The following is a 55,840-nucleotide window of genomic DNA, read 5'->3' on the forward strand; positions in this document are numbered from 1 at the left end:
AAAAATAGCGTTCTGCATAATGTGTGTTGTCGCGATGAATACGGCGTACGCCGGCTCGTCCGACAGCTGTACCAACGCCTCTGGCTCAACGCAGAACGAGAACTTTGACGTCTCGACGTCACTGAATGCCGATACTAACGTGGCGGGTAAAACCACGCAGGTGGTGCGTTCCGGCGATATTCATATGAATGCCGTGTGCCCGAAGAAATTTGGTGAGACCAGCAACTACACCTATCGTTCTTATGTCTCGAATTATCCGGTGGTGGAGACATCAGGCAACTGGAAATACCTGTCGCTGAACGACTATCTGGAAGGGGCGCTAAGGGTAACGGATGCCGTGGCTGGGGACGTCTATGCACCGACAAACTATGCGCGGATGGGGGAGGATAACTGCGTCTCCAACGGCTGTAATTTCCCGGTCTCTGATTCCAATATCACGCTGCAGATTAAAATTGCCAAACCGTTTGTTGGCAACGTCACCATCCCGCAGACGCATCTGTTCAACGTCTATGTGAACCGGACTAACAGCTCGCCGTTTGGTACGCCGGTTTACACCATCTCATTTAGCGGTTCCATCACGGTGCCGCAAAGCTGTGAGGTGAACGGTAACCAGGTTATCACCATCAACTTTGGCAATATCGCCTCGGGCAACTTTAAAACCAAAGGGCAAAAACCGTCAGGCTTTACCCCGATTGCCAGGCAGGTGCCGGTTAAGTGTGCGGGCGGCATCTCCGAGATGGCCAGTCTGAGTTTTCGCTTTCAGGGGCAGGCGGACAGTAACGAACCTTCGGCCATCGCCACCGACAATAAAGATATCGCCGTGCAGTTCACCGATATTCTCGGCAACGTAATTACGCCCAACACCGGCACGATCCCTTTCCAACTGGATAACTATGCGGCGATGGTGCCCTTCACCGTGTTCCCCATCAGCGCCACCGGCAACAAACCGCAGCAGGGGGTGTTCCATGCGCAAGCGTATATCGTGGTCGATTTTAACTAAGGTGGCGTGAATGATGAGCAAAGGGAGTATCGGGCTGTTGGCGATGAGCATGATGATGTCTGTCGCCCACGCCTCAGATAATGGCGTCGAGATCGATATGAGCGGCACGGTGATTGCGTCGACCTGCGACGTGGAAACCGCAGATACGCTGCAGACGGTGTATATCGGCAATTTCGCCAGCACGCTGTTTTCGTCGGTCGGTGATGTTTCTCCGTCGGCTGACCTGCTGATTCGGTTGAACAACTGCAGCAGCGGCATCAGCGGCGCAACGGTGAAGTTTAGCGGTACGGCGGATAACGATAACAGCAAACTGCTGGCGCTTTCTGATACCGCGGGTGCGGGGGGGATGGCCGCAGGCGTGGGCGTGGAGATCCTTGATGCGAATAAAAATAGCGTGGCGATCAACACCGACAGCGCTAGCCAGCCTTTGCAAGAAGGCGATAACAATACGCTGACCTTCTTCTTGCGCTACAAGGCGACGAAGATCCCGGTGACCGCGGGTAACGCGTCGTCAGTGATGTACTTTGACCTGAGTTATCAGTAATGAAAAATCGTACTCTTCTTGTCGGTATGCTGTTGCTACTCAGCAGCTTTGCCGCGCAGGCCCATGACGGGCAGGTCTATGTCAGCGGTACGATTCAGGCGAATACCTGCATTGTCGCACCGCAATCGCAGGCGCAAAGCGTGCCGTTGGGAGATATTCCCGGCAAACAATTCTCAGCAAAGGGCAGCGGCTCTCAACCCGTCGCCTTTGTGATTGACTTGCAAAAGTGCGGTGCTGCTGCCAGCGGGGTGGATTTTACCTTTACGGGGACGGCAGACGGAACCGATCGGGAACTGCTGGCACTGGATGGCGCCGAGGCCGCCAGCGGCATTGGTATTGAGCTACAAAACGCGGATCACAGCCGATTACCGCTGAATACGGCATCGGCAACCTATCCGATTGATCCGACGCTTGCGGATAACACCTTTCTCTTTTACGCCCGCTATTTGTCGACGGCGGATAATGTGACCAGCGGCGCGGCAAATGCCACGGCCACTTTCACGCTGACCTGGCAATAAGGCAGGATGCTGATGATCAACTGGATAGTATTATGCATAGCGGCTTTCACCTGTTGTTACGCGCAAGCTGGCGTGGTCGTTGAGGGAACCCGCTTTATCTTCGATGCCGACAAATCGAGCATCACTTTTACGGTCAACAATACCTCGCAGCAGCGTTTTCTGCTGCTGTCCAAAGTGCTGGATGCGCAGGGCCAGGTTACCCGTGATGTGCCGTTTATGACCACGCCACCGCTGTTTCCCCTCGCGGCGGGGCACAGCAATATAATTCGAATTATACGTACTGGCGGAGACCTGCCGGACGATCGCGAAAGTCTGTTCTGGCTCAGTGTGGCCAGCATTCCGCAAACACAGGGTAAGCCTTCGCCAAATTCACTTCAGGTGGCGATTCGTAGTCGTATGAAACTCTTCTTTCGCCCGCTGGGACTGAAGGGACGCGAAGAGGACGCCTATCGTCAACTCACGTGGCAACGCGCCGGAATGCAGGTGCAGGTCAATAATCCGACACCGTATTACGTCACGCTTTTTCATCTTCAACTCAATGGTATTGCGGTGAATAACGTCGGGATGGTGGCACCCTTTAGCCGCGTAACGACATCCGGCTGCCCGGTTGACGGTCCCTGCAGGGTGCAATGGCAAACGATCAATGACTACGGACGAGTGATGCCCGCGCGGCAACAGGCGCTGAACTAATCGTCTGGGGGGCGAACTGTTGTTGCTGACTGGAATAGTAATAGGGGGCGATGTCGATATGTTCGATAATGTTATTCAGATCAATGTATTCCTGGGCTTAACGTTCGCCGGCAAAACGTTAAAAACAGAAGCTCAAAGGATATTAACCGAAGGGATTCGGTTTACTCATAATTAGAACGCGGTCGGTAATTTATCCATATAAACCAGAACGCCAGATTGCACTTCAATATAGTGACCTTTTTTTAATTCAGCGAGTACGTCCATTATTCGGCTGCGGGAGATGCGGGTTCGCCGCTGAATAAAAGAAGAGACTTTAATCTGTCGTCGAATGTCTTCCGGGTAAAGCCACAGCTCCATGAGCAGCGAGCGGATTTTACTGTAGGCATCGTTGCCGACCATTTCGCTGTCACGGGCGCTCATCACCATTACGCGCTGAGCGAGGATCCGCGCGATATCATGCCAGAGATTAAACTCATCACACTTCTCGACGAAGGTATCCAGCGGGATAATCCAGCCGGTACATTCGGTCTCGGCGCGAATATAGTGTTGCGGCCTGGCCGGCACATCGTAGTACAGACTGTAGCCGTCGATAAGCCCCACCACCGTTGGCGCGAACACCGTTGCCATATGCAAATCAACCTGAGCATGGCTAACGGAAAAGCAGCCGGTGGTGACCAACACAATAAAAGCAGTTTCTCTATCATTACTGAGCAACATTTTGGCAGAGGGATTTAAAGTAAATGCGCTACCAAACGGCGCCAGAATAGAATGCAGCGCCATAATTGCCTTTAGTGGTTTCGTTTTTTGACTAAACTCAAATGCATGCAATGAACGAGATGAATCATCTGATTGCGACATGACTTATTTCTCAGTGAATAATATGCGTAAAGTATAGCATGCGTCAGAAGAATGAGTGATTGATATTTTACGATAATTCTCGTTTTCCGTGAGTCCAGGACTAATCTTTTTGTGGTCGGTGAGAATATATATTTAAAATAAAAATGGCGCAGTCCAATTATGGACTTTAATTACATTGAAATGACATTTCATAATCGTTAGTGTTTTAATTATAAAGTGTATTTCCAGGGGAGGGAAGAATATGAAGGTAGTCAGTTACAGTGATGACGCTTTTCTGAATTTTGGTATTCAGCAACTTCTTAACACGCCTCAAAAAGAGACGCGTGTCTGTCGAATAGGACACGTCGCTCTGGATTTCATCGTTATTCTCAACGACCTGGATATCACCTTGTCAGTTCAGCGGTTAGCCCGGGATGCACATCTTTTTTCCTGTAAAAACATCATGGTACTGACAGAGGTTGTCTCGCCTCTGATTATCGGTTACCTGCTGCGTAGCGCGAGTGGGCTGGTGGTATATAACATTAAGAATAACCATAGCGAAATGCTGATTGATATATATTCGCCGGGAGTGAATAGCGAAGCAGAGAAGTCGCTTTATTTTTCGCTTTCCGATAATGAACTGTTTATTCTACTGGCGTTGAGCATGGGAATAAAGCCTGAACTATTGACGCGCATTACCGGTCGTTCAGAGAAAAGAATTAGCGCCATCAAACGAAATGTTATGAACAAGTTGGAAATAAGAAACGGTAAGGTTTTTTATTCGGTTATTAAGGCATTATTCATTCATGATGCAAATAATTCAAGCGACTCACGCGCGGCCATATTAACGGTAAAACACGAACAGCTATCCTCACGTGTATTATGATGGCCGGGCGTAGCAACTATACCTCTGGAGCAACCTCACTATTTTCGCGTAGTGCCCCCGGCGAATGCCCGACAACGCGTTTAAACGCCCGACTGAACGCGGCGACTGAGCCATAGCCGAGTTTGAGCGCCACGGTCTCAATCGCCTGTTGCTCCTGGCCGATATACTGTACCGCCAGCCGCATGCGCAGTTCACCCAGGTATTTCGCCGGCGTGGTGCCGGTCGCTGAGAGGAATCGTTCAGCGAACACCGAGCGCGAAGTACCGGCTTCTTTGGCTAAGTCCGCCACACTCCAGTTGATGCCGGGCTGCTGATGCATCGCGTAGATGGCGCGGCTGAGGCGTGGATCGCGCAGCACCTGAATCCAACCGGTGGCTTTGCCGCAGCCTGCTTCCACCCAGCCACGGACAATCAGTGCTGCTACGACATCCGCGAGACGGGCAAGGATCCCGGCAAATCCGACCTGGCGGCCCTGTGCTTCACGCTCCATGGCGGAAAGCAAGGGGTGGATTTCCGGCCAGGTCGACATCAGTCGGCTCACCATCATCACTTCTGGCATCGCTTTCACCAGCGGCTGCATGCCGCCAAGATCGAAATCCATACATCCGCTGAATATAACCACATTGCCACCGTCGGGGCAGGGCTGGCAGTGAATATCGCACACTGAACTGCAAATCGGCTCGCTGGGAAAGTCGGCGAGCGGCGTCACGATAGCGTGATCATCCGACAGCAGGGCGTGGGCATCGCCGTTGGGAATAAACAGCGCATCGCCGCTCTGTAGCTCGAAGCGCGCGCCGCTCTCGGTTCTTAAGAGCGCAGGGCCCTGGCTGACAAAGTGAAACTGCGCTTTGCCTGATGCCCGACCGAAAGCCACGCCAAAGGGCGAGCTGGCTTCAATACGGCGATATTTAACGCCGGACAGGCGCATTCCGCGCAGCAGCTCGCTGATTAAATCGGGGGCATGATGGCTCATGGGCGCAACTCCGGACGAATTATCAATAATTGGAGATTATATGTCATAGATCGTCCTGGCGGAACTTTCTATGCTTTGCGACATATATCACATTTTCATAACGGGAGAGTAACAGATGAATTCATGCGTCGCTGAAAGCGGGTCTTTAGCCCCGGCCAAACCCGCCTGGCGTGCCGTATGGTCGCTTGGGCTGGGGGTTTTTGGTTTGATTACCGCCGAGTTTTTACCGGCCAGCTTGCTTACACCAATGGCGGCAAGCCTCGGCGTGAGCGAGGGCGTTGCCGGGCAAACGGTGACGGCGACCGCGCTGGTGGCGTTGGTGACCGGGCTGCTGATTACGTCGGCCACCAAAAGCATCGACCGTCGTTGGGTGCTGATGTTCTTTACCCTGCTGCAAATTGTCTCCAGCCTGCTGGTGGCGTTTGCGCCGTCGCTGCACGTGTTGTTATTAGGGCGACTGCTGCTGGGCGTGGCGATTGGTGGCTTCTGGGCGATGTCGACGGCGACCACGATGCGGCTGGTGCCGGCGAGCGATGTGCCAAAAGCGTTGTCGATTATCTTTGCCGGTGTGTCGATAGCCACCGTCGTCGCCGCACCGCTCGGCAGCTTTCTCGGAAGCCTGATTGGCTGGCGTAATGTTTTTATTCTTTGCGTGGTGCCCGGCGCGTTGGCGCTGCTGTGGCAGCTATGGGTGTTGCCGTCCATGCGCCCAGACAGCGGCGCGAGCCTTGGCACATTGTTTAAAGTGCTGCGTCGCCCTGGCATGGTGGGCGGGCTGCTGGCGACCATTTTCATTTTCAGCGGCCATTTTGCCTTCTTCACCTACCTGCGCCCGTTCCTTGAAACGGTTGGTCAGGCAAGCGTGCAAACCATTTCGCTGATTTTGCTGGGTTTTGGCGTGGCGAATTTTGTCGGCACGTCAATCGCCGGACATCTGCTGGCGCGGAACCTGCGCCTGACGCTGGCGTTGGTGCCGTTGGCAATGGGGATTCTGGCGTTGATGATGGTGGCCTTCGGTCATCTGGCGCTGCTGGACGGCCTGCTGGTGAGCCTGTGGGGATTTGCCTTCGGCCTGGTGCCGGTAGGTTGGTCAACCTGGCTTGCCACCACGGTACCGGATGAAGCAGAAAGCGCCGGTGGCCTGCTGGTGGCCTCCATTCAACTGGCCATTAGTGCGGGCGCGGCAGGCGGCGGGCTGGTTTTCGATCTTAACGGCGCCAGCGGCGTCTTTACCGCCAGCGGTGTGCTGCTGGTGGTGGCGATGATGGTGGTGCTGGCTGGCGTGCGGGTGAAAGCGCCTGCTGCGGAGTAAAGCGACCGTAACATGGCGTTCTGTTGTCAGCAGAACGCCATGTCACATCGGGTGAGAAGGAAGCTGAGCCCGGTAAAGGCCACCATTCCGGCAATCACCGTGGCAAACAGGCTGCGGCTGAGTATGCCGACAAGCGTCGCCGCTGCCGCGGCGAGCAGCGAAATGCTCACCCCGCCGGGCGTGAGCGCCGGTTTGCCGATAAGCTCTGCGGCGATAATCGCCGACATAATGGCGGCCGGGATAAAGCTGAGCCACTGCTGTAGCGCGGGCGGCATGCGAAAGCGAGATAGCAAAAGAACCGGCACGGTCCGCATCAGCGCGGTCACCACCGCCGAAGCAATAATGGCGAGCAGAATATTGCGTTCCATTTTATTGTTCTCCCTTCGCGAACAAACGCAGTCCCAGCGTGGCAAGCGTTGCGGAAACGGACGCGGCGACAATCACCACCACGCTGGTGTCGGTATGGCCGGCCATGAACAGCGTAATCAACACCGAGACGGCGATAGCAACGGTTTCCAGCAGCCGACGACGGCTGGCGAACCACAACATCAGCACCAGGCCGATAAACATAGAGACAAGGCTAAAGCTCAATCCTTCCATCAGCGCGGGCGGCAGCGCGGAGGCCAGACCGGCGCCGACGATACAGGCGAGGATCCAGTTCAGCCAGGCGGCGACGTTAATCCCCAGCATCCAGGCAAACGGGACTTTGCTGTGCGCGCCGCCGTACTGCACCGCCACGCCAAAGGTTTCGTCGGTCAGCAGTAGGCCGCTGAGGATTTTTTGGACGGTGGTGTGCTCGCGAAAGAAGACGCTCATCGCCGAACTCATCAGCAGATAGCGCAGGTTGACCAGCAGAACGCTGATCACCACCGATGCCACCTCCGCGCCCGCGGCCCACAGCGAGTAGAATAAAAATTGTGCCGACCCGGCGTACAGCAGGCTGGCCAGTAGCGCCGTTTGCAGGGTCGTGAAACCCGAAAGTGTGCCGATAGCTCCGGCGGCAAAACCAATGCTCCAGTAGCCGGGGATCGTCGGAAAGCAGGCAATTACCCCGGCGCGAAACTGTGCTCTGACCTCGTGAGGCGCTGAGGCCGTTGTTTTCATCAACATCCATTCTTCCCGTGATATAAAGCGTGATAATCATAAGCGTTTGTAGGAATACGATTATCATATGGTGAGCTTTCGCGCACGCATAAAAAAATCCACGCGTCGGCGTGGATTTTTACGCTTACAGCCGAGCTAGCGACGCGCCCAGCGCAGACTGTAGTGATAATGCGGCTGTTGCAGCAGATACTCTTCAGAAACGCTCGGGCTCCAGGAGTCATCGCCGCCAACGCCCATATGGAAGCCATCAATATTCAGCCAGCTTCCGGCTTCTTCGACCAGCAGGTGCCGGTGTGAGGTGTTATGCAACTGAGACTGGCTATAGCGGCTGAGGTTGAACTGGAAATTACCGCGCCAGAGGTTAGCGCCATATTCCAGACGTTGAGTACCGCAGCGCAGGCCATTTTCGCTCGGGAAGACGTACGGCGTGTACATCTCAGCTAGCGGAAGCTGCCAGCGATCGTAGTGGGCCGAGGCCTGACGATCGGGGTAGTTTTCATGCGGCCCCAGCCCCAACCAGCTGACCTGCGGCGCGACTTCCGCCAGCTGGCAGGTCAGGCCGATGCGCGCCGGAGACGGCGTGCCGCGGGCGACGTCAACATCAACGCTAATTTGTAGCTCGCCCTGATTATCAATAATGTAAGTTTTGCGGCTGATAAACAGCAACTTACCGTGCGCCAGCCAGTGATGCTCTGAGCGGAGTTGTACCGTCTGCGATTCTGTCAGCGTATCGGCGCTCAGGCTGACGGTATGGCACGCCATGGTGTAATAACCGGCCGCTTTCCAGCGCTCAACCCAGGCATTGGGATCGATACGCGTCACTTCGCTAACGCCAATGTCGTTATCCAGCGGCGCGCGGGTGAATTGATCCTGGAGTGGCGTCAGCAGAACGTTCTGGCCGTGGCTGACCCACTGCGTCAGCAGGCCACTGGCACGATCGAACTGCCACTGCTGCTCGCCGTGGGCAATGAAATAATGAGTATCGGTTTGCGTCAGTACCGGTGTTTTGCCGCGGGTGACGACGGATTCCGCGTTAAGCAGACCCGGCAGTTGCCACTGCTCGCGGGCGCAGACGTGTCCGGCTTCGCTCCAGCGGGTGGCGGCGTTCTGCCTAACTTCGACATTCAGCCACACCTCGCCGCTGCGGGCGATCGGCGGCAGATCGAGGGCGATCGTCTGTTTCCCCTGTGGCGCAATAGTCAGCGGCACGCTGCCGCTGGCAAGCGATTCCCCCTCGAGCTTCACCGTCCAGCACAGCTGCTCATTGTCGGTGGTACGGAACAGGTATTCGCTGGTGACTTCCAGCTGATTGTCGGCAAGCCAGCGGAACTGGAAAAACTGCTGGGCGTAACGCGCTTCATACAGCGACGGGTGCGGGGTGCGGTCGGCAAACACCAGGCCGTTCATACAGAACTGACGGTCGTTCGGCGTATCGCCAAAGTCACCGCCATAGGCGGAGAAGGTTTGACCGTTTTCATCGCGTTTGTTGAGCGACTGGTCGACCCAGTCCCAGATAAAGCCGCCCTGCAAACGGGGATATTGACGGAAAGCCTGCCAGTATTTATGGAAACCGCCAAGACTGTTGCCCATCGCATGCGCGTATTCGCAGAGGATCAGCGGACGGTTTTCATCCGGCATGCCGACCCATTTTTTGATGGACCATTTTGGCACCGCCGGGAACGGTTGATCCTGGTCGACGCGAGCATACATCGGGCAGATGATATCGGTGGCGGCGCTGTTTGCACCGCCGCCTTCATAGTGGACAGGGCGGGAGGGATCGTTGGATTTGATCCAGCGATACAGCGCATCGTGATTATCGCCATGCCCGGACTCGTTACCCAGCGACCAGATAATAATCGACGGGTGATTGCGATCGCGCTGCACCATGCGGGTGACGCGCTCGCTCATCGCCGGCAGCCAGCGAGGGTCATCGCTGAGACGGCGCATTGGCACCATCCCGTGGGTTTCAATATTCGCTTCATCCACCACGTACAGGCCGTAGTAATCGCACAGCCGATACCATTGCGGATGATTAGGGTAGTGGGAACAGCGCACCGCGTTGAAGTTATTCTGCTTCATCAGCAGGATATCCTGACGCATGGTGTCGATGTCCATCACCTGGCCGTTATCCGGATGATGTTCATGGCGGTTAACGCCGCGAATCAGCAGCGGCTGACCGTTCACTTTCAGCAGCCCGCCGCTGATTTCAACCTTTCTGAAGCCGGTGTCGTAGGCTTCCGCCTCAACCAGCGTATCGCCGCGTTTGAGCAGCACCACGGTGCGGTAGAGCACGGGGACTTCCGCACTCCACAGCGCGGGCTGCGCCACCGGCAGGCGCAGCGTAGTACGATCGGCATAACCGCCACGCTCATCAATGATGTCGCTGCCGAGCGGCTGCTCTGCTTCGCTCACCAGACGATCGTCCTGCCACAGCTGCACGGCGACGCGCGTGTCGCGGGTGATATCGCCTTCAACGATCACGGTCGCTTCCAGCGTGCCGCGGCTGAATTCGTCGTTGAGTTGGGTAACCAGTTGGACGTCGCTCAGGCGAGTCGTTGGTTTATGCAGCAGCGTAACATCGCGGAAAATACCGCTCATCCGCCACATGTCCTGATCTTCGAGATAGGTGCCGTCGCTCCAGCGTAGCACCATCACCGCCAGGCGGTTCTCGCCGTCAACCAGCAGCTCGCTAAGATCAAACTCTGACGGTAAGCGGCTGTCCTGCGCGTAGCCGACCCACTGGCCGTTACACCAAAGGTGAAAGGCCGAGTTGACACCGTCGAGGATAATGCGCGTCTGCCCGTCGATCAGCCATTGTGGATTAACGTTGAATGTGAGCGAATAACATCCCGTAGGGTTATTCTGCGGTACAAACGGCGGATTAACCGGAATGGGATAGGTGACGTTGGTGTAAATGGGCGCATCGTAACCCAGCATCTGCCAGTTGGCAGGAACCGCAATGCTGTGGGCGTCCGCCAGGTCGTGCTGCAACCAGCTTTCCGGTACCGCCTCCGGCCGCGTAAAGTAGCTGAACTGCCAGCAGCCATTGAGAAGTTGCCGCGACGGTGATACGGCGTCCCGGCGGGCGTCATCGGCCTCACGCCAGCTGGAAAAGGGCGGATGGGCGGCCAACGCGTTGAGCTGGGTGACGGCGGGATTTTCCCAGTCGCGGCGGGCGAGTACGGCGGCCAAAGAGAGAGGTTGAGGGCTCATAGTGGTGGTTCCTTGATGTATTTGCGATTCGCTCACAATTTTAATTACTATGTGAGGATACCCGCTGCATGTAAAGGATCATCGCGGGAGAGGGTGAAGGCAATCACAAATCATGGCCCCGAAGGCGGGGCGCTGGAGAGCGGTTATTGCAGGCGGGCAACCTGCCGGGCGAGGCGAGCCAGTTCCTCTGCAAGCTGCTGCGGGCTGAGCGAATCAGACGGCGGTTTGGCGGTGGTTTTGCGCACCACCAGGCTGACCGGCAGTAATTCGGATACCGTTTCTTCTCCGTCGATCAGCGCCAGCAGACGCTCAATGCTGACTTTCCCTAACGCCCTGAAATCCTGTTTGATGGTGGTGAGCGGCGGGGTGAAGCAGGCGCTATCTTCCGTATCATCGTAGCCGACCACCGAGACGGCCCCGGGGACCGGCAAACCGTATTCGGAAAGTGCGCGTAGGGCGCCCAGCGCCATCTGATCGTTTGCCACCAGGATGGCCGTCGGGAGGGTTCCCTCGTTAAGCAGCCGCGTAACCTGCTGGTAGCCCGATAGCGAGCTCCAGTCGCCAAACATCACCGCCACCGGCATCAACTGGTGTTCCGCCAGGCAAGACTGCCAGCCCTCCAAGCGCAGACGCGCCGAAATGGAGCTTAGCGGGCCGGACAGCAGGGCTATCTGCTGATGACCCCGTTCGAGCAGATGATCGACACCCAGCTTCGCGCCCATCTGCGGGTCAAAAACAATATGGTGCGTGGTGGTTGACGGCGAGACATCCAGAAACAGCACCGGGATAGCGCCGCACAGCCGCACGATTTCCTGGGTGTGTTCTTCTTCCATGGGAATATTGACCAGAATGCCGTCAACGCGCTGCGACAACAGCTGGCTGACGGCGGCTTTGCTGGCCTCCAGCCCTGACTGCTCGGTCATGGCGATCACCACGTTAAATTGCAGTTCGCCCGCCCGCGACTTGGCGGCGGCCACAATCTGCGACGGCGCATGCAGCGCCAGATTGCTGGTGGCAAACCCCAGCGTATGGCTCAGTTTCCCGGCCAGCTGCTGCGCCATGCGGTTGGGAATATAGTTCAGCGCATCCATCGCCGCTTCCACCTTGCGGCGCGTTTTTTCGGATACGTGAGCGGCCTGATTAATCACCCGGGAGACAGTCTGATACGAGACGTTAGCGTGCTCGGCTACGTCATAGAGGGTGACAGACTTCGCTTTCATGCCGGGATTCCTCGTCATTTATCATGTTGAAGATGACTGTCAGGCAGCCAAAAATCGTTGGCATATCATAGCATTTGTTCGCGGAAGGCGCACGGTGGCGGGGTTAACCTACCGACGCGCGATTTAATATTACCCGCTGTTTTGTCGCTTAAGGATTCTATCTTATGAGGGAAAAGTGGAACCTAAAAAATGGTCAAAGTCGTGTTATCCGTTGTGGTCTGTTTGCTGCTAAGCGGCTGCGCCACCATTGTCGGCGAGTCAACGCAGAGCGTGTATCTGGAAAGCGACCCGGTGGGGGCGCAGTTTGTTATCTCGGATAATCATGGGGTGGTGAGCGCGCGCGGCGTAACTCCGCAACGAGTCACGCTGCCTAAATCGGATAACCGCTATTTTGGCAAACTCACCTATAACGTGACTTTTCTGCACGCGGGTTATTATCCGACGCTGGTACCGCTGCAAACCCGAACCACCCACTGGTATACGTTCGGCAACCTCCTGTTCCTCGGCGTCCCCGGCTGGTTCCTCGTTGACCCCTTCAACGGCGGGATGTACGACATTTACCCGCAGCGCGTGAATGCGCTGATGCAGCCGTGCCCGCGCGGGCCGTGGCGCGATACGTGTGAATAGCATCAGACGTCGTGATGGCCGTTGAAATCACGGATTATTGTTGTCAGATAGAGGCTTCCGGTGCTCGCGCGTCGCTGGTAAAGTGAGCGACGCATAATACGATAATCAGAAGGGTATCAACGGTGAGCGGGCGCATTGACTACCAGATTGAGAAATACCGCTTTACGGAGGCGACGGAAAGCGAACGCCTCACGAAACAGTGGGCCGATGTGATAGCGGAATGTCAGGCGAGCGGGGCGGGAGCGGAAGAGCGTCTGCGCATTGCCTTGCTGAATGTGGATTACGTCACCAGCTTCGAACTGCCTTTTCGGCTGCTGCTGACGCGCGCGCCGCAGCTGATCGCCAGCGTGCGCGATGAGCTCGCCCTGAATCAGAAAAGCGCGACCTTTAACGGAAAGCGTTTTGGCTGTGTCTATAGCCTGAAAAGCGATCTCACTGGCGTGCCGGAAGCGTTTCAATACCATCTCTCCACCCGCATTCGCCGCACCGACGGGGCGGGTAACGGCGAAACGCCCTATCGCGAAATCGCCCAGCAGGTGAAACATCCGCGGGAACGCCTGCGGCTTGCGCTGGAAAACAGGCTGGCGGTGACGGCGCTGGATGGGTTGTTCTGGTTTGGCCTGCAACGCATCGCCGCCGATGTACAGCGGCTGCGCAAAACGGGGATGCGGATCGCCACGTCGGAAACGGACGTTTTTGATACGCTAACCGGCACGACGCGACGCGTGCCGGTTTATCAGCTTACAGCGATCTGACCTGAGCGGTATTCTCCAGCCGCCTGATTGCCGGAACCAGGCTGGCGCAGACGGTGGCGATCACCACCGCGATGCCGGCAACCAACAACACGTGGCTGTTGCCGTACTGCATTGCTAACGGCCCGGCAACCAGTTCACCGAAAGGGATAGCCACAAAAGAACCGACGGCGTCATAGGCATAAACGCGGGCGAGTTTTTCCGGCGGGATATGCGTTTGCAGTGAATGGGCCCAGGCAACGCCGAACCGGCCAAACGCGACGCCGGTAAGAAAGAACGCCGCCATCAGCCAGGCGGCAGAGGCGGCCTGGCTGAGCAGCAAAATAGGGGCTGCGCAGAGCCCAACCAGCATGACGCCGATAAACAAATCACGGCGTGGCCGCCAGCGCAGGGCGATAAAGGTGCCCACGATTAACCCGACGCTTTCGGCCGCCACAATGATCCCCCAGTTCGCCCGGCCAAAGGAGGCGTCGGCTATCGCCGGACCAAGCACCATCACTATGCCGCTGAATGCCGCGTTGATAATCGTAAACTGAACCACGACTGACCACACCCAGGCACGACTGGCGAACTCTTTCCATCCCTCTTTTAAATCCTGCAGGATGTTACTTTGCGCGGCGCTGACCCTGGACGATGCCACGCGAATCATAAAGTACAGGGGGGCTGCGGCGGCAAAGCCCATGGCATCGATTGCCAGCCCCCAGCCGGGGCCGACCGAGCTGGCGAGGATCCCGCCAAGGGACGCGCCAATCACTGTGCCGCTGTAAATACCGAGCTGCACCAGCGCGTTGGCTTCGCGAAGATTTTTGCTGGGTACCGTCTGCGGGACCAGCGCCTGTGAAGCCGGTAAGGCGATACCGGCGGAGGCCCCGTTAAGCATGCCAAGCAGGGCAAGGCTTAATACCGTCGCAGAGCCATCCAGCACCAGCCAGGCCACGATGGCCTGCGAGAGGGCGGCGACGCTGGATGAGTAAACCAGCACCCGGCTACGCGAGTAGCGGTCGGCCAGGACGCCACCGAGCAACAGAAAGGCGACGTTGAGAATGGAACGAGAGGCAACCACCATCCCCAAATCAGAAACGGTTCCGCCGATATCGAGAACCGCGAAGGCCAGCGCAATCGGCGCCATACCGTTGCCGAGGACCGTCAGCAAGCGGGCGGTGAACAGATAGCGGAATGCGGGGAAGTGATAGGCGCGAACTTTTTTATTATACGTATTCATTATGGCAATGAGTTCAGGGTTAGAAAGCGTTTAACAGACGGCCTGCGAGCGTTGAAGACGCAAGAATCAATAGGGTTACGCATAATATCATGTAATTTCGGTACGGAAGTGCTGATTTATCATCAACCTGCCGAGCACCGCCAGCAAGCCATCGGCATCGTTTTCTCTCAAATGCGCCATCACTGAACGGTAACGAGCAAATCAGCAGCAACGCCGTCCTGTTCAACGCTCACTGTTTATATCAATAATCTCTTTTGGCTTTCTTTTGTTCACTATTTATTGATCGGATTTTTCCGTATTTAAAGTATACATTTGTTTTTCTTGGTCATGAAAAATAAAAAACCTTAGTATTGCCAGGGTAGTCTCATGCCAGGCATTTTGCTGGTCCGGGTGTTTATTAAAACAATCATATTCGTTCTTAACTGCAAATATCCGTGCAAGTCGATATGCGCGCGGGTAAGCGTTAATTGTTTATTTAATGTCATGGTTTTATAGGTGGAAGGATGGGGGTTATTAAAAAAGCCATGCTGGGAATATTCATTTTGATGAGTGCGCTCAGCTTGTTTCGGGAATTTCAAGACTTTGGTTTTAAGACCGGGTTACTATTATCAGCGCTGTTCCTGTTGAGTACGGCTTTCTTGTGGCAATGGGCTTCCGGCCGCCTGCCACAGCTTGGCAAGCTGCACGCGGTGATGGTGATGATGGCTCTGACGCTGGTGTTTTTAGGGACCATTGACTACGCCATGGCAGACAGTTTCAACGTGGATCTGCTGGAAGTCATTCGCACGACCATGGTGCATAGTCCATGGTTCTATGTGGCAACGTTTACCGGCGCAGGAATCAAAGTCTTCTTCTGGCATTGGCTATTTTCCGGTGTACGGCAAAAGAATGCAGAACACACCGCCGCAGGATAAGTGAATAATAACGATCGTGAAACATAGAATGAAATATCGCAATTACAATACGCGAACGGAAGCACTCCGGCAGTTGAAAGAGTTGGGCGAATGTATTCTGTTGTTCCCCTACAATGAGGGGGCCTTTCAACAGGAATCTACCAGTATAAAAGCCGCCTCGATTCGCCAGGGAATGAAGGTTGAACTCAAGTCCGCTTTGCTGGTCGTTGAGGGGGAGTTGCCGCAGAGAGTATTGCGCGTAAAGAAGGTGGCGTAACCCATCGTGCGGGCGATGTCATAAACAGGTATCGCCGTTATTCCGCGTAATAAAAAGGCTCCGCAGGAGCCTTTTTATTATTTAACGATCTGGGCGTTACGCACCACGCCTTTATCTTCGATAATACGCAGTTCGTGGCCGGCTTTTTTCCAGTCACCGTTAGACTGCTGGCGCCAGCCTTTCTCAACCAAAAACTCCTCCGCCGCAATGCCTTTCATCCCGAGGATAGTTTCAGCTTCGCCAACAATCTGCCCGTATTGCTGGCTGGCCGTCAGCTTAGGCTTCGCGGCAGCCTTTGGCGCCTGTTTGGCGTTCTGCGCTTTGGTTTTGTTAATGTCGCAGGAGACGCCGGCGTTCATTTCAGTACAGCCAGAACGTTCAAGTTGCTCGCGGTATTTGGCGTTAATGGCCTGTGCTGGCATCGCAGCCAACGCCGTCAGAGCAAGAACGGAAACCATGATTTTTTTCATTGTGATATAGCCTTTTTTATAAAAGATATTACGCATCACTGCCCGCAATCAAAAAATCCCCCCTCACCCGGGGGGACAGTATAAGACATACTCAAAGTTAATGATTTAGACAGGTCAGTCTGATTGTCGGCGATAGCATGTCCACACTTCCCGCCGACGGTAGCGATCGTATGGCCTTAGAACTGGTAGGTCAGGCCAGCCACAACGGTGTTGTCGCCGTTATCAGCCAGATTGATCTGATAGCCGATATCCGCCACCATATTTTTGTTGAAGTAGTAATCTGAACCCAGCGCGACATACTCGGTAATATCACGATTGTTATTGTCGCGTGCGTGCACGTAGCCCACGTTCGGGCGCAGGCCAAAGTCGAACACATACGCGGCCATCGCTTCAAAGTGTTTCGCTTCGTGAGCGCCTTTCAGCAGATTGTGAGATTCGCCGCCCATGGTTGCAACGTATACGCGGTTCGCGTCATATTTCGCACCCACGCCCCAGAACTCAGCGTTATTCCCGGTCCAGCCCGCCGTTTTCTGGTGGCCCGTGACCGCGCTGGTCGCGTAGGTGGCGATAGTCGAAATACCGGAATCAGCGATGTTGTCATAACCCAGAGAGAAGCCGTAACCTGTACCATGCTGTTTAGCGGGGTCGCTATCGGTCGCGTCTGCGCCCTGGTATTGTGCGCCGAAGCTGACGCCGTCCGCTAAGCCGAAGGCGTTGCTGGTACGTAATGTAGCAACGCCACTAGTGCGACCAGTAAGGAATGAATCAGTGCCTTCATAGGAGTCGCCGCCGAATTCGGAAAGGTTGTCAGTATAAACCCCGACATCGTAAGCGATACCGTAGTTACGGCCATAGTCAAAGCTAACGTTGTGACCATAGTCCAGGCCAGCATACGCCAGGCGGGTGGATTCGCCATTCTGAGAACCTTCTGCGTTCGCAGCATCAAGCTGACCTTCGAACTGGCCGTAGCCCGTTAACTCCTCGTTGATTTGGGTTTCACCTTTGAAGCCCAGACGCGCATAGGTACCATCCTCGTTTTTGCCGTCCGTCCAGCTATGCGCGGCTTTAACCTTGCCGTACAGATCCAGCTTATTGCCGTCTTTATTATAGATTTCCGCTGCCTGTGCGGAAGTTACCCCTAAAGCCAATACGGCCAATGCCACTGCTGTTTTTTTCATTTCAAACTCACTTTCTAGTTGTGGTTGCTATCGTCATTACAGCTTTGTTAAGTAGATTTTCCTTCTACTTAAAAAAGCCCCCGTACCCGGGGGAAACATCTCTCTAACTACGAAAAAAGTGGCAAATACAACAATAACGATGAAGGCTGGGCTTTCGCCCTTATTGCGTGGTTCAGCGCAATAATGTTCCCCTGTGAGGGCAGGAGGAATGTGCTCTTAATAAGAAAACAGCACGCCCGCGCCTGCACCGACGTTATCCGCGGTATCCCAGGACAGACCGGTTTTTACGGAAACGTTGGCTGACACGCGTGCGCTGATCCCGGCAGATACGGCGTTCTGGCCGTTAAAGGTCCCGACGCCCATGCCGAAGCCGACGGTGTGGCCCTGCGGCGCTTGCGGGATGGCGGTGAGGGCGAAAGCGCCAGCCAGACCTGCGCGGAACTCTTTACGATCTTTGTTCTGCTGGTCTTTCAGCGAATTGAAGTTGGTCTGGTTGTTGGCTTCCAGATCGGAAATGCGCTGTTCGTGGTTAGCCAGCGTTTTCTCGTCGTTGGCAAGGCGCTGGTTGGTGTTCGCCAGCGCCTGATGGTTTGCTTCGGCATTGGCAAAGGCGACATCAGCGCGATTCTGAGCGGCCGCGCCGGTGGTCTGGGCCTGCTGCACGCCGGATGAGAGGGTGGAGAAGTGCTGCTGTTCGGCCTTCACTTCGCTATCGATAGCGGATTTGTTGGCGGTGATGTTAGCTTCATCGGCGGTAATCGCCTTTTTGTTCGCATCAACGTCGGCCTGGTTCGCTTTACTGCTAACGGTATTTGTTAACGCGGTAACGATTTGATCCTGGCGATCCTGGTCGGTTTTGAATTCCGGTTTAGTGACGAAATTGCCAATCTGCCCCTGTAGCTGTTGTACGTTGCCGCCGAGTACAGACAGCGCTTTCGTGTTGATATTCACATCCTGGCGCAGTTGTACCGCTTGCCCGTTAAGAATGGAGGCTTCCGTTTCGAGGTGCTTAATACGAACGCTGTTAGTGCCTGCATCGAGACGGTTATCCTCAACCTGCTTGCCCATCTTAAGGATGTCGGCATTCGCTTTATCGGCGGTCACTTTTGCGTCGGCGGCAACCTGTGCATCCTGCTGCATTTTATCGAGGTCGTAAGCCTGATTCGGCGTACCCACGATGGTGTATGAACCAAGGCCGTAGGGATCTGTCTGATCGACGCCGACTTGTTGAGCCATGGCGCTGCTGGAGGATATCGCGGCCAACACCGCGACGGCGATAATACTTTTACTTACGGACTGCATAATGAGTTACCTGTCATTAACTGAATTTATTCGCCTGTTATGGCGGTTTTATTTAGCGAGTGGCAGGGGCGTACAGTAGCCCTGAAGTGTAATAACCTCAGCCACGATGTTTTGTGATTTATTATTTTTCTGACAAAACATTATTTCACCGAAAACAGGCTGATATTGACCTGTTATCTGTGAGAGTGAATAAAAAACGGGTTATTGTTTTTTATTCACTGTTAAATATTTAGCGCTCGATCAATGGCGTCTCTGTTTGATGCTATCTCTTTGTTTATTCATGCGTTTCAATCCCGTTGGCCTGATGTAGCATCAGCGCCTCGGTGATAATTTGTTGTTTACTTTTACGGGTTTGAAAAGCCACCTCACGAACGTATTCGCAAAGGTCATCAGCGATGCGTGCGCTGAGCATAGTCAAACTGGCATTTTGTACTTCGCCGCGACGTCTGCGTTTCGCGGGATATGTCCTGGTGTTGTTCATGAGATTCCTCATGTAATCCGATTCATTATTTTTCTTCGTAAAATATGCAGGGGGAAAAAAGACATGTCAATATTCGGAAAACGCCGCTTATTTTGTATTAAAAACGTTAAGGTAATTGGTGATTATTATTTGTATATTCGAATGAAAGCCGAAGATGTGGGTTGCGGAGAGAACATTTTTTTTGAAACGATGGACCATAAAGGGTGAGAGAGAATCGCCTGGAGGGCATTGGCTAACAGAAGGCGGGAACGTAATAAATTGACATAAATATCAAGCCTGGCAGCCTATTACGATTTTGTGCGGAGTAGTGATGTACTTCACGTTTTATCAGGGGGATAGTCAGGGAATTTGAGTGATTATGCAGAGGGTGGCTGAAAGTATTCTTTCATAATCCGTTTACTAGTACAAAAGTATCCGCATTTCTCGCAACAGTTTCGTAAAGAAAGGTAAGATTGTGTGTCGTTAAAAGTGTCATAAAAATATGCGTAGTTTGATTGGGATCAATTAAGCGTGAAGGTATACATTGCTTTAAATGAGAACAGGAACATGATTATCGTTTGTAAATCAATCATTAGCATGAGAAGTAGTGCGAATGTCGTTAATTTTATCGAATTTTCTGTTTTTATTTTGTATTGAGATTGTGGTTTTTGATTGCGTGATTGATTATTCATTTTAGATACTTTTTTTTAGCGAAGCAGAATCATATAACCACGTTATTGGGCCCAATAATTCGCGGCATAAACTAAGCGATATTGTTGGAGAACAGGCATCATGGCGTTTTACGCGTCATTATTGGCCTGACTACAAATCAATACACAAATTGGCCGACCGACTGCGCGAGCAGCACAGGGCAATTTGCTGGCTACTGGCCGTTTTCTCCGCCGCCGACTGCACAGAATCACGGTGGTCGACAATGCCCTCCACAACCGGCGTCAGGCAAGCGCCGCAAATCCCCATTTCGCAGGAAAGTGGGACGGCCACGCCGTTCTCCTGGAGCACCTGAGCGATGGTTTTATTCGCGGGCACCGGCCAGCGTTTGCCCGACGAGGCCAGCGTCACGTTAAAGGTTTCACCGTCCTCCTCCGCGCTGATGGAGGGGGCCAGCGGTTGAAACGCTTCACTGTGAATTTGCGCTGGCGACCAGCCTTTTTCCACGGCGACCCGCCGCGCGGTCGCCATGAAACCTTCCGGCCCACAGAGATAGATAGGCTGACCGGGCTCGACCCCCTCCAGCGCTTGCGCCAGATGCTGGCGGGCGCTGTCCCCTTCCTGGGAGCAGTGAATCGCGAATTGTTCTGCGCCGAATTGCTGCTGCAGTTCGCGAACAAACGCGCCCTGGGCGCGATTTTTCAGATAATAGTGCAGCCTAAACGGCACCCCCTCCGCATTCAGACGTAACGCCATCGCATACAGCGGCGTGATGCCTATCCCGGCGGCCAGCAGCGCCACCGGCTCCAGCGCCTGGAGTGGAAACAGGTTGCGCGGAGGCGAAATCAGTAGCGTCTGTCCGGGGCGTAGCTGCTGGTGGATATATCGCGAGCCGCCGCGTGACGTATTTTCCTGCGCTACGCAAATCAGATAGCCGTCGTCGGCGCTTCCTGCGCCGGTGAGCGAATACTGGCGGATAATCCCGCAGGGCAGGTGCACGTCGATATGCGCACCGGGCTGCCAGGCGGGCAGCGCCTGGCCGTTTTCAGCGACTAGTCGGATCGCCAGATTCTGTTCTCCCTGACACCAGAGACCCTCAACGACCACCTTTAAGACATCATTCATTCTGGTTCTCCATTTAGACGAGGAAAAAGTCACCGAAGCCCATTTTCTTCAACCCACGGCGGTAGGCGATGGAGCTACGGTCGGCGGGAATATGCGCTTCGAGGGTTAAATCCAGCGGCAGTTTCTCAGGCCGCTGGCTCTCAACCATCAGCCGGTCCTCCTCAAACACGCGCAGGTTAAAGGCGTGCACGTCTTCCACCGGCACATGCAGGTCGAAGTTACGGGCGATGGGAGCAAACATGCGGGTGACGCGCGCGGAAACCGGCGAGGCGGCATTCATAATCACCAGCCTGGCATCACCGGGAAAATGAATCGTCAGGGTGGCGGTAAACGGCAGATGCATCTCGAAATGACGCAGCCAGCGGAAGCCTTCCGGGGCGCGAAAATCGGCGCTGGCGGGATAGTTGCCCACCGAGCTCCAGTAATCGGCGATGAAACCGAACGTCGTCTCCTGAGGGCTGTAGTCGGGCACCAGCTGATTTTCCGGGTCGGCGAAGGTGTTGGTATGGATCCAGGCGAAATGCGCGACATCGAGAAAGCCTTCCACCTGGCGGCCCGCAAAGCCGTTGACCTCAAAGGCCGGGCAGTTGATCTGCTGAAATCCCTCGTCATGCCAGTGCGGCATGACGGGCAACGGCTGTGGATTTTCCGGGTCGAAGGCCAGACAGGTCCAGATCAGCCCATAGCGTTCTTCCACCGCAAAATGGGTGAGATTGAGTTTTGCCGGTACCGGTTGGTCGGGGCTGGAAGGGATGCGGTTGCAGCGGCCATCTTCACCGAAGCGCAGGCCGTGGTACGGGCAGACGATCCCTTCTTCATCATGAAAGCCCAGCGTCAACGGCACGCCGCGATGGGGGCAGGCATCGCGTGCCACCACGACCTGGCCCTTTATACGATAGATAACCAACGGCTCATCAAGCAGGGTGGCTTTCACCGGGGCCGGGCCAATGTCGCAGGCACGGGCGACCGGGTGCCAGCATTGCGCCAGGCGCAGCCAATCCTCAGGTTCAAAGCTGCAATGGGCGGGTGGGGCGATAGACGGTTGGTGCATGGCGTTCTCCGGCTCACAAAAATAACTGTTTAATTGTTGTGAGATTATTGTTGCCATATTAGGGTGTTGACGTCCATCGCCATTAATTCACTTAACCGTTGCAAAAAAGAGAACAGGTAAAGGATGAGTCCATTTTCACGATTTGCGCTCTATTTTGTTGAAGTGGCGCGCTGCGGCAGCCTGCGACGCGCGGCAGAAAAACTGCATATTTCCGCCTCCGCCATTAACCGACAAATCCTGCAGGCCGAAGAGACGTTCGGTACGCCGTTGTTTGAGCGTTTACCGGAAGGGCTGCGCATGACCACTGCTGGCGAGCTGCTGTACGATAATCTGCTGCGTTGGCAAAAGGAGTTTCATCTCACGCGACAAAAGTTTGATGAGCTACAGGGGTTAAAGCGCGGCAACGTCAGCGTGGGAATGGTGCAGGCGCTGGCAGAGGGGAGTTTTGCCGCCGCGCTGGCGGATATCATTACCGACTGGCCGTGGCTGGAGTTAAACCTGCAGGTCTCCGATAGCCACACCGTCAGCCAGAAGGTACGCCTGGCAGATCTCGACTTTGGCCTGATTCTCGACCCGGAAGGTCAGGCCGGGCTGAGCGTGCTGGCGTTTGCCGAGCTGGCGATGGGCGTTGTGATGCGTCCGGATCATCTACTGGCGAGCGCTGAAAGCGTCTCCTTGGGGCAGCTTAGCGAAGAACGGCATATTGTGCCCGGCGCGCCGTTGATTGTGCATGAACGGGTGGCGATGCTCTATCGGCAGCACGATTTGTTTCCGGCCAACAGCATTGGCTGCAACGATATCCGGCTGATTAAATCGCTGGTACTGAAAGGCAGCGGCGTGACGATCCTCAGCCGGCTTGACGTGCTGGATGAGGTCAAACAAGGTCTGCTGGCGTTTGTTCCGCTGCGCAATAAGCAACTGAGACCACTTACGCTGGCCTTATGTACCGCCCCTTCACGCCAGCTTTCGCGTCCGGCGCAAAGGGTGATTCAGAAGCTCACTGCGGTGATGGAGGCGATGCAGACAAGCTGAAGGAGCCGCTGGCCCGGTTAGCCTAACGGGCCGCCCTGAATGGTTTCGCACAGCCCGTTAATAATGCGCTCACCGGTTTCGGTTTTTAACTCCTCATACCAGGCTTGCGTTTGCAGCATATTTTTGCCGTGAGTGACGTCGCAGCGCTTACGCGCCTTCAACACCAGATCGCGCACCCGGTCGCAGCGCTGCGCTTCGTACTGACGCAGCGTGCTGACGATGTCGCGGCTGTGGCGGAACAGATCGCCGAGAACGACGGCGTCTTCCAGCGCCGCGCAGCCACCCTGGCCGATATCCGGCGTGGTGCTGTGTCCGGCATCACCGAGCAGCGCCACTTTGCCGCGCACCAACCGGTCAAACGGTTCGATATCATGAATTTCAATGCGGTTGGTGGTCTGCGGATCCAGGGCGGCAATCAGCTTCTGCACCGGCGCTGCCCAACCGCTGAAGTAGCGGTGCAGATCGGCGCGCAGGGTACTGCGATCTTCGGCAAGCCCAGGCGGCAGCGGGACATCGAAGAAAAAGTAGAAGCGGCCAGCGGAAACCGGCATCAGCGAGACGCGTTTTCCCTCGCCAACAAAGGTGGTCCATTGATTGCCCGGCGCAATCTCCTCATCAATGTCGACCAGACCGTTCCAGTTCACATAGCCCGCGTAACGGCGTTCGGGGGTATAGCCCAGCACCCAGGGGCGCAGCGCCGAATGGCTCCCGTCAGCGGCAATCAGAAAGTCGCCTTCAGCCTGGGTGCCGTCGGTAAACCAGACGCGGACGCCGTCGTCATCTTCTTCGCAGCGGACAACGCGTTTGCCGAACTGCACGGCGTCGCGGCCCCAGAAGTCGAGCATTTCACGCTGCAATTCGGCGCGGGAAACCGGGCAGGGACGGCCACCGGTGCGTGCCACCAGCGGCGCAAGGCTGAACTGGGTGAGGGTTTCACCGCGCAGATACTCCTTATAAGCCAGAAAATGCATCGGGCCGCCGTAGTTTTCAATAATCTCGCCCATCCCCAGATGCTGCATGCACTTCACGCCGTTCGGCCAGATGGAAATGGCCGCGCCGACCGGCTTAATTTCTTTTACCGCTTCAAAAACGCCACATTCGATTCCCGCATTTTTCAGCGCGACCGCCGCGCTCAGCCCGCCAATTCCACCGCCAATGATCAATGCTTTCATTTACATCTCCTTTACCTGTGTCGTGAAGGCATTCAGCAATTTGCGTACCACAATGACGAAGACGCGGATTTGGCGGGTTTGCGGGGGAAGTGGGCAATGGGGTGCACAAATTAGGTGCATATTGGCGGTTTTGTTGCCTTTTTGTGAATCAATAATTTCTCCATTGGCTTAATGGAATCGAAAGTTTCACTTCCTTGCCCTCGCTGACTTGGGGGAGTATGGGGATGTATTTTTTATATCTCATTGTAAATAATGGAAAAGATTAAATGTTGCGAAAGTGTAATTGGTTTTGGCCTGTTTTATGCAGTAGTCACTGCACGCTTACTCGCAATGGATGAACGATCATGTCAGATGAAAAGAACGGGGGTTTACTGTACGGCCTTGAGCAGCGCATTCCGCCGCTTCCGGCCTTTTTCAGCGCGTTGCAGCACGTGCTTGCCGGTCTGGTGGGCATTATCACGCCGCCGTTGATTATCGGCGCGACCTTAGGATTAGGGGAATGGCTACCCTATTTGATCAGTATGTCTTTGCTGGCTTCGGGGATCGGCACCTTTTTGCAATCTAACCGGGTGTGGGGGATTGGCGCCGGAATGATCTGTATGCAGGGCACCAGCTTTGCGTTTCTCGGGGTCGCCATTGCCGGCGGTATGTGGGTTAAAGGGCAGGGCGGCACGCCGCAGGACATTATGGCCATGCTGTTTGGCGTCAACTTTGTTGCCGCGCTGGTGCCCTGTATTGTCAGCCGTTTTATCGAGCCGCTGAAGCGTATTTTTACGCCAGTGATTACCGGCAGCGTGATTGCGCTGATTGGCATCAGCCTGATTAAAGTCAGCATTATTAACTGGTGCGGCGGCGAACAGGCAAAAGCGTTTGGCAGCATGGGCAATATTACGCTGGGGGCGGTAACGCTGGCGACGATTGTGCTGCTGAGCTGCCTGAAAAACCGCTGGCTGCGCCTCTCTTCCGTGGTCATCGGGATTGCCGTTGGCTGTCTGGCCGCGGCGCTGAGCGGGATGTTCCAGCTAAAAGGCGTGGGTGAGGTCTGGTTCCGTCTGCCGCAGCTGTTCCCGTTCGGTTTCCAGTTCAACGGCGCGATTTTCTTGCCAATTGCGCTGGTTTCGCTGGTCTGTATTCTGGAGGCTGTTGGTGACCTGACGGCAAACTGCCTGATCTCACAGCAGTCCATTGACGATGGCGCCTTCCGTTCACGGCTGAAGGGCGGCATTCTGGCCGATGGGATTAGCTGCATGGTGGCGGCGATGCTGTGCGCGTTCCCCAATACCACGTTTGCGCAAAACAACGGCGTGATTCAGATGACCGGCGTCGCCAGCCGCTACGTTGGGCGTTACATTGGGGTTATCTTAATTCTGCTCGGCCTGTTCCCGCCGTTTGGCGAAATCCTGCGTCAGATTCCGGCGCCGGTATTAGGCGGCGCGACGATGGTTATGTTCGGTTGCGTCGTGGCGGCGGGAATTCGCATTATCACCCAGAAACCGTTGACCCGCCGCGATATGCTGATTGTTGGGCTGGCATTTGGTTTTGGTCTGGGGATTGAAGCGGTACCGGCGTTTCTGGCCCACTTCCCGCCGATGGTGGAGAACTTGTTTGGTTCTGCCGCTACCAGCGGCGGTCTGGTGGCGATTGTCCTCAATCTGATTATTCCTGAAGAGAAAGCCCCGCAGGAGAGCACTACAAGGAGCCGCGATGATCGCGCTGAATCACTTTAATCAATTAAGCGGCACGGAGGCCGCTTCACTGTTAGCACCTTGCGTTGCCATTCCTGGCTGGGCTGCCACGCTGGCCGCCGGGCGACCCTGGCGCTCACGTGAGCAGCTATTCAATACCGCGCAGCAGTTGATGGAGAACTGGGGCGAAGCCGAGCTGACGCAGGCGCTGAGCGCCCATCCGCGCATTGGCGAGAAACCCACGGGCGAGCAGGCGCACGCGGCGCTGTCACGCCAGGAACAGGGGAATGTGGACGATCGCGATGCACAGCTTGCACAGGCGCTGAAAGCGGGCAACGCCCGCTACGAAGCGCGCTTTGGTCGGGTGTTTTTAATTCGCGCCAAAGGGCGCAGCGGGGAAGACATTTTAGCGGCGCTGACGCGGCGTTTGCAGAACAGCGAGCGCGATGAGGCGCAGGAAGCCTTAGCGCAGCTGCGTGAAATTACGTTATTAAGACTGGAAGGAGTAATTGGCGAATGAGTACCTTGAGCACGCATATTCTGGATGTCTCGACTGGCCAACCGGCGCAGGGCGTCAGGGTGACGCTGGGGCGGGATGGCGCCGCGATTGCCCATGGCGTGACCGATGAGCATGGACGTATTGGCGCACTCAACGACGGGCCGCTGACGGCGGGAAACTACCGGCTGACGGCGGCAATCGGCGACTGGTTCGCCGCCCGCGGGCGCGAGACGTTGTACCTGAGTGCGCAAATCGATTTTGTTATCCGCGAGGCGGCGGACGATCACTACCATCTGCCGTTTTTAATTGCCCCAGGCGGCTGGTCCACCTATCGCGGTAGCTGATGCTAAGCCTGTTTTCCCGGCGTCGCGGATGACGCCGGGAGCGGATTATTCCTCTGCTGCATTCCCCCACACGCGTTCGCCGTTGACCCACGTTTCACTGATATTGCGTTCATCGCCCAACGTCATCAGGACAAACAGCTGTTCATAGATATCTTTGCACCGTTCGCTGCGCAGCCGCTGTAGCGGCGTCACCGCCGGATCGATGACCACGAAATCGGCCTCTTTACCGGGATGAAAATTACCAATGTGATCATCCAGACGCAGGGCGTGCGCGCCGCCAAGCGTGGCATGGTAAAACGCTTCGCTGGCGCGCAGACGATAGCTCTGGAGCTGGCTGACTTTGTAGGCCTCACCCAGCGTTCGCAGCATGCTGAAGGTGGTACCTGCCCCCACATCGCTGCCGATACCCATGCGCACCTGTTGATGCCAGCAGGTTGGCAGGCGGAACAGGCCGCTGCCCAGAAACAGATTTGACGTCGGGCAAAACGCCACCGCCGAACCGGTATCGTGCAGACACTGCCACTCCGCGTCCGCGAGGTGAATGGCGTGGGCAAACACGCTGCGTGGGCCGGTTAACTGGTAGTGATGGTAGACGTCGAGGTAGTGTTCATGCTCCGGCCACAGGTTTTTGACCCAGGCGATTTCGTTGAGGTTTTCGCTCAGATGGGTGTGCAGCCAGGTGTCCGGAAACTCTTCGCGCAGTTGCTGTACCGCCGCCAGCAGAGCGGGCGTGGAGGTCGGCGCGAAGCGCGGCGTAATGGCATAGCCCAGGCGGCCACGCTGGTGCCAGCGTTGTATCAGCTCGCGGGTCTGCCGATAGCTCTGTTCCGCGCTTTCGCTGAGATACTCCGGCGCGTGGCGATCCATCATCACCTTTCCGGCCAGCAGACGCATATTCAGACGCAGCGCTTCGCTAAACAGCGCATCCACCGACTCCGGATGCAGGGTACAAAATACCAGCGCGGTAGTGGTGCCGTGGCTGAGCAACTGGCTCACAAAAAAGCGGGCGATCCCGGCGGCATAGTCGGCATCGGCAAACTGACGTTCAACGGGAAAGGTATAGGTGGTCAGCCACTCAAGCAGCTGTTCGCCGAAAGCCCCGATCATTTCCGTTTGCGGATAGTGGACGTGGGCATCGACAAAGCCCGGCAGCAGTAGCTTACCGCGCAGGTCGCGATAGCCCGTTAGCGGATGCAGATATTGCTCGGCTTCCTGCCAGGGGAGCAGCGCGTGAATGCGGCCATCGCGCAGAAACAGCACGCCATCGTCCAGATAGCGGGCGTGGCTGGCGATATCGTCCGCGCTGTCGGCGACAGCGGCGATATCAAAAAAGGCGCCGCGTAGGGCGACGGAGTAGTCAATCATCATAGCTGCCTTGTGGGTGCGCGAAGGGAGAGAGGAAATCAGCAAAATTAATGCCAGTTTGCAGGAAAATACGCCGCGACAGGACGCCGCGGCGTAGGTATCCATTACTCTTTCTGGGCGAGGGCGTTAAAGCCGGCCGGTGCGGCGACACGCTCGTCGCGGGCAATCCAGCGATAGGCCGCGCCGCTCAGGAAGACGCCGATAAACCAGCTAAAGTTTGCCACTTCGTGCAGTGCAGGAATAAAGCTGATGACCAGGCCGATGGCGACGGAAGGCACCAGCGCCGCAATCGCCTTCGGGTTAAAGCCGTTGCGGTACCAGTATTTGCCCTTCGGCGTATCGTCGAACAGATCGTTAACCGATACCTGGCCGCGTTTGATGAGGTAGAAGTCGACGATCAGAATGCCAAACAGTGGCCCGATAAACGCCCCCAGCACGTCGAGGGTGTAGTGAATCAGCTCCGGCGAGTTAAACAGATTCCACGGCGTCAGCAGGATGGAACCCACGGCGGCGATCATCCCGCCGGTGCGGAAGCTGATTTTCTGCGGTGAACAGTTCGAGAAATCAAACGCCGGCGAGACAAAGTTGGCCACGATGTTGATGCCGATGGTGGCCGTGATCATGGTCAGCAGGCCAATGGCCACCGCCAGGTCATTGCCGACGCGGCTGACGGTTTCAATCGGGTCGGTAATCATGCGGCCAAACAGCGACTGGGTGCCGGAGACAATCACTACCGTGACAATAGAAAACAGCAGGAAGTTGAACGGCAGACCCCAGCGGTTGCCGCGGCGAATCTCGCCCATGCTTTTACCGTAGCGCGAGAAATCACCAAAGTTGAGCAGCGGGCCGGAGAAGTAGGAGACCACCAGCGCAGTCGCGGTAATCATCTGCCAGGTTTGCTCCCCGGCGCTTAGCGATTTACTGGCCAGCGTAAAGGAGATACCGTCAAAACCGGTTTTGTATACAATCCAGCCGGCCAGCCCCAGCATCACCACGTAGACCGCCGGCCCCGCGATATCGATAAAGCGTTTGATGGCGTTCATCCCGTGCCAGAAGACCATCGCCTGCAGCAGCCACATGGTCGCGAAACAGAGCCAGCCCAGATGCGACAGGCCAAGGAAGCTGGCTTCGGTCAGCGCCGACAGCGACGGCCAGAACTTCAGCATCACCAGCATCAGCGCGTTGGCCGCCAGATAGGTCTGAATGCCATACCACGCGAAGGCGATAAGCCCGCGGATCACCGCCGGAATATTCGCGCCGAAAACACCGAACGCCTGGCGACAAATCACCGCATAAGGTACGCCCGCCATCTGGCTGGGTTTGGCGACCAGGTTGGCGCACAGCTGAACGATACAAATCCCCACTAACAGGCACAGCAGCACCTGCCAGCTCGCCAGCCCCAGCGTAAAGAAGCTCGCCGCGACCACGTAGCCCCCCATGCTGTGTACGTCCGACATCCAGAATGAAAAGATGTTGTACCAGCTCCAGTTCTGATCGCGCGTCGGCGCCAGATCCTCATTACAAAGCCGTGGGCTGTATCCAGCGTGGGGATCAGCGGCCTTAACCTGATGCGTATTTTGTGTATTTGGCATGAAACCTGCTCCTGTTAATCAAAACCCATTGAGATGAACTGCTGAGGCTGTTGCAGGAATTGGGCCAAAATGTTTAATCTTGTATGCAAGAAATGAAATTTATGTATACGATTCGATGTCGAAAAGTAAAAATCGGAGTGGTTAATGAACAACCCTTATCTCGCCCAGGCCGCGCCAGCTCTGCATGACAAAGACGAATCCATCTATCAGGCGCTGATGACCGCGATTGTCGAGCATCAACTGCCACCGGGGAGCAAACTGCCGGAAGAAGCGCTGGCTGAGGTGTTTGGCGTGAGTCGCACCGGGATCCGAAAAGTGCTGCAACGACTCGCCACTGTGCAAATGGTCACATTAGCGCCCAAACGTGGTGCGCAGGTGGCCAGCCCGACGGTTGAAGAGTCTCAGGAGATCTTCCGGACTCGCGCGCTGCTGGAGGTGGCTAATTTGCCGGATGTGCTGGCCCGCTGCCAGCCGCCCCATCTGGCCGCGCTGGAGGCCATTACTCGTCAGGAACAACAGGCCCACGAGCGCTACGACGGCCCGGCGGCGATTCGCCACTCAGCCGAGTTCCACATTCATCTGCAGGCCATTTCCGGTAATCAGGTGCTGACCGGGATGGTGACCCATCTGAGCCAGCGCTCTTCATTAGTGATTGCCGCATGGGGATCGCCCTGGCGTCAGGGCTGCCGTTGCGACGACCATGAAAGGTTGATTGAACTGCTGCGGGATAAAGCCTTACAGCCCTTGAGTGATGCACTGATGCACCATTTTGAACATATCGTCGCCAGCCTCTGCTTTGAGCGTTCTGGCGTCACCTTGCCTGATTTTGCCCGGCTGTTTGCCGGTTATAAGGAGTCATGATGCCCGCCGTTCGTATACAAGTGATCAACCCCAACACCAGCCTCGCGATGACCGAGACCATCGGGGCCGCCGCCCGGGCGGTTGCCGCGCCGGGAACCGAGATTCTGGCGGTCTGCCCCAGCGCGGGCGTGCCGTCCATTGAGGGGCATTTTGATGAGGCGATTGCTGCCGTTGGCGTGCTGGAACAAATCAAAGCCGGTCGTCAGCAGGGTGTGGATGGCCACGTGATTGCCTGCTTCGGCGATCCGGGGCTTCTGGCGGCGCGCGAGCTGGCGCAGGGGCCGGTGGTGGGGATTGCCGAAGCGGCAATGCATATGGCGACGCTGGTGGCGACTCGCTTTTCCATCGTTACCACGCTGCCGCGCACCTTAATTATCGCCCGCCACCTGCTGCATCAATACGGTTTTCACGATCGCTGCGCCGCGCTGCACGCCATCGATCTCCCGGTGCTGGCGCTGGAGGACGGCAGCGGTCTGGCGCAGGAGAAAGTTCGCGCGCGCTGTATTCAGGCATTAAAGGAAGACGGCTGCGGCGCCATTGTGCTCGGCTGCGGCGGCATGGCGGATCTGGCGCAGGAACTGACTCGCGAACTGCGGGTGCCGGTCATCGACGGGGTGAGCGCGGCGGTCAAAATGGTTGAATCGCTGGTGGCGCTGGGACTATCGACCAGCAAGCACGGTGATTTAGCCTTCCCGGAAGCCAAGGCGCTGAGCGGGCAATTTCAGGCGTTAAATCCATTCTAATAAGAGGTAGCAGATGGCATTTCTGGCAGACGATTATCCGCGCGACCTGCGCGGCTACGCAGGACAACCGCCGCACGCGCGCTGGCCACACAACGCGCGCATCGCCGTACAGTTTGTTCTCAACTATGAGGAAGGGTCGGAAAACCACGTGCTGCACGGCGATGCCGGTTCCGAACAGTTTCTCTCGGATATTATCGGCGCGGCCAGCTACCCGGACCGCCATATGTCGATGGATTCATTGTATGAATACGGTAGCCGGGCCGGGTTCTGGCGTATTCATAACGCGTTCAGCAAGCGCGGTTTACCGCTGACGGTATTCGGCGTTGCCATGGCGCTGGCGCGTCAGCCTGAAGTGGTTGAGGCAATAAAAGCAGCGAATTATGACGTGGTCAGCCACGGCTGGCGCTGGATCCACTATCAGAATATGTCCATCGAGCAGGAGCGGGAGCACCTGCATAAAGCGGTACAGGTATTAACCGATCTCTTCGGCAAGCCGCCTACCGGCTGGTATACCGGACGCGACAGCCCCAATACGCGCCAGCTGGTGGTGGAACACGGCGGCTTTGAGTATGACAGCGATTACTATGGCGACGATTTGCCGTTCTGGCACGAAGTGGAATGCAGCGACGGCACGCGCAAGCCGCATCTGATTGTGCCGTACACCCTGGATGCTAACGATATGCGCTTCGCCACCGCCCAGGGGTTCAATACCGCCGAGCAGTTTTATACCTACCTGAAAGATAGCTTCGATGTGCTGTATGAAGAGGGGGAAAGCGCGCCGAAAATGATGTCCATCGGCATGCATTGCCGTCTGTTGGGGCGTCCGGGACGTTTTCGCGCGTTGCAGCGTTTTCTCGATTATATCCAGCAGCACGACGGCGTGTGGGTGTGTACGCGTCAGCAGATTGCGGACCACTGGCGGAAGACGCACCCGTTTAATCCATAAAGTCTCGCCCCTCTCCTTGCCGGGAAGAGGGGCCAATCGGTTAGCTCATCAGGCTGACCTGCGCGGCGACAATACGCCAGCCGTCGGCAAAACGAATCCAGGTTTGCTGCTGACGGCCAATGCGATCGCTGCCTTCACGCGTGAATTCGGTGCTGCATACCGCGTAATCATTGCCAAACGTGGTGATGAGGGTATTGCGCAGCGTGCGCTGTAAGCCCGCCGCGGGGCGAGCGGCGCGGAAAGCGCGGATTTCATCAATACCGTACAGGTTCTCGCCCGCCCCTAAACGGACCGTACGCGGGTCGTGCCAGAATAATGCATCCAGCACCGCCACATCGTTGCTCACCAGCGCCGCTTCGTAACGGTAAAACGCCGCGCTGACTTCGGCGTGGACCTGTGGTTGATTAATCTGTTCTGACATCATCATGCGGCTAGCTCCACGGCGCGGGACTCGGTGAGGCCCATCTCTTCCAGTACCCGCGCGACGCGCAGGCAGGCCTGTTCATTAAATGGCGCGGCAATCAGCTGCACCCCAATCGGCAGGCCGCCAGCGGTCCGCAGGGGCACGGTGACCACCGGTAGCCCGAGGAAGGAAATCGGCTGTGTCAGCATCCCCATACTGGCGCGAACAGGTAGCGCCTGGCCGTTGATTTCCATGGTTTGGTCACCAATAAGGGTTGCGCTGCACGGTGTGGCCGGGGCGATCAGCACGTCGGCATGGGCGAATAACGTCTTAAACATTTGCTGTGCGTGACGGCGGAAACGCTGCGCCTGAATATACCAGGCGGAGGGGATCATCGCCCCGGCCAGCAGACGCTCGCGGGAGTGTGGCTCAAAGCGATCCGGCTGACGACGTAGCTCCGGAAGATACTGATTTCCGCCTTCGGACGCGCTAACAATAAACGCGGCAGAACGGGCCAGCTCGGCCTGGGCAAACAGCAGTTCGTCCTGCACATCGAGCGCGTGTGCGACCTGTTCGACGGCGGCACGCGCATCGTTATCGCACCAGGTGGCAAAATAGCCGCCCAGGGTGGCGCAGCGTAAACCATCCAGCCCGCGCGACAGCAGGTTCATTGTGCGATCGCTGGCTTTGTCAGCCTGAAAACCGTCGGCCGGGTCGCGCCCCTGTAGCGCATCGTAGACCGCCGAGAGATCGCCAACGCTACGGGCAAAGGGGCCAATATGATCGAGGCTGGCGACGAACGGGTGGCTGCCCGAACGCGATAAACGGCCAAAGGTCGGTTTTAAACCAAAGATCCCGCACAGCGAGGCCGGAACGCGTATGGAACCGTTGGTATCGCTGCCCAGGGAGAATGAGACCAGACCCGCCGCGACCGCTGCCGCCGAGCCGCCGGATGATCCTCCGGCTATCCGCGAGAGATCGTGCGGGTTGTGCGTGGCGCCGTAATGGCTATTTTCGGTCGTGAAACCGTAGGCGTAGGCATCCATATTCAGCATCCCCGAGAGCAACGCTCCCGCGCTGTGTAGCTGGCGTACTGCCCAGCTATCGGCGGTGGCGGCAGGGCGATCGCTGAGCAATTCGGCCCCGGCAAGCGTCGTGTGTCCAGCGACATCGAACAGATTTTTTACCGCATAGGGAACCCCGGCCAACGCAGGGAGGGGTTTCGATTCTCGTCGTAAGGTGTCGATGTTGTCCGCTTCGGCGAGCATCCGTTTTTCACAGACATGGGTCCAGGCGTTAAGCTGTGGATTACGCTGCGCAATCTTCTCCAGGGTGCTGCGGGCGATCTCCCTGGCGCTCAGTTCACCGCTCGCCAGCGCGCGTTGAATATCATGGATGGTCATCTCTGGCAGCTTCATGCTTTATACACTCCGGCAATTTCGATGCGGTCATCGAGGGGAAATTCCAGCAGCGGCGAGGCCATGGCGGCAATGCGTCTAAATTGCACTCTAAGCTCCGCGCGCCGAGTGTCGTCCAGTTCCAGCGCCAGCAGCTGTTCCATTTGGCTGAGATAAGCGTCCCAATCGGGTTGTGGTGTATTCATTATCGACTCCTCGAACATCGGTGGCGGTTCTATGCGCCTTCAAATAGCTCTTATGTCCGCTGAGCGTTGCAAAAGCTGTTCCATGTCTGAACGTAAAGTTTCATGCCTGGACGATAGCGCGCACTTTTTGCCAAACTGGCATGCATTATGAAAGCAGTTAACGGTATAGTGCGATGAAACGAAAGTTACAGAGGTCTTATGCAACAGCTTGATGAACGACTGAAAGCGCAGTACGCGTCTTTATCGCCGCAGGAACAACGGGTGGCGGATTTTATTTTCGATCATTTTGATGACCTGATTAGCTATAACAGCGCCGAGCTGGCGCAGCTCAGCGGCGCTTCGAAGGCTACCGTTAGCCGTCTGTTCAAACGCCTGGGCTATGAGAAATACAAAGATATGCGCGATGAGCTGCGCACCCTGCGCCAGAGCGGGATGCCGCTGACCGATCACCGCGATGCGGTGCAGGGCAATACGCTGCTGGCGCGCCACTACAAACAGGAGATGGCCAACCTGACGCAGTGGGTTAACGCGCTGGATCCGCAGCAGTTCGCCGAGACGCTGCAGGCGATGGTGGCTGCCCGGCGGGTGGTGATTATCGGCATGCGTAACGCCTATCCGGCGGCGCTGCACCTGCGCCAGCAGCTCCTGCAGGCGCGTGGTCAAGTGCTGGTGCTGCCGCAGCCGGGGCAAAGTCTAAGCGAAGAGCTGGTCGATTTAAGCGCTGAAGATCTGGTGGTGGTGATGGCGTTCCGCCGTCGTCCGCGTATTATTCGCCCGCTGTTGCAGCAGCTACAGCAGCGCGGTATTCCGGTACTCTTGATGTGCGAACCCCAGGCGCACGGGCTGTTTCCGCTGGCGCGCTGGCAGCTTTGTGCGCCGCTGGACAGCGTCTCGGCGTACGATAGCTACGCCTCGGTCAATAGTCTGATCAACCTGCTCGCCAACGCCTTCCTGCACGAAATTCTCGATAAAGGGCGTCCGCGTATTCACGACATTGCTTCTCTTTATCAGGATCTGGACGAACTGGAGCAACGCTAATGGGGCGCCAGCGTGGTGCTTTGCATTTTTCTGGTGCAACTTCACAATAGGGAAACGCGCTGCCGTTTCCTTTCTACTGCTCACTTCTCTCGATATTCCGGTGATTAACGGCCACTTCGTGTCTGTCCTGCTGGCGAAATATATCTGGCACATTAGTTGCAAAAGTCATTCGTAAGAATCTTTTGTTTCATGCTAACGTAACGGGTAAACATCATGAAGAAACTGTTGATCGCACTGGCCGGGGCCGCTTGTCTGTTCACCAACCTGTCGGTGGCACACGCTGACCAACTACAGGATATCGAAAAACGCGGTGTTATTCGTATTGCGGTGCCGCAGGATTTCCCGCCGTTTGGCTCCGTGGGCACCGACCTCCAGCCGCAGGGCTATGACATCGATACGGCGCGCTATCTCGCCAAAGCGATGAAGCTCAAGCTACAGCTGGTGCCGGTCACCAGCGCCAACCGCGTACCGTATCTGCAGACCGATAAGGTCGATCTGGTGATTTCCAGCCTCGGGAAAAACGCCGAGCGCGAGAAGGTGATTGATTTTAGCCGTGCCTACGCGCCGTTCTTCCTTGGCGTGTTTGGCCCGAAAGGCGCTGAGCTGAAAGACCCGGCGGCGCTGAGCGGGAAAAGCGTTGGCGTGACCCGCGGCGCGGTGGAAGACATGGTGCTGAGCAGCGTAGCGCCGAAAGAGGCGCAGATTAAGCGTTATGAAGATAACAACACCACGCTGTCAGCGTATCTCTCCGGTCAGGTGCAGTATGTGGCGACCGGTAACCTGGTGGTCGCGGCCATCACCCGGCAGAACGCCGATAAAGCGCCGGTACCCAGTTTCATGCTGAAGGATTCTCCGTGCTTTATTGGGCTGAAAAAGAACGAACCGGCGTTGAAGGCGAAAGTGGACGCGTTAATTGAAGCGGCCATGAAAGACGGCACTCTGAACGGGTTGTCTGAGAAGTGGCTGAAAGCGCCGCTGCCTGCCAACCTTGGCGTATAAGGCCGGGGTATGACGGAGCAACTTGATTTCTCTGCGCTCTGGCCGCTATGGCCGGAGCTGCTGGCGGGGCTGTGGGTGACCGTACAGCTGACGGTGCTGGCGACGACAGGCGGCCTGGCGATAGGCATCTTCGGTGCGGCCATCCGCAGCGGGCGTCCCACGTGGTACAGCCGGATATGGGGCGGGTATGTCGAACTGATTCGCAACACGCCGTTTGTGGTGCAGCTGTTTTTTATCGTCTTTGGCTTGCCGAATCTGGGGCTAAAGATGACGGCAGGCGAAGCCGCGCTGCTGGCGATGGTCGTCAACCTCGGCGCTTACAGCACCGAGATCGTCCGTGCCGGCATTCAGGTAACGCCAAAAGGGCAGTGGGAGGCCGGGCGCGTGCTGGGGCTCAGTCGGCTCCAGACCTTTATGCGGGTGATTTTACCGCCCGCGTTACAGCGCATTTATCCGGCGTTGGTCAGCCAATGCATCATCGTGATGCTGGGTTCATCGGTGGTATCGCAGGTCTCTTATGAGGAGCTGACGTTTGCCGCCAACCTGATTCAGTCACGTACCTTCTTGAGTTTTGAGGTCTATCTGGTGACGACGGGGATTTATTTGATGCTGTCGATAACGATGCGTCAGCTGCTGATGGCGGCAGGGCGGAAATGGCTGGGGGTGCAGGCATGATGACCACCTTTACCGATTGGGACATCGTTCGCAACCTGCTGCTGGCCGCACGCTGGACGGTGCTGTTGTCGCTGGTGGCGTTTATCGGCGGCGCGCTGGTGACGCTGCCGCTCCTGTTGCTGCGTCTGACCGGTGGACGTCAGGTGAAACGGCTGATCCGCGGCTATATCGAACTTTTTCAAGGCACGCCGCTGCTGATGCAACTGTTCCTCGCCTTTTTCGGCGTGGCGCTGTTCGGCATCGACGTCTCGGCGTGGACCGCAGCTTCGCTGGCGCTGACGTTCTACACCAGCGCGTTTCTGCTGGATATCGGCTTCGGCAGCATACGCGCTCTGCCAAAAGGCCAGTGGGAAGCGTCGCGCTGCCTGGGGTTGAGCTTTAGCCAGACGCTGTGTCGGGTGATTGCGCCACAGGCGCTGCGCATCGCCATTGCCCCGACGGTGGGTTTCGCCGTGCAGGTGATTAAGGGCACGGCGCTGGCGTCGATTATCGGTTTCGTTGAGCTGACTAAAGCGGGCACTATGCTGACCAACGTGACCTATCAGCCGTTTAAGGTCTTTGCGCTGGTGGCGCTGGGCTACTTCATTTTGTGTTACCCGCTGTCGCGCTACAGCCGTTATCTGGAGAACAAATTCAATGCCTCTCATCACCATTAACCAGATGCAGAAGTATTACGGCGATAACCACGTGCTCAAAGGCGTCGATCTGGATATCGACATGGGCGAAGTTATCTCCATTATCGGCCGCAGCGGTTCGGGCAAAAGCACGCTGCTGCGCTGTATCAACGGTCTTGAAGGCTATCAGGATGGCAGTATCAAACTCGGCGGGATGACCATTACCGACCGCGATTCGCAGGCGCGGGAAATCAGCCGCTCCATCGGCATGGTGTTCCAGAACTTCAACCTGTTCCCGCATATGACGGCGCTGGAAAACGTGATGCTGGCGCCGCGTCGGGTGTTGAAGAAAAGCGCCGCCGAATGCCGTGAACTGGCCCAGCGGATGCTGGAAAAGGTCGGACTTGGCGACCGGCTTGATTATTATCCGGCCAATTTGTCCGGCGGCCAGCAGCAGCGAGTGGCCATTGCCCGCGCGCTGGCGATGTCGCCGAAAGTTTTACTCTGTGACGAGATTACTTCAGCGCTGGACCCGGAGCTGGTGGGCGAAGTGCTCAAGGTGCTGGAGCAACTGGCGGCAGAGGGTATGACGCTGATTCTCGTGACCCATGAAATGAATTTTGCCCGCGAAGTGGGCGACCGCGTGGTGTTTATGCATCAGGGACGCGTCTGGGAACAGGGCGACAGCAAGACGCTGTTCGCCAACCCGCAGACGACCGAATTGAAGCAGTTTATCTCCTCCGTGCGCGGCCTTAATTAACTCAAGGACTTTCCGATGGATATCACTCAGTTTGCACAAATTAACCCGCCGTCTCGTCTGCTGATGGGGCCTGGGCCAATCAACGCCGACCCGCGCGTGCTGCGCGCCATGGCGAGCCAGCTTATTGGTCAATATGACCCGGCGATGACGCACTACATGAATGAAGTGATGGCGCTGTATCGCGGCGTCTTTCGGACCGAAAACCGCTGGACGATGCTGGTAGATGGTACGTCGCGCGCCGGGATTGAGGCGATTTTACTTTCCGCGATTCGCCCTGGCGACAAAGTGCTGGTGCCGGTGTTTGGCCGCTTTGGTCATCTGCTGTGCGAAATTGCCCGCCGCTGCCGCGCAGAAGTACACACCATTGAAGTTCCATGGGGCGAAGTCTTTACCCCAGACCAGGTTGAAGACGCCATCAAGCGCGTGCGCCCGCGGCTACTGCTGACGGTGCAGGGGGATACCTCCACCACCATGCTGCAACCGCTGGCGGAGTTGGGTGAAATTTGCCGTCGTTACGACGTACTGTTTTATACCGATGCCACCGCTTCGCTGGGCGGTAACCCGCTGGAGACCGATGCCTGGCGGTTGGATGCGGTGTCGGCAGGGATGCAAAAATGCCTCGGCGGCCCGTCAGGCACCTCGCCGATTACCCTCAGTGCGCGGATGGAAGAGGTGATACGCCGCCGCAAATGTGTGGAAGCAGGTATTCGCACGGAGGCCCATCGCGATGGCGTCGATGAGATGGTCTACTCCAACTATTTCGACCTCGGCATGGTGATGGATTACTGGGGCCCGGAGCGCCTGAACCACCATACCGAAGCTACCTCGGCGCTGTTTGCCGCGCGGGAATGTGCGCGTCTGATCCTTGAGGAAGGTCTTGAGAACGGTATTGCCCGCCATAAGCTGCACGGTGACGCGCTGCTCAAAGGGATTCAGGCGATGGGGCTTGAGACCTTCGGCGACCTGAAACACAAAATGAACAACGTGCTGGGGGTGGTGATTCCGCAGGGGGTCAACGGCGACCAGGTGCGCAAATTGATGCTCGAGGATTTCGGGATTGAAATCGGCACTTCATTCGGCCCGCTGCACGGCAAAGTGTGGCGCATCGGTACCATGGGCTACAACGCGCGTAAAGACTGCGTGATGACCACGCTGAGCGCGCTGGAGTCGGTGCTGAACTATCTCAAATTCCCGACCACCCAGGGCGCGGCGATGCAGGCCGCGTGGGATCGCTACCGCAGTGAGAGCGCGCAATGAGTCAATTGATACGCCAGCAGGCGGAGAGGCAGCATGCCGCGGCGCGGGTGATGGCGCGCGCCGATGAACTGGCCGCCATCAGCGAAACGCCGGACGCGCTGACCCGAGTCTATCTTTCACCGCAACATTTACAGGCAAATCAGCAAGTAGCGCAGTGGATGACGCAGGCGGGGATGCGCGTCTGGCAGGATAGCGTCGGCAATATTTGCGGCCGTTACGAAGGTGAGCAGGAGGGGGCGCCGGCTATTCTGCTGGGATCGCATCTCGATACCGTGCGTAACGCCGGACGCTACGACGGTATGCTGGGCGTACTGGCGGCTATCGAGGTGGTGCATGCCCTGCATCAACAGGGGCGGCGGCTGGCGAAAGCGATTGAGATTGTTGGCTTTGGCGACGAAGAGGGGACGCGTTTTGCCATTACGCTGCTCGGCAGCCGTGGGCTCACCGGCACCTGGCCCGATAACTGGCTGGCGCAGACCGATGCCGACGGTATCAGCGTGGCGCAGGCGATGATCGACTCCGGGCTCGATCCCGCCCAGATCCACCTTGCCGCGCGCCGAACGCAGGAGATTGCCGCCTATCTGGAGCTGCATATCGAGCAGGGGCCGTGTCTCGAACAAGCCGGGCTGGCGCTGGGGGTGGTAGAAGCAATCAACGGTGCGCGTCGTTTGAACTGCCGCTTTATGGGTGAGGCGGGGCACGCAGGCACGGTGCCGATGAGCCATCGTAAAGACGCGCTCGCCGCCGCCGCCGAGTGGATGATACAGGTTGAAACGATGACCCGTGAACAGGGCGGGAATCTTGTGGCGACGGTAGGGACGCTGCGCTGTGCCCCCGGCGCGGTGAACGTGATTCCCGGAGAGGTGACGCTCACGCTGGATATTCGTGGGCCGAGCGATGAGCCGCTTGAGGCGTTACTGAACGCACTGCTGGCCCAGGCGCAGGTGATTGCTGAACGTCGTCATTTACAGTTCAGCGCTGAGACGTTTTACCGCATTGCCGCCACCGCCTGCGACCCGGGATTACAGCAGATATTGCGCGATGCGGTAAGCGAGGTGCAGGGCGGTTCGCTGACGCTTCCGAGCGGCGCGGGGCATGATGCTATCGCCATCGCCGAACGCTGGCCGGTGGGCATGCTGTTTGTCCGCTGTAAAGGCGGGATTAGCCATCATCCGGCGGAGTCGGTCAACGTTGAGGATGTGGCGCTGGCGATCGACGCTTTTTCTCGCGCGGTCGTGGCGCTGGATAAAAACGCGTAAAAAGGGCTGTGTCCTGAAAGACAAAATCCACGCCGGGGCGTGGATTTTGTGTTGTAAAGCTTCGCTACCACTTCATCTCGCCGGTATTGACCTTCGCGCTCAGCTCCAGTGAGCTTTCATCGGCAAGGTTCGGGTAAGCCGCCTTCATGGCGCCGATAACCGCAGCCGATCCTTTTTGCTTTTTCAGCGTCTGCTCAAACGTTTGCAGGTAGTTATGGGTGAAGGTGATAGCCGCATCCTTTTCCGGGCGCGGGCCCAGATAGTGCCCCGGAATGACCTGCTGAGGTTTGAGCGCCTGCATTTCGTTGAGTACCGTCATCCAGCCCTGACGAATCGTCGGGGTCTGCGTATCCGCCGTCCAGACATGAATGCCTGAAGCAATCCCGGTCCCACCAAGAATCGTTTTGTTGGCCGGGATCCAGACGTAGGCGGCATAGTCTCCCGTGTGTTTCAGTTCCAGCGGCTCGCCGTCTACCGTAAAGCGGGTGGCGCGGGTCGCTTGCGGCACAATGATTTTGGTTGGCGCGCCGTCTTTCATTTGCGGGCCCCAGAAGGCCAGCTTGGCGTCTTTGGTCGCCTTAATATGATCTACGATGGAGGGAGAGGCCACCACCTCGGCCTGAGGGAAAGCGGTCACCAACGGTTCCAGACCGAAATAGAAATCCGGATCGCCCGAGGTGATAACGATCGTTTTCAGCGTTTTGCCGCTCTCTTTGATCATCTGTACCAGCTTTTCCCCATCTTTCACGCTGAACTGGGCGTCAAACAACACCGCTTCTTTCGGGCCTGAAACCAGCGTGGAGGATACCGGGAAAATGCCTTTTTCCTGCGGGTTATAGACGTCAAGATGCAGCGGGGCGGCAAAAACGGGCGCCGCGGCCAGGGTGAGGATCAGCGAAAGTGATTTCATATAAAGGGTATTCCTGAAGCATTGAGTGATGCCACCATTTTACAGATTTGCGCTTTTGCCATAATTCCTGAAACAATACATGCTGAGTTTCATAAAACGATCAAATGGGGATGTGATGGACAGGATCATGGCGGCAATTACCTACAACCGCATTTGTGAACTCGGGAGTCTGAGTGCGGCAGCCCGTTCGCTGGGGATCTCTCGTCCCATGGTGAGCCGTTATCTCGATGAGATGGAGAAATGGGCCGGTTCGCGACTGATACACCGCTCAACCCGTCGGCTCACCATTACCCCGGCGGGTGAAAAAACGCTGGAGAAAACGCGGCAACTTGCCCTGTTATCACAGGGAATTGAAGGGGGGGCCACCCGCCTTGCCCCGTCAGGAACGCTACGCGTTGCCTGCGCGCATTTTACCGCGACGCATTTGCTGGCGCCGATTGTCCCCACGTTTCTCGCCCGCTATCCGGCGTTACGTATTGAGGTGGAGATTAATAATCAGCCGGTAAGTCTGGTCGGTGAGCGCATCGATCTGGCGATTCGCATCACCAACGAGCCTGAACCGGGGGCTATTGCGCGCTATCTGGGGACGTGCCGCTCAGTGCTGTGCGCCTCGCCAGGCTATCTTGAACGGGCAGGAACGCCGGCTTCGCCAGAGGAATTGCCACAGTATAATTGTTTACACTACAGCCGGTTCTCCGGCCAATCCTGGTCCTTCCGCGACAGTGAAAACAGGGGAACATCGGTGGCCGTGCGCGGTAATTTCAGCGCCGGGATATCCTCACTGCTGTGTGATATGGCGGCGGCGGATGTGGGGTTGGTGATGGTGCCTGAAATTGAAGCCCGCGCGGCGCTGGAAAGCGGCAGGTTAGTAAGGGTACTGCCGCAGTGGGAACCGCAGCCGCTGGGTATTTATGGACTTTATCAGTCGCGCGATCATCAGCATGCGGCGCTTAGTTTGTTGTTGGAAGCGATTAAGCGGCATCTTGCGAGGTGAATATTAAATATCCTAAAGGATAATCAACTACCCATAGTGATGCGTTTCGCGCGGTGGGTGGTTTTTCCTGATATTAAAGGTGCCTATTAAATTAACGTCTTTAAATGAATTGGGTTGAGACGTTGTATGACATGGGATGTATTTAGCTGATGTTAATGGCTCACGTAGTGAATGAAAAAATCCACGCGATTGCGTGGATTTTTTCATTGCACATTACGCCACTTGCTGGCTCTTGGGGCTGCTGTCCCCATTTAGTGGCTATTCTACGAAGACGATTCTACGTGATTTTTAATGCGAGGCATAAAGTCAATGAGCGCTTGCTTTTGCTCTTGGGAGAAATCATCCCTATCTCCTAGATCCTTCAAGGTGATGCCATCAATTTTTTCCGCCAGTAAAGTTGTGTATGAGTCTACGTGAGGTTTGAGGGCAGGGGTAGGGTCAAGATGTTTAAGACCGCTCATATTGGTTACCACTCGACGAATTTGATCCGGTTCAACGGATTCTGTATTGACGATACCATCACAGAGCATCAGCAGATTGCCCTTAAGATGATCGATGTTTTCACTACTTTTTAAAGAAGCCTCCATGCACATAATCTGCATCTTATTAACGGCTTCTACCGTGGCTTGATCTGTCTCCCCTGTCACGGAGGATGAATGTGTTTTCACAATGACCTTATTGTGAACAATGCCAGATGGTATGATGGTTTTGAGCCGGCTATCCAGATATTTTCTGGTATAAGCTGCCCGCTCTTTCAAATCATAGAGTTTACATGCCTTCGAAATGCTATCATTGAAAAAGCTATAATTGATTGAACTATTACGTGCCTTTTTCAGATCTTTGGCAATAATTGATTCGGCTCTTCGACAATATTTATCAGCTTTATTAAGTTCATTCTTTGTGGAATAAAATCTAGACATGTCAAGATTAGCGTTACTATTGCCGAAAAAAGCGCTAATGCGAGTAGTGATACCTGGCATTTATCTCTCCTTTATAAGTTTATTTAATTAGTGATTATCATTCATCCCTACATAACTAACTTTAAAAAAACGGGTTTTTATGTAAATTGTTATGCTGAAAATGAGCGCAATTTGGTAGTCATGAACTTGTAAATATTTTAAATTATCAGGTGTTGAATTCCTTTTTACAAGTGCTGCTAAGAAATGAAATTGATAGTCATAATCTCTGCGCTGGTAACATGTGGTGCGAGAAAAATAGAATAGAACCAATCTGGTGGTAAGGAGAACCATGGCTGAACACGTTTGTGTTCAGCCTTTTTATCAGTAAAAGCCAGGATTGCCAGACACAAAAGGAGGTCATAAATGTTCGATAATGAATGGAGAAACAAATTTTTCGCTGAATATTATTTTGGCGACTACTGTCTTAAATTCAACGAGGTTTTGTTGAAAAATGGTCGAGTAATACCTATTCCACCAAAAGAGCTGCACATATTGAGTCTTCTTGCTGCCAATGCAGGGCGCCTTCTGAGCAAAGAATTTCTCATCAAGACGGTATGGAATGGCGGTATTGTGAGTGATGAGTCATTAACCCGATGCATCTATTCCTTAAGGAAGATCTTAGAAAAAAATGGTGATTCTGGCTATATAGAAACGATATATGGAAAAGGTTATGCATTCGCATCAGAGATATCACTGACCCCTTGTGTTAAACATAATACGCAAGAGATGCTGGCGGTTTTTCCCTGTGGGAAATTTTCCGATCTGGCATTTGTCGATGTCTATGAGATGTTTTCTGAGAGCCTGCCTGTGGATGTCAATATTTACCCCTATGCTTTATTAAGTAAATGTAAAAATCCTGAAGATTTTCAGATGTTTATCAAGCATCATAATCCAAAATATGTTGTCTATTATACGCTTACCGATGTTGATCATAATGAACGGATCATTAATTTTAGCGTCGAAAACAGAATGGCAGATGAGGCGGTGGCCTGGCTGACGGTTGATGTCACGCAGCTAAAAGAACGCAACTATACTTATTTCAAGCATCGTATTCAGCGCTATTTTAAACCTAAATTCTCCAATGATGATGGGCAACAGGTCTTTGAACAGACCAGTTTTACAGAAAAAAATCATTTGCATCACTCTTTGGTTAATTATCTGATTGATGATTACAGCCACTCCAGCCTCACCACGACCGTCAATGTATTGCTAAAAAATGCAAACTGCATGAATCATCACGTTGATGGAGTTATAAAGCTTGCAGAGTGCTATCTGGGATTCATTTTGTCCGGGGATAGCAATGTCTATAAACTGATTTATAAAATTAAAAAGATCATCGATAGTCTGCTTCTGGTTGAACCATTAAACGCCAGGGTGCTGGCGCTGATGGGGGTGGTGAAAAGTATCGATAAAGAGGATGAGCATTCACATCATTGTTTCTCCCAGGCCAATTATTTAGCGCCGAATGATGATTTTGTGATTTATTATTATGCTTTGCATTTTTTTTTCAAAGGCCAATATGGGCTTTTTCTTGATGAAGTACAAAAACTTAGCCATTCATCTGCTTTTAATGGTCGCGTTCAGTTTCTGAAACATAAGATTCACGCTCAACAGCTTGGAGGAGACGGCGATTCGGGAAAAAAACTGTGTCAGATTTCGGCTGATAGTATGGCTATCGATGATGTTTCTGATGAAACCTATCATGTTTATGCTAAAGATAAACGTAATACTCTGCGGGGCAGGCATAAACAGTTGCTCAATGCCCGATTGAATGAACTTAAAGAAATATCTTATCACCCCCTCAGAATACGTAATAGTATCGACTGGATGTAAAGAGAGAGTTAGCAAAGAGATGAAGTTGATATTGGCAATTGTTCTTACTATGCCGTTCATTCGTCATGTTCATGCTGATTGCTGGGAGTTTACCGCTAAACGATTCAATATTGAAGTCCGGCTCCTGCAGGCCATTGCACAAGTAGAGTCAAGAATGGAACCGGCATCAATAGGTAAAAACAGAAATGGCACTCGTGATTATGGACTCATGCAAATCAATAGTATCCACCTTGACAGACTAAGAAAAAAAGGGATCAGTGAGTCAATGCTAGTGAGCGACCCCTGCATTTCATTATTGGTAGGCGCATCCATTCTGAAAGATATGGTCAATATCTATGGTTACGGTTGGGAAGCCGTCGGTGCCTATAATGCTGGGGCTGCCAAAGGGCGTTACAACCTGCGAATGAAGTATGCTCGGCAGGTATGGCAGATCTATCAACGACCCGTTGGCGAACGTCTTGATATTCCATTAGAAGAATTCCATCGTCGAATATCTTTATGACTTAATTCCGATTTAAATATAATGGAGTTGTGCGCGTTTAATGGTTTTTTTCATCATAATTTCGTCATGATTGTGGTGCGTTGAAACACTATAGTGATTATATCTTTCTTCGCAAAAGAACTTATGATGAAAATTGCTATCCGTAACAACAAATTGGCTGCTGGGGACGAGATTACCTTCGCCGGGCATTCATTGCTTTATATCGCCACTGGAAGTGATGGTTGCAATCTTAATATATTATCTCGAGCGCAGGAGTCGGTTAAATTCATCGGCGGAAACCAGCAAGGAATGCTGGTATTGAAACCATGTACTTTGGCTATTGAATCCGGACAATTAAACTACAGCAGCGTTAAATTTCCGTTCCTGGTCAAACTACAGGTTTTCATTGATCGTGCTCGTAAGCATCAGAAGACCTACGATGAATTTAGCCCTTATGGATATTTGCCGGCTGAGCTAGGGCCCCGGCCTTCATTGAGAAAAGTGGAATACTGGTTCTTAAACCAGATATTTATGCAAACTGATGGAGTCAATCAGTTCTCAAGTGTATTACAGCATAACGAATGGTATAACCTGGTTGAGTTTCTCCTTGATGAGTCTTGCGGCAATAATACCCAACACTTGCGATTATTGTGTGAGCGTTATGGTTTATCTGCCTCTCATTTCAGACGGCTAGCCAGAGTGGCTTTAGGTAAAACAGCGAAAGTTGAATTGCGCGATTGGCGACTGGTGCGAGCGCTATTTGATATGTTGGAAGGTAACCATAACCTGACGACTATTGCGATGAATCATGGCTACTCATCGCTGTCTCATTTTTCCAATGAGGTTAAAGAGGCATTTGGCGTGTCGCCAAGAAATTTAAAAAAAGTTTTATACGTGAGCTGATTAATGATGATTTTTAACAAATACCTCAATGTTTGCATTCTTATCGCAGCTTCAATGACGACAATAATTCCGAATACGGGAATTGCAAATGCACTAGCCGCGCAAGGATATGTTGCACGAGATGAGGGGGTAAAAGGCATCTTTGACGCACTATCTTCGACTATGCACAAACCTATTGTTATCAGCAAAATTGCCGCCCGTAAGAAAATAAGCGGTGAGTTCGATATGACGCGTCCTGAGCAGGTGGTTGATGCTGTGGCCAATCAACTTAGTCTTATTTGGTATAATGATAACCAGGCTATATATATTTATGACTCATCGGAAATTCGCAATGCTGTCATTGTGTTGAAAAATACCTCACTTAACGTGGTGGTCAATTTTTTGAAATCCTCCGGGCTCTATGATACTCGCTATCCAATTCGCGCAGATAATCGTAGTCAGACATTTTATGTGTCAGGTCCACCTATTTATATCGACCTGATTGGTAATGCTGCAAAATTCCTCGATCGCAAAAGCGATGGTTTTGATGGCCGAGAAAACTTAGCGGTTATCCCATTGTTCAATACTTTTGTTGACGATCGTGAATATACCTACCGTAGCGAGAAAATCACCATTCCCGGCATGGCCAGCGTAGTGAACCGCGTCATGTCCAGCGGTAAAGCGCCGGGGGGGGTGGTGCAAATGAGTCCACGTAAAGAGGATGAAGCGCTTTTGCTCAATTCATTTCCCGGCGATACCAATGAATCCGAAGCACGCGAGGTCAGAAGCCTTGACACCGAAACAAAGGTGCAGCCGACTGGCAATGGGATGAGTATTATCGCCGACCCTGGAACCAATAGTCTTTTAGTTCGCGGAAGCGCTGAGCAGGTTTCTTATATCCGCAATCTGGTTAATTCCTTAGATATCCCTAAGCGACACGTCGAACTTTCAGTATGGATAGTCGACCTGCAAAAAGATGCCTTTAATAATTTGGGGGTTGAGTGGTCAGGGAGCATTAATGTTGGCAACAGTTTTGGACTATCGCTGAACGGAGGAAGCAGCACTATAGATGGCGCGAGTTTTATGGCCGCGGCCTTAGCTCTGAGCGAGAAAAATAAAGCCAATATTGTTTCCAGACCGATGATTCTGACCCAGGAAAATATTCCGGCGATCTTTGATAACAGTAGGACGTTCTATTCAAAACTCGTCGGTGAACGTACGGCTCAGTTGGAAAATGTGACCTACGGAACGCTAGTGAGCGTATTGCCGCGTTTTACGGAAAACGGAGAGATAGAAATGATGCTCAACGTTGAGGATGGTAATCAATTCGATAACACTCGCACCGGCACCGATGATCTACCTGAAGTAGGTAGAACGAAGATCAGTACCGTGGCAAGAGTCCCGAAAGGGAAAAGTCTGCTTATCGGCGGTTATACCCGCGATGAAGAATCAAAGGTAGAAGGAAAGATCCCATTACTTGGCGATATTCCATGGTTAGGGCAGTTATTTAGCTATACGCGTGACCGTGGCTCCAATATGGTGCGTGTGTTTCTGATACAGCCACGTGAAATCGATGGTCCATTAGCCCTCGATGCCCACAGCCAGATTGCCGAGATGAAGAAGAACTTCTCACGCGATGATTTGCAGAACTGGATGACCAATTATCTGGATAGCCAAAAATGGCGATAGGAATCAATAATAATAGCCCGTCGATGCAAATATATATGCAGCGCAGGGACAAGCTGTCGACGGAAAAGCAGACGCTTTCAGATCAGAATGAAATTAAAAATGCGTTAGCCGGAGACGATGCGGCGATAGTTGAAGACGAATCTCCCGCGGCATTATTGCAGCGCTTTGCGAGCGCTACGGATGAAATGTCTGCAGCAATGTCACAATTTCGTAGCCGTCGCGATTACGATAAAAAAATGGGGGCATCGGCAGAAACTAGCTTTGACCAGGTCCTTGATGAGGATGTTTTCCCAAAAGCAGACCAGCTTGTGAAAATAATGAAAGGTCAGCAGGGCGCTAATATTGAAAATATGCTGCGCCATGCACGCTCACTTTTCCCTGATGAAAGTGATTTGGTGTTGGTTTTACGTGAAACGCTTCGCCGTCGAGAGCTTGATGAAGTCGTCCGTAAACGTCTGAAGAAATTATTAAGCCAGGTTGAAAAGGAAGCCGATCCTAAGCGGCTGAAAGCGGGTATTAATGTAGCATTGAAAGCGCGCCTGTTTGGCAAGACGCTGAGTATGAGCCCGGCAATAATGCGTGAAAGCTATCGCAGCTTTCTGGAGAGTGAAGATCACGAAATTGAGGTTTATCAGGATTGGGTCACGACATATGGTATCGAACGTCGCAGCATTGTCGTTAACTTTATGGAGGATGCGATTCTCTCTGATATTGACTCTGCCGACCCCAGTTGCAGCCACGTTGAGTTCAGTTATTTACTCGGGCGTGTTGGGCAAATAAAAATGATCCGCTCCTGTGATGCTCTGTTTATTAAGAACGTCCTCAGCGATCAGGCAGTGCGAGAAGTCAATCATGATGAAGGATCCTGGTTGTTTTTTATGTTTGGCATATTGCGTGGTCCACAGGATATTAATGAGCTCCTGACTTTAACGGTTGGGGATTACCTGCGTTTTGTTAAACGCGCAGAGCAAGCTCAGTTTTTACAATCAGTATATACCAACTGTAAAAAATTGCCCTGTGAGGCATTTATTTCGCTTGAAGAAAGAAACAATTTGCTGATGTATTTTGAAACACTCATTAATAAAGCACTGCACAATGAGAATATTGAACGGCGTAATGCCGCTGATGCACCAATTTCTAAAGAGCATGAATAATAATGAATAAGTTTTTACATCAGATACGACATCATCCAGAGCTATTTATCCTGGTTCTGATCGTTGTCATCATCTCCATGCTGGTGATTCCGCTGCCGACTTTTCTTGTCGATTTTTTAATTGGCTTGAATATGGTGCTTTCGATCCTTGTGTTTCTGGCATCATTTTATGTTGATCGCATTCTAAATTTCTCAACATTTCCTTCGGTGCTATTAATTACGACATTATTTCGCCTGGCTTTATCGGTCAGCACCAGCCGTTTGATACTAAATGATGCAGATGCGGGTGATATTATCGCCACCTTTGGCGAGTTCGTTATCGGCGATAACTTAGTCGTTGGTTTTGTTATCTTCGCGATCGTCACCATTGTGCAGTTTATGGTGATTACAAAAGGTGCTGAGCGCGTCGCGGAAGTGGCGGCCCGTTTCTCGCTTGATGGTATGCCTGGTAAGCAAATGAGTATTGATGCTGATTTGCGCGCGGGCTCAATTGATGCTGATGCCGCAAAAGAGCGACGCAGTGTCGTGGAGCGAGAAAGCCAGCTCTATGGCTCCTTTGACGGTGCGATGAAGTTTATTAAAGGCGATGCTATCGCGGGTATTATCGTCATCTTTATTAACTTTATTGGCGGCATCAGCGTTGGCGTTTCTCAGCACGGCATGGATATGTCCACTGCGCTGTCGACCTACACCATGCTGACCATCGGCGATGGTTTAGTTGCCCAGATTCCGGCGCTACTTATCGCGATTGGCGCGGGCTTTATTGTTACGCGCGTGAATGGCGAAGCCGATAATATGGGCCGAACTATCGTCGGCCAGCTATTTAAAAATTCAACGGTGCTGCTGATTGGCGCGATTATCGCACTGGGTATAGGGAGTCTGCCGGGCTTTCCGCTTGCTGTATTCGTTATTCTGGCTCTCTCACTGACCGCCATGTTTTATTATCAGTACCTACAAGAGCGAAAGAGCAGCGGCGCCGCGGCTGACACAGCCCCAGTCAGCAGCTTTGATCCCGATGCTCAGCCCGATGAATCAGGCAGCTCACTGGGCATGCTCACCGATCTCGATAGTATCGCTTCGGAAACCGTGCCGCTGATTATTTTGCTTAATGATAAAGATCTCGAATTATTCGAAAAGGATAAGCTCGCACAGCGTTACCGCAGTCAGTTCTTTATTGACTATGGCATTAATTTGCCGGAATTCACCCTAAAATCGTCGGTGAATATTGAACCCGATACCGTGACGCTACTGATTAATGAAATTAAGGCAGAACAATTTCAGACAAAATTTAACCATTATCATGTGGTGAATAGCTCCCCAGAGATTGAGAAAATGGGGATCCCTTATGTTCTGATTGATAATCTGGTATGGGTCGATGAGCGTCAACGTAAGACGTTAACCCAATTAGGTTACCAGCTGAGAAATAGCATTGATGAGGTTTATCATACCCTTGCGGCTATTCTGATTCGCCACATTAATGAATATTTTGGCGTTCAGGAAACGAAAAATATGCTTGATAAACTTGAGGAGAAATATCCTGATCTGATGAAAGAAGTTATGCGTCATGCCACCGTACAGAGGATCTCAGAAGTTCTGCAAAGGCTTCTTGGGGAAAAAATATCGGTGCGTAATATGAAGCTAATTATGGAAGCTATTGCTCTGTGGGCACCCAGAGAAAAGGATGTCATCTCGCTGGTTGAGCATATTCGTGGCGCAATGTCACGCTATATTTGTCATAAATTTTCTCATTCTAATAGCCTGCAGGTAATCATGCTATCGGGTGAGTTTGAGGAGCGAATCAGGGCAGGGATTCGCAATACTTCGGCGGGTACTTTTTTAAACCTTGAGCCTGCCGTTTCGGATGAACTAATGGATAAATTCGCTCTGGCTATGGATGGCGTAACTATTTCTTGCCGTGATTTGGTGGTGCTGACTTCAGTTGATATTCGTCGTTTCTTAAAGCGGTTTATTGAAACGCGTTTTAAAGATCTGGAAGTTATGTCATTCGGCGAAATTAGTGACAGCGTATCTATAAATGTCATAAAGACGATTTAACAGGAGTTATAACAGTAATGAATATTGATATTGTTTCTTTAGTTCGCTTGGCACTTGTTGAAAGCGGCTGTGATGAATCGCTGCTGGGGGATTTTGACGCCCACTCAACGATTTCCCTCGATTTTGAAAACTCGCCAAGCCTGTTGATTAGCATGGTAGATGACAATGTCTGGATCTGGTCAAAAATATGTGAGGCCCATGAAACTATTCTGCGTAACAACGCCAGTGCAATTCTGGAAAAGATAATGGGTGGCTGCCAGTTTTCAATCACCGAACAACTGCAGTTAACGGAAAATGAGGGCTACCTTGAGCTTCGCGGAATGGTACATCCTGGCTACCTGGAGAGCAGCCAGCGCTTTGCCGATGCGCTGGACGAATTCTTTAGCCACCAGGAAGATTTTCTGAGGCTTATTCGCTAATGACTATTGGAATGCTATTACGGCAGCAGGCACATCCTCTGCGTTTGTCCGGCCCGTTGATCGAAGCACTTTTACCTGGGGTAAAAGTGGGAGAGCTTTGTGAAATTCGCCGCAGCTGGGACGAACCGGAAGTTGTGGCCAGAGCGCAGGTACTAGGATTCCACGCCGATCGAACGATTCTCAGCCTGATTGGCACCGCCCAGGGCTTGTCACGGGATGCTGTGATTAGCCCTACCGGTGCAGGACTCTCGGTCACCGTGAGTCATGAGTTGCTGGGTTGTGTGCTCGATCCGGCTGGGAATATCGTCGAGCGATTTGGCGAGCAGTGCGAAAGCTATGCCAGGCAAGTTCGCCCGGTAGATGCCGCTCCGCCTTCCTATCAGGATAGGGTCGGTATCCGTGAACCATTTTTAACGGGGGTACGCGCAATTGATGGGCTGATGACCTGTGGTATTGGCCAGCGACTGGGAATATTTGCCGCCGCTGGCTGCGGCAAGACAACATTGATGCATATGCTGATTGAACAGTCCGAGGCGGACATTTTTATTGTCGCGCTAATTGGCGAGCGTGGCAGGGAGGTTACCGAATTCTCAGAAGCGTTGCGCCATTCTAAGCATCGGCATAAATGCATTCTGGTTTATGCAACCTCAGATTATTCGTCATTGGATCGCTGCAATGCTGCGCTGGTTGCCACGACTGTCGCCGAGTATTTCCGTGATTCAGGCATGAATGTCGTGCTGTTTCTTGACTCGATGACCCGCTATGCCCGCGCACTGCGTGATGTTGCGCTTGCCTCGGGCGAGTCGCCGGCACGGAGGGGGTATCCGGCATCGGTGTTTGACGCACTGCCGAAGCTGCTTGAGCGTCCTGGTTGTACCCGCGATGGCAGTATTACAGCCTGGTATACCATTTTATTAGAAAGCGATGATGAGCCGGATCCTATCGCCGATGAAATTCGCTCTATTCTCGACGGGCATTTGTACTTGAGCCGTAAGCTTGCCGCCAAAAATCATTATCCGGCCATTGATATCCTCAATAGCGTCAGTAGGGTTTCAAGCCAGGTGTGTGACGAGGAGCATCTACAGTTGGCTGGCGCGGTACGGCGTATTCTGGCCAAAATTGAAGAGCTGCAAATCTTTGTCGATCTTGGGGAATATCAGCCTGGTGAGAATGCGGAGAACGATCGCGCGATGGATTTGCGCGATTCGATATTAGCCTGGCTTCGACAACGTGGCGATGAGCATGCCAGCTTTAATCAGATCCTTCAGGAGATGAGACATTTTGCGTCGTAAAATACATTCATTGATTGTGCGTTCGGAATTTAAGCTACAACAGAATGATTTTCTCATCGCCAAAAATGAGAGTGAACACAAGAGCCTTAGCAGCAAAATAGCGCATATTCATCAGGAAATGAATGCGGTGCAGTCGCTTAGCCAGAGCCTATATCCTCAGGGAGTCCTTAATAAGGAAAAGCTGCTGGCTATTCAACGTCGCCAGGGAGCATTAAAGCGAAAGCTTGCCGATATGAGAATGCAGGTTTCCCAGATTTTGTTAGACAAAGAACGTTGTGAAAAAGATAAAGAAATGCTCTGTGAAAAAAAGAAAATTTTCCTTAAGAAAATTGATAAATATGATTTTCTGAGAGTGAGGGAGCGTCGCGAAAGGCAGCTAAGGGAAGTGCGAATGGAAGAGTCAGAAATTGAAGAGAGGGTATCATGGCAACGATAAATAACGTCACTAATTATCCCAATGTTTCTCAGGATAAACATATTTCAGGTGAGTCTAAAAAACTCGATGATATCGTTCGAAAGAAGAAAGTTGAGGATACAGATGCCCCGACGGCATTACCCACTACGTTAACTGGCGGCATCGTGCAGCAGAATTCTTTGCTGCGGCTTTCGCTTGCTTTGCGTGGACACGGGGAAAAGGTTACGGAGCGGAGCCCTAAAACGGTGGCAGCCGCTCCAGTCACCATTACCAAAGTGGTATCTGAGCGTTTACGTGTCAGCGAAAAGCCTGCCGTGGAGCAAAGCCTAAAAACGGACGCACCGGCGGAACGAAAAGAGAACGGCGAAGTTAAAAAAGCTGTGAAAGAACCGAGTCTGGCCACAAAACCGCTTAGCGAAGTAGCCGGAACGAATTCTGATAGACGTGTCCAGGCGCCAGCGACCGTGGCAGACAGCATAAAAGTCGTCCAGCAAGCGGATATCAGACCGATATCTGAACAGGATCGCAGTGATGTATCAGATAAGCCGCTCAGTCATAGAAATGATGTGACGTTTATGCCACCGCAATCGACGCCGCAGGGCGCACGACACGTCGAGATGAAAGAGAGCGCTGTGGTGAAAAGAGAAAGTCAGCAAATGCTCTCAGGCAATGCGAATGGCGTTGATGGTGGTCGCACTGTAGCGAACGAGTCCGTTAAGGGCAGCAGTAACCTGACTTATCATTTTTCGGAATGGGGAAGCGGCCATCGAGTTAACGTGCAGCTCGCTGCACAGCAGGGCTTACCGCTGGTGCTCAGCCCATCAGATAACCTTGTTCAGGATCGCCTTGCTGACCAGGGCGGCCAGAATGACGGTGGGCAGCCGCAGTGGATATTCCAGGATGAACAAGATCAGCAGCAATCCCGTGGCGGTAAACCGCCAAAATATGCTGAGGAACCGATGTGATCAGAGAACATTTACGCAGCTATTCCAGAGAAGAACGGGCATGGCGTCAATGTATTGCTTACTGGAATACCCAAGGCTATCAATTCGAGCAAGGCATAGAAGCGGAAGGGCCTCTGCTGCATTTTTCTACCGATCGCGGCTGGGAGGGTCTTATTGATCTTCGAGACTGGTATGCCAGTTTCATGCCGCAGCAGGCACGTATGGCCAGCGTGTCCTGCACTGTTGAACAGTTGAAGATCTTATTTCTCAATAGCATTCAACCGCTGGTTGGGCTGCCCACTGGGCTTGAATATCAGCGCGTTGAAAGCCGCGGACTGGTGGAAGACAAGAAAAGCGTTAAGGGTCTGTTTTCCTGTTTACTTCCACACGGCCGAATGTGGTTGAACGGTAAACGACCGGACGCAATTTCTCCGCCAGAACGTCAAAGCACACTGGATATTCTACGTGTTCCCGTGACGCTGTTTTTTGAAATCGGGCATAGCTTTATTAGCTATCGTTTGTTGAAAAAAGTTTGTCGTGGCGATGTGTTGCTCGTTAATCATGTTGAAAACAAGATGAAAATTCACGGCGAGTCTCTCGCTAAATTTGTCCGCAATGAGGAAGGTTTTATGTTTGATGTTGAA

General features: G+C 53.9%; 56 protein-coding genes and 1 pseudogene (1 of these 57 cut by a window edge). 36 read left to right on the forward strand and 21 right to left on the reverse strand.

The features are described 5' to 3' along the window. Nucleotides 1-34 precede the first annotated feature (34 nt). Genes GY169_RS09985 through GY169_RS10000 form a run of 4 tightly spaced genes read left to right on the forward strand, consistent with a single transcriptional unit; the run spans nt 35 to nt 2,752 of the window. On the forward strand, nt 35-1,000 hold the full coding sequence (locus tag GY169_RS09985) for a fimbrial protein (RefSeq protein ID WP_167575631.1): 966 nt from the start codon (nt 35-37) through the stop codon (nt 998-1,000). Nucleotides 1,001-1,010: 10 nt separating this feature from the next. After that, nucleotides 1,011-1,544 (forward strand): fimbrial protein, encoded by a 534-nt coding sequence (locus tag GY169_RS09990; protein WP_167575632.1) that lies wholly within the window; start codon nt 1,011-1,013, stop codon nt 1,542-1,544. After that, complete coding sequence (locus GY169_RS09995; RefSeq protein WP_223802780.1) at nt 1,544-2,062, forward strand: fimbrial protein; 519 nt, start codon at nt 1,544-1,546, stop codon at nt 2,060-2,062. The genes GY169_RS09990 and GY169_RS09995 overlap by 1 nt, the downstream gene beginning before the upstream one ends. 12 nt (nt 2,063-2,074) lie before the next feature. Beyond that, nucleotides 2,075-2,752, forward strand: coding sequence for a molecular chaperone (locus GY169_RS10000; RefSeq protein WP_223882160.1), 678 nt, complete (start codon nt 2,075-2,077; stop codon nt 2,750-2,752). A 171-nt stretch (nt 2,753-2,923) separates the two neighbouring features. On the opposite strand, the gene GY169_RS10005 is transcribed toward GY169_RS10000, so the two are convergent. Continuing rightward, nucleotides 2,924-3,610, reverse strand: coding sequence for a helix-turn-helix domain-containing protein (locus tag GY169_RS10005; RefSeq protein ID WP_167575634.1), 687 nt, complete (start codon nt 3,608-3,610; stop codon nt 2,924-2,926). 241 nt (nt 3,611-3,851) lie between these two features. Between GY169_RS10005 and GY169_RS10010 the strand changes: the two genes are divergently transcribed. Beyond that, a complete protein-coding gene (locus GY169_RS10010; protein ID WP_167575635.1) occupies nt 3,852-4,475 on the forward strand; it encodes a hypothetical protein in 624 nt (207 codons plus the stop codon). Nucleotides 4,476-4,491: 16 nt separating this feature from the next. Here the strand turns inward: GY169_RS10010 and GY169_RS10015 are convergent, their stop codons facing one another. Next, nucleotides 4,492-5,448 carry an AraC family transcriptional regulator gene (locus GY169_RS10015; RefSeq protein ID WP_167575636.1) on the reverse strand — a complete coding sequence of 319 codons (957 nt, stop codon included), beginning with the start codon at nt 5,446-5,448 and terminating at the stop codon, nt 4,492-4,494. 115 nt (nt 5,449-5,563) lie between these two features. Between GY169_RS10015 and GY169_RS10020 the strand changes: the two genes are divergently transcribed. Next, on the forward strand, nt 5,564-6,760 hold the full coding sequence (locus GY169_RS10020) for an MFS transporter (RefSeq protein ID WP_167575637.1): 1,197 nt from the start codon (nt 5,564-5,566) through the stop codon (nt 6,758-6,760). Between the two features lie 26 nt (nt 6,761-6,786). Here GY169_RS10020 and GY169_RS10025 read toward each other — a convergent pair whose 3' ends face one another. The 4 genes from GY169_RS10025 to GY169_RS10040 form a co-directional block, all read right to left on the reverse strand. Then, nucleotides 6,787-7,128 (reverse strand): AzlD domain-containing protein, encoded by a 342-nt coding sequence (locus GY169_RS10025; protein WP_167575638.1) that lies wholly within the window; start codon nt 7,126-7,128, stop codon nt 6,787-6,789. A gap of 1 nt (nt 7,129) precedes the next feature. After that, complete coding sequence (locus GY169_RS10030; RefSeq protein ID WP_167575639.1) at nt 7,130-7,870, reverse strand: AzlC family ABC transporter permease; 741 nt, start codon at nt 7,868-7,870, stop codon at nt 7,130-7,132. A 129-nt stretch (nt 7,871-7,999) separates the two neighbouring features. Then, nucleotides 8,000-11,077 (reverse strand): beta-galactosidase, encoded by a 3,078-nt coding sequence (locus GY169_RS10035; RefSeq protein ID WP_167575640.1) that lies wholly within the window; start codon nt 11,075-11,077, stop codon nt 8,000-8,002. Between the two features lie 143 nt (nt 11,078-11,220). Next, complete coding sequence (locus tag GY169_RS10040) at nt 11,221-12,297, reverse strand: LacI family DNA-binding transcriptional regulator (RefSeq protein ID WP_167575641.1); 1,077 nt, start codon at nt 12,295-12,297, stop codon at nt 11,221-11,223. Between the two features lie 189 nt (nt 12,298-12,486). Here GY169_RS10040 and GY169_RS10045 point away from each other — a divergent pair, with 189 nt between their 5' ends. Then, nucleotides 12,487-12,924 (forward strand): hypothetical protein, encoded by a 438-nt coding sequence (locus tag GY169_RS10045; RefSeq protein WP_167575642.1) that lies wholly within the window; start codon nt 12,487-12,489, stop codon nt 12,922-12,924. A 122-nt stretch (nt 12,925-13,046) separates the two neighbouring features. After that, nucleotides 13,047-13,679, forward strand: a complete 633-nt coding sequence (locus GY169_RS10050; RefSeq protein WP_167575643.1) for a helix-turn-helix domain-containing protein — start codon at nt 13,047-13,049, stop codon at nt 13,677-13,679. On the opposite strand, the gene GY169_RS10055 is transcribed toward GY169_RS10050, so the two are convergent. Continuing rightward, on the reverse strand, nt 13,666-14,898 hold the full coding sequence (locus GY169_RS10055) for an MFS transporter (RefSeq protein ID WP_167575644.1): 1,233 nt from the start codon (nt 14,896-14,898) through the stop codon (nt 13,666-13,668). The genes GY169_RS10050 and GY169_RS10055 overlap by 14 nt on opposite strands. Before the next feature lie 503 nt (nt 14,899-15,401). Between GY169_RS10055 and GY169_RS10060 the strand changes: the two genes are divergently transcribed. Both GY169_RS10060 and GY169_RS10065 read left to right on the forward strand, forming a co-directional pair. After that, the gene (locus tag GY169_RS10060) at nt 15,402-15,812 is read left to right on the forward strand and encodes a hypothetical protein (protein ID WP_167575645.1); all 411 of its coding nucleotides are present in this window, start codon (nt 15,402-15,404) and stop codon (nt 15,810-15,812) included. Between the two features lie 28 nt (nt 15,813-15,840). Then, entirely contained in the window at nt 15,841-16,068 is a 228-nt protein-coding gene (locus GY169_RS10065; protein ID WP_167575646.1) for a hypothetical protein, read from the forward strand. 77 nt (nt 16,069-16,145) lie between these two features. Here the strand turns inward: GY169_RS10065 and GY169_RS10070 are convergent, their stop codons facing one another. The 6 genes from GY169_RS10070 to hpxD all read right to left on the reverse strand — a co-directional run bounded on the left by GY169_RS10070 (nt 16,146) and on the right by hpxD (nt 22,323). Beyond that, entirely contained in the window at nt 16,146-16,538 is a 393-nt protein-coding gene (locus GY169_RS10070; RefSeq protein WP_167574670.1) for a hypothetical protein, read from the reverse strand. Between the two features lie 176 nt (nt 16,539-16,714). Next, nucleotides 16,715-17,716, reverse strand: coding sequence for a porin (locus tag GY169_RS10075; RefSeq protein WP_167575647.1), 1,002 nt, complete (start codon nt 17,714-17,716; stop codon nt 16,715-16,717). A 216-nt stretch (nt 17,717-17,932) separates the two neighbouring features. Then, nucleotides 17,933-19,018: a YadA C-terminal domain-containing protein gene (locus tag GY169_RS10080; protein ID WP_167575648.1), complete on the reverse strand. Its 1,086-nt coding sequence runs from the start codon at nt 19,016-19,018 to the stop codon at nt 17,933-17,935. A 274-nt stretch (nt 19,019-19,292) separates the two neighbouring features. Further along, complete coding sequence (locus GY169_RS10085; protein WP_167574671.1) at nt 19,293-19,499, reverse strand: hypothetical protein; 207 nt, start codon at nt 19,497-19,499, stop codon at nt 19,293-19,295. A gap of 801 nt (nt 19,500-20,300) precedes the next feature. Next, nucleotides 20,301-21,272, reverse strand: coding sequence for a PDR/VanB family oxidoreductase (locus GY169_RS10090; protein ID WP_167575649.1), 972 nt, complete (start codon nt 21,270-21,272; stop codon nt 20,301-20,303). 13 nt (nt 21,273-21,285) lie between these two features. Continuing rightward, a complete protein-coding gene (gene hpxD / locus GY169_RS10095; protein ID WP_167575650.1) occupies nt 21,286-22,323 on the reverse strand; it encodes a molybdenum cofactor-independent xanthine hydroxylase subunit HpxD in 1,038 nt (345 codons plus the stop codon). Between the two features lie 123 nt (nt 22,324-22,446). Here hpxD and hpxR point away from each other — a divergent pair, with 123 nt between their 5' ends. Continuing rightward, nucleotides 22,447-23,355 carry a LysR family hpxDE operon transcriptional regulator HpxR gene (gene hpxR, locus GY169_RS10100; protein WP_167575651.1) on the forward strand — a complete coding sequence of 303 codons (909 nt, stop codon included), beginning with the start codon at nt 22,447-22,449 and terminating at the stop codon, nt 23,353-23,355. A gap of 17 nt (nt 23,356-23,372) precedes the next feature. Here the strand turns inward: hpxR and hpxO are convergent, their stop codons facing one another. Beyond that, entirely contained in the window at nt 23,373-24,527 is a 1,155-nt protein-coding gene (gene hpxO, locus GY169_RS10105; RefSeq protein WP_167575652.1) for an FAD-dependent urate hydroxylase HpxO, read from the reverse strand. Nucleotides 24,528-24,871: 344 nt separating this feature from the next. On the opposite strand from hpxO, the gene GY169_RS10110 reads away from it, so the two are divergent. The 3 genes from GY169_RS10110 to uraH are packed head-to-tail and all read left to right on the forward strand — an operon-like array spanning nt 24,872 to nt 27,055. Then, the gene (locus GY169_RS10110) at nt 24,872-26,254 is read left to right on the forward strand and encodes a nucleobase:cation symporter-2 family protein (protein ID WP_167575653.1); all 1,383 of its coding nucleotides are present in this window, start codon (nt 24,872-24,874) and stop codon (nt 26,252-26,254) included. Continuing rightward, entirely contained in the window at nt 26,232-26,732 is a 501-nt protein-coding gene (gene uraD, locus GY169_RS10115; RefSeq protein WP_167575654.1) for a 2-oxo-4-hydroxy-4-carboxy-5-ureidoimidazoline decarboxylase, read from the forward strand. The genes GY169_RS10110 and uraD overlap by 23 nt, the downstream gene beginning before the upstream one ends. Beyond that, entirely contained in the window at nt 26,729-27,055 is a 327-nt protein-coding gene (uraH, locus tag GY169_RS10120; protein WP_167575655.1) for a hydroxyisourate hydrolase, read from the forward strand. Before uraD ends, uraH begins: the two co-directional genes overlap by 4 nt. 45 nt (nt 27,056-27,100) lie before the next feature. Here uraH and guaD read toward each other — a convergent pair whose 3' ends face one another. Both guaD and GY169_RS10130 read right to left on the reverse strand, forming a co-directional pair. Then, nucleotides 27,101-28,420, reverse strand: a complete 1,320-nt coding sequence (guaD, locus tag GY169_RS10125; protein ID WP_167577279.1) for a guanine deaminase — start codon at nt 28,418-28,420, stop codon at nt 27,101-27,103. A gap of 104 nt (nt 28,421-28,524) precedes the next feature. Then, nucleotides 28,525-30,012, reverse strand: a complete 1,488-nt coding sequence (locus GY169_RS10130) for an NCS1 family nucleobase:cation symporter-1 (protein WP_167575656.1) — start codon at nt 30,010-30,012, stop codon at nt 28,525-28,527. A gap of 144 nt (nt 30,013-30,156) precedes the next feature. Between GY169_RS10130 and GY169_RS10135 the strand changes: the two genes are divergently transcribed. The 3 genes and pseudogenes from GY169_RS10135 (at nt 30,157) to puuE (ending at nt 32,562) form a co-directional block, all read left to right on the forward strand. Further along, nucleotides 30,157-30,873: a GntR family transcriptional regulator gene (locus GY169_RS10135; protein ID WP_167575657.1), complete on the forward strand. Its 717-nt coding sequence runs from the start codon at nt 30,157-30,159 to the stop codon at nt 30,871-30,873. Then, nucleotides 30,873-31,745, forward strand: a pseudogene (gene hpxA / locus GY169_RS10140) (allantoin racemase). Before GY169_RS10135 ends, hpxA begins: the two are co-directional and overlap by 1 nt. Beyond that, nucleotides 31,630-32,562: an allantoinase PuuE gene (gene puuE, locus GY169_RS10145; protein ID WP_167575658.1), complete on the forward strand. Its 933-nt coding sequence runs from the start codon at nt 31,630-31,632 to the stop codon at nt 32,560-32,562. The pseudogene hpxA and the gene puuE overlap by 116 nt, the downstream one beginning before the upstream one ends. Before the next feature lie 40 nt (nt 32,563-32,602). Here puuE and hpxZ read toward each other — a convergent pair whose 3' ends face one another. From hpxZ to hpxX, 3 genes are read right to left on the reverse strand one after another with little or no spacing between them, the layout of a single operon-like run. After that, the gene (gene hpxZ / locus GY169_RS10150; protein ID WP_065356721.1) at nt 32,603-32,989 is read right to left on the reverse strand and encodes an oxalurate catabolism protein HpxZ; all 387 of its coding nucleotides are present in this window, start codon (nt 32,987-32,989) and stop codon (nt 32,603-32,605) included. After that, nucleotides 32,986-34,383, reverse strand: a complete 1,398-nt coding sequence (locus tag GY169_RS10155; RefSeq protein WP_167575659.1) for an AtzE family amidohydrolase — start codon at nt 34,381-34,383, stop codon at nt 32,986-32,988. Before GY169_RS10155 ends, hpxZ begins: the two co-directional genes overlap by 4 nt. Next, the gene (hpxX, locus tag GY169_RS10160) at nt 34,380-34,568 is read right to left on the reverse strand and encodes an oxalurate catabolism protein HpxX (protein WP_167575660.1); all 189 of its coding nucleotides are present in this window, start codon (nt 34,566-34,568) and stop codon (nt 34,380-34,382) included. The genes GY169_RS10155 and hpxX overlap by 4 nt, the downstream gene beginning before the upstream one ends. Before the next feature lie 198 nt (nt 34,569-34,766). On the opposite strand from hpxX, the gene hpxU reads away from it, so the two are divergent. From hpxU to hpxK, 7 genes are all read left to right on the forward strand, one after another. Further along, complete coding sequence (hpxU, locus tag GY169_RS10165; RefSeq protein ID WP_167575661.1) at nt 34,767-35,606, forward strand: MurR/RpiR family transcriptional regulator HpxU; 840 nt, start codon at nt 34,767-34,769, stop codon at nt 35,604-35,606. 213 nt (nt 35,607-35,819) lie between these two features. Continuing rightward, nucleotides 35,820-36,605, forward strand: coding sequence for a transporter substrate-binding domain-containing protein (locus GY169_RS10170; protein WP_167575662.1), 786 nt, complete (start codon nt 35,820-35,822; stop codon nt 36,603-36,605). Nucleotides 36,606-36,614: 9 nt separating this feature from the next. Continuing rightward, nucleotides 36,615-37,280 carry an amino acid ABC transporter permease gene (locus GY169_RS10175; protein ID WP_167575663.1) on the forward strand — a complete coding sequence of 222 codons (666 nt, stop codon included), beginning with the start codon at nt 36,615-36,617 and terminating at the stop codon, nt 37,278-37,280. Then, on the forward strand, nt 37,280-37,936 hold the full coding sequence (locus tag GY169_RS10180; protein ID WP_065356800.1) for an amino acid ABC transporter permease: 657 nt from the start codon (nt 37,280-37,282) through the stop codon (nt 37,934-37,936). The genes GY169_RS10175 and GY169_RS10180 overlap by 1 nt, the downstream gene beginning before the upstream one ends. Then, complete coding sequence (locus GY169_RS10185; RefSeq protein ID WP_167575664.1) at nt 37,917-38,654, forward strand: amino acid ABC transporter ATP-binding protein; 738 nt, start codon at nt 37,917-37,919, stop codon at nt 38,652-38,654. Before GY169_RS10180 ends, GY169_RS10185 begins: the two co-directional genes overlap by 20 nt. A 15-nt stretch (nt 38,655-38,669) precedes the next feature. After that, nucleotides 38,670-39,911, forward strand: a complete 1,242-nt coding sequence (locus GY169_RS10190) for a pyridoxal-phosphate-dependent aminotransferase family protein (RefSeq protein WP_167575665.1) — start codon at nt 38,670-38,672, stop codon at nt 39,909-39,911. Further along, nucleotides 39,908-41,170 (forward strand): allantoate amidohydrolase, encoded by a 1,263-nt coding sequence (gene hpxK, locus GY169_RS10195; protein ID WP_167575666.1) that lies wholly within the window; start codon nt 39,908-39,910, stop codon nt 41,168-41,170. The genes GY169_RS10190 and hpxK overlap by 4 nt, the downstream gene beginning before the upstream one ends. A 64-nt stretch (nt 41,171-41,234) precedes the next feature. Here the strand turns inward: hpxK and GY169_RS10200 are convergent, their stop codons facing one another. Further along, nucleotides 41,235-42,080 carry a Vmh family MBL fold metallo-hydrolase gene (locus tag GY169_RS10200; protein ID WP_167575667.1) on the reverse strand — a complete coding sequence of 282 codons (846 nt, stop codon included), beginning with the start codon at nt 42,078-42,080 and terminating at the stop codon, nt 41,235-41,237. A gap of 115 nt (nt 42,081-42,195) precedes the next feature. Here GY169_RS10200 and GY169_RS10205 point away from each other — a divergent pair, with 115 nt between their 5' ends. Next, a complete protein-coding gene (locus tag GY169_RS10205) occupies nt 42,196-43,074 on the forward strand; it encodes a LysR family transcriptional regulator (RefSeq protein ID WP_167575668.1) in 879 nt (292 codons plus the stop codon). Between the two features lie 263 nt (nt 43,075-43,337). Here the strand turns inward: GY169_RS10205 and GY169_RS10210 are convergent, their stop codons facing one another. Continuing rightward, the gene (locus GY169_RS10210) at nt 43,338-44,054 is read right to left on the reverse strand and encodes a hypothetical protein (protein ID WP_167575669.1); all 717 of its coding nucleotides are present in this window, start codon (nt 44,052-44,054) and stop codon (nt 43,338-43,340) included. Between the two features lie 342 nt (nt 44,055-44,396). Here GY169_RS10210 and GY169_RS10215 point away from each other — a divergent pair, with 342 nt between their 5' ends. The 11 genes from GY169_RS10215 to GY169_RS10265 form a co-directional block, all read left to right on the forward strand. Further along, nucleotides 44,397-45,866 (forward strand): winged helix-turn-helix domain-containing protein, encoded by a 1,470-nt coding sequence (locus GY169_RS10215; protein ID WP_167575670.1) that lies wholly within the window; start codon nt 44,397-44,399, stop codon nt 45,864-45,866. Between the two features lie 19 nt (nt 45,867-45,885). Beyond that, nucleotides 45,886-46,368 (forward strand): transglycosylase SLT domain-containing protein, encoded by a 483-nt coding sequence (locus tag GY169_RS10220; protein WP_167575671.1) that lies wholly within the window; start codon nt 45,886-45,888, stop codon nt 46,366-46,368. A gap of 123 nt (nt 46,369-46,491) precedes the next feature. Next, complete coding sequence (locus GY169_RS10225) at nt 46,492-47,250, forward strand: helix-turn-helix domain-containing protein (RefSeq protein ID WP_167575672.1); 759 nt, start codon at nt 46,492-46,494, stop codon at nt 47,248-47,250. Nucleotides 47,251-47,253: 3 nt separating this feature from the next. After that, nucleotides 47,254-48,918 (forward strand): type III secretion system outer membrane ring subunit SctC, encoded by a 1,665-nt coding sequence (sctC, locus tag GY169_RS10230; protein WP_223802746.1) that lies wholly within the window; start codon nt 47,254-47,256, stop codon nt 48,916-48,918. Further along, nucleotides 48,909-50,072, forward strand: coding sequence for a type III secretion system gatekeeper subunit SctW (gene sctW, locus GY169_RS10235; protein ID WP_167575673.1), 1,164 nt, complete (start codon nt 48,909-48,911; stop codon nt 50,070-50,072). The genes sctC and sctW overlap by 10 nt, the downstream gene beginning before the upstream one ends. Continuing rightward, nucleotides 50,072-52,126, forward strand: a complete 2,055-nt coding sequence (locus GY169_RS10240; protein WP_411908125.1) for an EscV/YscV/HrcV family type III secretion system export apparatus protein — start codon at nt 50,072-50,074, stop codon at nt 52,124-52,126. The genes sctW and GY169_RS10240 overlap by 1 nt, the downstream gene beginning before the upstream one ends. A gap of 17 nt (nt 52,127-52,143) precedes the next feature. Beyond that, a complete protein-coding gene (gene spaK, locus GY169_RS10245; protein WP_167575675.1) occupies nt 52,144-52,545 on the forward strand; it encodes an SPI-1 type III secretion system chaperone SpaK in 402 nt (133 codons plus the stop codon). After that, nucleotides 52,545-53,837, forward strand: coding sequence for a type III secretion system ATPase SctN (gene sctN, locus GY169_RS10250; RefSeq protein ID WP_167575676.1), 1,293 nt, complete (start codon nt 52,545-52,547; stop codon nt 53,835-53,837). The genes spaK and sctN overlap by 1 nt, the downstream gene beginning before the upstream one ends. After that, nucleotides 53,827-54,273 (forward strand): hypothetical protein, encoded by a 447-nt coding sequence (locus tag GY169_RS10255; RefSeq protein WP_167575677.1) that lies wholly within the window; start codon nt 53,827-53,829, stop codon nt 54,271-54,273. The genes sctN and GY169_RS10255 overlap by 11 nt, the downstream gene beginning before the upstream one ends. Further along, nucleotides 54,261-55,217 carry a type III secretion system needle length determinant, SpaN/EivJ family gene (locus GY169_RS10260; protein WP_167575678.1) on the forward strand — a complete coding sequence of 319 codons (957 nt, stop codon included), beginning with the start codon at nt 54,261-54,263 and terminating at the stop codon, nt 55,215-55,217. Before GY169_RS10255 ends, GY169_RS10260 begins: the two co-directional genes overlap by 13 nt. Further along, nucleotides 55,214-55,840, forward strand: partial view of a FliM/FliN family flagellar motor switch protein gene (locus GY169_RS10265; RefSeq protein ID WP_167575679.1) — the 5' portion only. Its footprint extends 321 nt past the window's final position; the window shows 627 of its 948 coding nt (coding positions 1-627); the start codon lies at nt 55,214-55,216; the stop codon falls past the right edge of the window. The genes GY169_RS10260 and GY169_RS10265 overlap by 4 nt, the downstream gene beginning before the upstream one ends.

The organism is Kluyvera genomosp. 3 (genome assembly GCF_011765685.1).
Classification (GTDB): Bacteria; Pseudomonadota; Gammaproteobacteria; order Enterobacterales; family Enterobacteriaceae; genus Kluyvera; species Kluyvera georgiana_A.

What these genes read in the sequence shown, in the direction of transcription:
- GY169_RS10065 (WP_167575646.1), top strand. Translation starts at nt 15,841, where the DNA reads ATGAAATATCGCAATTACAATACGCGAACGGAAGCACTCCGGCAGTTG.
- GY169_RS10000 (WP_223882160.1), top strand. Translation starts at nt 2,075, where the DNA reads ATGATCAACTGGATAGTATTATGCATAGCGGCTTTCACCTGTTGTTAC.
- GY169_RS10155 (WP_167575659.1), bottom strand. Translation starts at nt 34,383, where the DNA reads ATGAAGCTGCCAGAGATGACCATCCATGATATTCAACGCGCGCTGGCG.
- GY169_RS10225 (WP_167575672.1), top strand. Translation starts at nt 46,492, where the DNA reads ATGATGAAAATTGCTATCCGTAACAACAAATTGGCTGCTGGGGACGAG.
- GY169_RS10075 (WP_167575647.1), bottom strand. Translation starts at nt 17,716, where the DNA reads ATGAAAAAAACAGCAGTGGCATTGGCCGTATTGGCTTTAGGGGTAACT.
- sctW (WP_167575673.1), top strand. Translation starts at nt 48,909, where the DNA reads ATGGCGATAGGAATCAATAATAATAGCCCGTCGATGCAAATATATATG.
- GY169_RS10110 (WP_167575653.1), top strand. Translation starts at nt 24,872, where the DNA reads ATGTCAGATGAAAAGAACGGGGGTTTACTGTACGGCCTTGAGCAGCGC.
- GY169_RS10030 (WP_167575639.1), bottom strand. Translation starts at nt 7,870, where the DNA reads ATGTTGATGAAAACAACGGCCTCAGCGCCTCACGAGGTCAGAGCACAG.
- hpxX (WP_167575660.1), bottom strand. Translation starts at nt 34,568, where the DNA reads ATGAATACACCACAACCCGATTGGGACGCTTATCTCAGCCAAATGGAA.
- uraH (WP_167575655.1), top strand. Translation starts at nt 26,729, where the DNA reads ATGAGTACCTTGAGCACGCATATTCTGGATGTCTCGACTGGCCAACCG.
- GY169_RS10085 (WP_167574671.1), bottom strand. Translation starts at nt 19,499, where the DNA reads ATGAACAACACCAGGACATATCCCGCGAAACGCAGACGTCGCGGCGAA.
- hpxU (WP_167575661.1), top strand. Translation starts at nt 34,767, where the DNA reads ATGCAACAGCTTGATGAACGACTGAAAGCGCAGTACGCGTCTTTATCG.
- GY169_RS09990 (WP_167575632.1), top strand. Translation starts at nt 1,011, where the DNA reads ATGATGAGCAAAGGGAGTATCGGGCTGTTGGCGATGAGCATGATGATG.
- GY169_RS10210 (WP_167575669.1), bottom strand. Translation starts at nt 44,054, where the DNA reads ATGCCAGGTATCACTACTCGCATTAGCGCTTTTTTCGGCAATAGTAAC.
- spaK (WP_167575675.1), top strand. Translation starts at nt 52,144, where the DNA reads ATGAATATTGATATTGTTTCTTTAGTTCGCTTGGCACTTGTTGAAAGC.
- hpxD (WP_167575650.1), bottom strand. Translation starts at nt 22,323, where the DNA reads ATGCACCAACCGTCTATCGCCCCACCCGCCCATTGCAGCTTTGAACCT.
- guaD (WP_167577279.1), bottom strand. Translation starts at nt 28,420, where the DNA reads ATGATTGACTACTCCGTCGCCCTACGCGGCGCCTTTTTTGATATCGCC.
- GY169_RS10200 (WP_167575667.1), bottom strand. Translation starts at nt 42,080, where the DNA reads ATGAAATCACTTTCGCTGATCCTCACCCTGGCCGCGGCGCCCGTTTTT.
- puuE (WP_167575658.1), top strand. Translation starts at nt 31,630, where the DNA reads ATGGCATTTCTGGCAGACGATTATCCGCGCGACCTGCGCGGCTACGCA.
- sctN (WP_167575676.1), top strand. Translation starts at nt 52,545, where the DNA reads ATGACTATTGGAATGCTATTACGGCAGCAGGCACATCCTCTGCGTTTG.
- GY169_RS10060 (WP_167575645.1), top strand. Translation starts at nt 15,402, where the DNA reads ATGGGGGTTATTAAAAAAGCCATGCTGGGAATATTCATTTTGATGAGT.
- GY169_RS10185 (WP_167575664.1), top strand. Translation starts at nt 37,917, where the DNA reads ATGCCTCTCATCACCATTAACCAGATGCAGAAGTATTACGGCGATAAC.
- GY169_RS10005 (WP_167575634.1), bottom strand. Translation starts at nt 3,610, where the DNA reads ATGTCGCAATCAGATGATTCATCTCGTTCATTGCATGCATTTGAGTTT.
- GY169_RS10220 (WP_167575671.1), top strand. Translation starts at nt 45,886, where the DNA reads ATGAAGTTGATATTGGCAATTGTTCTTACTATGCCGTTCATTCGTCAT.
- GY169_RS10135 (WP_167575657.1), top strand. Translation starts at nt 30,157, where the DNA reads ATGAACAACCCTTATCTCGCCCAGGCCGCGCCAGCTCTGCATGACAAA.
- hpxK (WP_167575666.1), top strand. Translation starts at nt 39,908, where the DNA reads ATGAGTCAATTGATACGCCAGCAGGCGGAGAGGCAGCATGCCGCGGCG.
- sctC (WP_223802746.1), top strand. Translation starts at nt 47,254, where the DNA reads ATGATGATTTTTAACAAATACCTCAATGTTTGCATTCTTATCGCAGCT.
- GY169_RS10130 (WP_167575656.1), bottom strand. Translation starts at nt 30,012, where the DNA reads ATGCCAAATACACAAAATACGCATCAGGTTAAGGCCGCTGATCCCCAC.
- GY169_RS10260 (WP_167575678.1), top strand. Translation starts at nt 54,261, where the DNA reads ATGGCAACGATAAATAACGTCACTAATTATCCCAATGTTTCTCAGGAT.
- GY169_RS10015 (WP_167575636.1), bottom strand. Translation starts at nt 5,448, where the DNA reads ATGAGCCATCATGCCCCCGATTTAATCAGCGAGCTGCTGCGCGGAATG.
- GY169_RS10070 (WP_167574670.1), bottom strand. Translation starts at nt 16,538, where the DNA reads ATGAAAAAAATCATGGTTTCCGTTCTTGCTCTGACGGCGTTGGCTGCG.
- GY169_RS10055 (WP_167575644.1), bottom strand. Translation starts at nt 14,898, where the DNA reads ATGAATACGTATAATAAAAAAGTTCGCGCCTATCACTTCCCCGCATTC.
- GY169_RS10025 (WP_167575638.1), bottom strand. Translation starts at nt 7,128, where the DNA reads ATGGAACGCAATATTCTGCTCGCCATTATTGCTTCGGCGGTGGTGACC.
- hpxO (WP_167575652.1), bottom strand. Translation starts at nt 24,527, where the DNA reads ATGAAAGCATTGATCATTGGCGGTGGAATTGGCGGGCTGAGCGCGGCG.
- GY169_RS10175 (WP_167575663.1), top strand. Translation starts at nt 36,615, where the DNA reads ATGACGGAGCAACTTGATTTCTCTGCGCTCTGGCCGCTATGGCCGGAG.
- GY169_RS10020 (WP_167575637.1), top strand. Translation starts at nt 5,564, where the DNA reads ATGAATTCATGCGTCGCTGAAAGCGGGTCTTTAGCCCCGGCCAAACCC.
- uraD (WP_167575654.1), top strand. Translation starts at nt 26,232, where the DNA reads ATGATCGCGCTGAATCACTTTAATCAATTAAGCGGCACGGAGGCCGCT.
- GY169_RS10170 (WP_167575662.1), top strand. Translation starts at nt 35,820, where the DNA reads ATGAAGAAACTGTTGATCGCACTGGCCGGGGCCGCTTGTCTGTTCACC.
- GY169_RS10190 (WP_167575665.1), top strand. Translation starts at nt 38,670, where the DNA reads ATGGATATCACTCAGTTTGCACAAATTAACCCGCCGTCTCGTCTGCTG.
- GY169_RS10090 (WP_167575649.1), bottom strand. Translation starts at nt 21,272, where the DNA reads ATGAATGATGTCTTAAAGGTGGTCGTTGAGGGTCTCTGGTGTCAGGGA.
- GY169_RS09995 (WP_223802780.1), top strand. Translation starts at nt 1,544, where the DNA reads ATGAAAAATCGTACTCTTCTTGTCGGTATGCTGTTGCTACTCAGCAGC.
- GY169_RS10080 (WP_167575648.1), bottom strand. Translation starts at nt 19,018, where the DNA reads ATGCAGTCCGTAAGTAAAAGTATTATCGCCGTCGCGGTGTTGGCCGCG.
- GY169_RS09985 (WP_167575631.1), top strand. Translation starts at nt 35, where the DNA reads ATGAATACGGCGTACGCCGGCTCGTCCGACAGCTGTACCAACGCCTCT.
- GY169_RS10035 (WP_167575640.1), bottom strand. Translation starts at nt 11,077, where the DNA reads ATGAGCCCTCAACCTCTCTCTTTGGCCGCCGTACTCGCCCGCCGCGAC.
- hpxR (WP_167575651.1), top strand. Translation starts at nt 22,447, where the DNA reads ATGAGTCCATTTTCACGATTTGCGCTCTATTTTGTTGAAGTGGCGCGC.
- GY169_RS10010 (WP_167575635.1), top strand. Translation starts at nt 3,852, where the DNA reads ATGAAGGTAGTCAGTTACAGTGATGACGCTTTTCTGAATTTTGGTATT.
- GY169_RS10180 (WP_065356800.1), top strand. Translation starts at nt 37,280, where the DNA reads ATGACCACCTTTACCGATTGGGACATCGTTCGCAACCTGCTGCTGGCC.
- GY169_RS10045 (WP_167575642.1), top strand. Translation starts at nt 12,487, where the DNA reads ATGGTCAAAGTCGTGTTATCCGTTGTGGTCTGTTTGCTGCTAAGCGGC.
- GY169_RS10215 (WP_167575670.1), top strand. Translation starts at nt 44,397, where the DNA reads ATGTTCGATAATGAATGGAGAAACAAATTTTTCGCTGAATATTATTTT.
- GY169_RS10205 (WP_167575668.1), top strand. Translation starts at nt 42,196, where the DNA reads ATGGACAGGATCATGGCGGCAATTACCTACAACCGCATTTGTGAACTC.
- GY169_RS10040 (WP_167575641.1), bottom strand. Translation starts at nt 12,297, where the DNA reads ATGAAAGCGAAGTCTGTCACCCTCTATGACGTAGCCGAGCACGCTAAC.
- hpxZ (WP_065356721.1), bottom strand. Translation starts at nt 32,989, where the DNA reads ATGATGATGTCAGAACAGATTAATCAACCACAGGTCCACGCCGAAGTC.